The 57,497-nt window shown below is 63.1% G+C and carries 49 protein-coding genes (1 of these 49 running past the window's edge); 25 read left to right on the plus strand and 24 right to left on the minus strand.

Annotated features, from left to right (window positions below; all coding sequences use genetic code 11):
• Positions 1 to 421 precede the first annotated feature (421 nt).
• From JQ597_RS14625 to JQ597_RS14645, 5 genes are all read left to right on the plus strand, one after another.
• Positions 422 to 1,222, plus strand: coding sequence for a crotonase/enoyl-CoA hydratase family protein (locus JQ597_RS14625; RefSeq protein WP_192737098.1), 801 nt, complete (start codon positions 422 to 424; stop codon positions 1,220 to 1,222).
• Position 1,223: 1 nt separating this feature from the next.
• Complete coding sequence (locus JQ597_RS14630; protein WP_212264975.1) at positions 1,224 to 3,119, plus strand: feruloyl-CoA synthase; 1,896 nt, start codon at positions 1,224 to 1,226, stop codon at positions 3,117 to 3,119.
• A gap of 46 nt (positions 3,120 to 3,165) precedes the next feature.
• The gene (locus JQ597_RS14635; protein WP_212264976.1) at positions 3,166 to 3,927 is read left to right on the plus strand and encodes an SDR family NAD(P)-dependent oxidoreductase; all 762 of its coding nucleotides are present in this window, start codon (positions 3,166 to 3,168) and stop codon (positions 3,925 to 3,927) included.
• 132 nt (positions 3,928 to 4,059) lie between these two features.
• A complete protein-coding gene (locus JQ597_RS14640; protein ID WP_212264977.1) occupies positions 4,060 to 4,479 on the plus strand; it encodes an acyl-CoA thioesterase in 420 nt (139 codons plus the stop codon).
• A gap of 114 nt (positions 4,480 to 4,593) precedes the next feature.
• Positions 4,594 to 5,745 (plus strand): ABC transporter substrate-binding protein, encoded by a 1,152-nt coding sequence (locus JQ597_RS14645; RefSeq protein ID WP_212264978.1) that lies wholly within the window; start codon positions 4,594 to 4,596, stop codon positions 5,743 to 5,745.
• Between the two features lie 119 nt (positions 5,746 to 5,864).
• Here the strand turns inward: JQ597_RS14645 and JQ597_RS14650 are convergent, their stop codons facing one another.
• From JQ597_RS14650 to JQ597_RS14660, 3 genes are read right to left on the minus strand one after another with little or no spacing between them, the layout of a single operon-like run.
• Positions 5,865 to 6,596 (minus strand): ABC transporter ATP-binding protein, encoded by a 732-nt coding sequence (locus JQ597_RS14650; RefSeq protein WP_212264979.1) that lies wholly within the window; start codon positions 6,594 to 6,596, stop codon positions 5,865 to 5,867.
• Positions 6,593 to 8,362: a branched-chain amino acid ABC transporter ATP-binding protein/permease gene (locus tag JQ597_RS14655; protein ID WP_212264980.1), complete on the minus strand. Its 1,770-nt coding sequence runs from the start codon at positions 8,360 to 8,362 to the stop codon at positions 6,593 to 6,595. The genes JQ597_RS14650 and JQ597_RS14655 overlap by 4 nt, the downstream gene beginning before the upstream one ends.
• Before the next feature lie 5 nt (positions 8,363 to 8,367).
• A complete protein-coding gene (locus JQ597_RS14660) occupies positions 8,368 to 9,408 on the minus strand; it encodes a branched-chain amino acid ABC transporter permease (protein WP_212264981.1) in 1,041 nt (346 codons plus the stop codon).
• 176 nt (positions 9,409 to 9,584) lie between these two features.
• On the opposite strand from JQ597_RS14660, the gene JQ597_RS14665 reads away from it, so the two are divergent.
• The gene (locus JQ597_RS14665) at positions 9,585 to 10,103 is read left to right on the plus strand and encodes a MarR family winged helix-turn-helix transcriptional regulator (RefSeq protein WP_212264982.1); all 519 of its coding nucleotides are present in this window, start codon (positions 9,585 to 9,587) and stop codon (positions 10,101 to 10,103) included.
• A 121-nt stretch (positions 10,104 to 10,224) separates the two neighbouring features.
• Here JQ597_RS14665 and JQ597_RS14670 read toward each other — a convergent pair whose 3' ends face one another.
• The 10 genes from JQ597_RS14670 to JQ597_RS14715 form a co-directional block, all read right to left on the minus strand.
• Positions 10,225 to 12,321 carry a sensor domain-containing protein gene (locus tag JQ597_RS14670; protein ID WP_249147869.1) on the minus strand — a complete coding sequence of 699 codons (2,097 nt, stop codon included), beginning with the start codon at positions 12,319 to 12,321 and terminating at the stop codon, positions 10,225 to 10,227.
• A gap of 229 nt (positions 12,322 to 12,550) precedes the next feature.
• The gene (locus tag JQ597_RS14675; RefSeq protein ID WP_212264984.1) at positions 12,551 to 13,834 is read right to left on the minus strand and encodes a glycerate kinase type-2 family protein; all 1,284 of its coding nucleotides are present in this window, start codon (positions 13,832 to 13,834) and stop codon (positions 12,551 to 12,553) included.
• 223 nt (positions 13,835 to 14,057) lie between these two features.
• A complete protein-coding gene (locus tag JQ597_RS14680; protein WP_212264985.1) occupies positions 14,058 to 15,287 on the minus strand; it encodes an ABC transporter substrate-binding protein in 1,230 nt (409 codons plus the stop codon).
• Positions 15,288 to 15,470: 183 nt separating this feature from the next.
• Positions 15,471 to 16,700, minus strand: coding sequence for an ABC transporter substrate-binding protein (locus JQ597_RS14685; RefSeq protein WP_212264986.1), 1,230 nt, complete (start codon positions 16,698 to 16,700; stop codon positions 15,471 to 15,473).
• 185 nt (positions 16,701 to 16,885) lie between these two features.
• Positions 16,886 to 18,109 (minus strand): ABC transporter substrate-binding protein, encoded by a 1,224-nt coding sequence (locus JQ597_RS14690; protein ID WP_249133382.1) that lies wholly within the window; start codon positions 18,107 to 18,109, stop codon positions 16,886 to 16,888.
• A 33-nt stretch (positions 18,110 to 18,142) separates the two neighbouring features.
• On the minus strand, positions 18,143 to 19,165 hold the full coding sequence (locus JQ597_RS14695) for a branched-chain amino acid ABC transporter permease (protein WP_212264988.1): 1,023 nt from the start codon (positions 19,163 to 19,165) through the stop codon (positions 18,143 to 18,145).
• A gap of 2 nt (positions 19,166 to 19,167) precedes the next feature.
• Positions 19,168 to 20,046: a branched-chain amino acid ABC transporter permease gene (locus JQ597_RS14700; RefSeq protein ID WP_212264989.1), complete on the minus strand. Its 879-nt coding sequence runs from the start codon at positions 20,044 to 20,046 to the stop codon at positions 19,168 to 19,170.
• Between the two features lie 11 nt (positions 20,047 to 20,057).
• Positions 20,058 to 20,771, minus strand: a complete 714-nt coding sequence (locus JQ597_RS14705; RefSeq protein WP_212264990.1) for an ABC transporter ATP-binding protein — start codon at positions 20,769 to 20,771, stop codon at positions 20,058 to 20,060.
• On the minus strand, positions 20,768 to 21,568 hold the full coding sequence (locus JQ597_RS14710) for an ABC transporter ATP-binding protein (protein WP_212264991.1): 801 nt from the start codon (positions 21,566 to 21,568) through the stop codon (positions 20,768 to 20,770). Before JQ597_RS14710 ends, JQ597_RS14705 begins: the two co-directional genes overlap by 4 nt.
• A 93-nt stretch (positions 21,569 to 21,661) precedes the next feature.
• A complete protein-coding gene (locus JQ597_RS14715; protein ID WP_212265151.1) occupies positions 21,662 to 22,528 on the minus strand; it encodes an IclR family transcriptional regulator in 867 nt (288 codons plus the stop codon).
• A 162-nt stretch (positions 22,529 to 22,690) separates the two neighbouring features.
• Between JQ597_RS14715 and JQ597_RS14720 the strand changes: the two genes are divergently transcribed.
• The 7 genes from JQ597_RS14720 to JQ597_RS14750 all read left to right on the plus strand — a co-directional run bounded on the left by JQ597_RS14720 (position 22,691) and on the right by JQ597_RS14750 (position 32,718).
• On the plus strand, positions 22,691 to 24,784 hold the full coding sequence (locus JQ597_RS14720; RefSeq protein WP_212264992.1) for a 3-hydroxyacyl-CoA dehydrogenase NAD-binding domain-containing protein: 2,094 nt from the start codon (positions 22,691 to 22,693) through the stop codon (positions 24,782 to 24,784).
• Positions 24,785 to 24,923: 139 nt separating this feature from the next.
• Entirely contained in the window at positions 24,924 to 26,606 is a 1,683-nt protein-coding gene (pimA, locus tag JQ597_RS14725) for a dicarboxylate--CoA ligase PimA (RefSeq protein ID WP_212264993.1), read from the plus strand.
• A 167-nt stretch (positions 26,607 to 26,773) separates the two neighbouring features.
• Positions 26,774 to 27,964 carry a pimeloyl-CoA dehydrogenase large subunit gene (pimC, locus tag JQ597_RS14730; protein WP_212264994.1) on the plus strand — a complete coding sequence of 397 codons (1,191 nt, stop codon included), beginning with the start codon at positions 26,774 to 26,776 and terminating at the stop codon, positions 27,962 to 27,964.
• Positions 27,965 to 28,143: 179 nt separating this feature from the next.
• The gene (pimD, locus tag JQ597_RS14735; RefSeq protein ID WP_212264995.1) at positions 28,144 to 29,286 is read left to right on the plus strand and encodes a pimeloyl-CoA dehydrogenase small subunit; all 1,143 of its coding nucleotides are present in this window, start codon (positions 28,144 to 28,146) and stop codon (positions 29,284 to 29,286) included.
• Between the two features lie 231 nt (positions 29,287 to 29,517).
• Positions 29,518 to 30,291, plus strand: coding sequence for an SDR family NAD(P)-dependent oxidoreductase (locus JQ597_RS14740; RefSeq protein WP_212264996.1), 774 nt, complete (start codon positions 29,518 to 29,520; stop codon positions 30,289 to 30,291).
• Positions 30,292 to 30,508: 217 nt separating this feature from the next.
• Positions 30,509 to 32,011, plus strand: a complete 1,503-nt coding sequence (gene glpK, locus JQ597_RS14745) for a glycerol kinase GlpK (RefSeq protein WP_212264997.1) — start codon at positions 30,509 to 30,511, stop codon at positions 32,009 to 32,011.
• Between the two features lie 113 nt (positions 32,012 to 32,124).
• A complete protein-coding gene (locus tag JQ597_RS14750) occupies positions 32,125 to 32,718 on the plus strand; it encodes a GNAT family N-acetyltransferase (protein WP_212264998.1) in 594 nt (197 codons plus the stop codon).
• Between the two features lie 131 nt (positions 32,719 to 32,849).
• Here the strand turns inward: JQ597_RS14750 and JQ597_RS14755 are convergent, their stop codons facing one another.
• Entirely contained in the window at positions 32,850 to 33,263 is a 414-nt protein-coding gene (locus JQ597_RS14755; RefSeq protein WP_212264999.1) for a DUF6636 domain-containing protein, read from the minus strand.
• A 174-nt stretch (positions 33,264 to 33,437) separates the two neighbouring features.
• On the opposite strand from JQ597_RS14755, the gene JQ597_RS14760 reads away from it, so the two are divergent.
• On the plus strand, positions 33,438 to 34,064 hold the full coding sequence (locus tag JQ597_RS14760; RefSeq protein ID WP_212265000.1) for a glutathione S-transferase family protein: 627 nt from the start codon (positions 33,438 to 33,440) through the stop codon (positions 34,062 to 34,064).
• A 1,657-nt stretch (positions 34,065 to 35,721) separates the two neighbouring features.
• Here the strand turns inward: JQ597_RS14760 and JQ597_RS14765 are convergent.
• On the minus strand, positions 35,722 to 36,429 hold the full coding sequence (locus JQ597_RS14765; RefSeq protein ID WP_212265001.1) for a TetR/AcrR family transcriptional regulator: 708 nt from the start codon (positions 36,427 to 36,429) through the stop codon (positions 35,722 to 35,724).
• 158 nt (positions 36,430 to 36,587) lie between these two features.
• Positions 36,588 to 37,454 carry a VOC family protein gene (locus tag JQ597_RS14770; RefSeq protein ID WP_212265002.1) on the minus strand — a complete coding sequence of 289 codons (867 nt, stop codon included), beginning with the start codon at positions 37,452 to 37,454 and terminating at the stop codon, positions 36,588 to 36,590.
• Positions 37,455 to 37,699: 245 nt separating this feature from the next.
• Between JQ597_RS14770 and JQ597_RS14775 the strand changes: the two genes are divergently transcribed.
• Both JQ597_RS14775 and rbsK read left to right on the plus strand, forming a co-directional pair.
• Positions 37,700 to 38,593, plus strand: a complete 894-nt coding sequence (locus tag JQ597_RS14775) for a sugar kinase (protein ID WP_192734774.1) — start codon at positions 37,700 to 37,702, stop codon at positions 38,591 to 38,593.
• A 20-nt stretch (positions 38,594 to 38,613) separates the two neighbouring features.
• Positions 38,614 to 39,522, plus strand: a complete 909-nt coding sequence (rbsK, locus tag JQ597_RS14780; protein WP_212265003.1) for a ribokinase — start codon at positions 38,614 to 38,616, stop codon at positions 39,520 to 39,522.
• Between the two features lie 44 nt (positions 39,523 to 39,566).
• Here the strand turns inward: rbsK and JQ597_RS14785 are convergent, their stop codons facing one another.
• Positions 39,567 to 40,553 (minus strand): sialic acid TRAP transporter substrate-binding protein SiaP, encoded by a 987-nt coding sequence (locus JQ597_RS14785; RefSeq protein WP_212265004.1) that lies wholly within the window; start codon positions 40,551 to 40,553, stop codon positions 39,567 to 39,569.
• A gap of 103 nt (positions 40,554 to 40,656) precedes the next feature.
• Positions 40,657 to 41,892 carry an NAD(P)/FAD-dependent oxidoreductase gene (locus JQ597_RS14790; protein ID WP_212265005.1) on the minus strand — a complete coding sequence of 412 codons (1,236 nt, stop codon included), beginning with the start codon at positions 41,890 to 41,892 and terminating at the stop codon, positions 40,657 to 40,659.
• 269 nt (positions 41,893 to 42,161) lie between these two features.
• Between JQ597_RS14790 and JQ597_RS14795 the strand changes: the two genes are divergently transcribed.
• A complete protein-coding gene (locus JQ597_RS14795; RefSeq protein ID WP_212265006.1) occupies positions 42,162 to 42,965 on the plus strand; it encodes an enoyl-CoA hydratase/isomerase family protein in 804 nt (267 codons plus the stop codon).
• Between the two features lie 16 nt (positions 42,966 to 42,981).
• Here the strand turns inward: JQ597_RS14795 and JQ597_RS14800 are convergent, their stop codons facing one another.
• Entirely contained in the window at positions 42,982 to 44,691 is a 1,710-nt protein-coding gene (locus JQ597_RS14800; RefSeq protein ID WP_212265007.1) for an IlvD/Edd family dehydratase, read from the minus strand.
• Between the two features lie 168 nt (positions 44,692 to 44,859).
• Between JQ597_RS14800 and JQ597_RS14805 the strand changes: the two genes are divergently transcribed.
• Entirely contained in the window at positions 44,860 to 45,867 is a 1,008-nt protein-coding gene (locus JQ597_RS14805) for a Gfo/Idh/MocA family protein (protein WP_212265008.1), read from the plus strand.
• The gene (locus JQ597_RS14810) at positions 45,864 to 46,556 is read left to right on the plus strand and encodes a GntR family transcriptional regulator (RefSeq protein WP_212265009.1); all 693 of its coding nucleotides are present in this window, start codon (positions 45,864 to 45,866) and stop codon (positions 46,554 to 46,556) included. The genes JQ597_RS14805 and JQ597_RS14810 overlap by 4 nt, the downstream gene beginning before the upstream one ends.
• Before the next feature lie 134 nt (positions 46,557 to 46,690).
• Here the strand turns inward: JQ597_RS14810 and JQ597_RS14815 are convergent, their stop codons facing one another.
• A complete protein-coding gene (locus JQ597_RS14815; protein ID WP_212265010.1) occupies positions 46,691 to 47,509 on the minus strand; it encodes an NAD-dependent epimerase/dehydratase family protein in 819 nt (272 codons plus the stop codon).
• A 94-nt stretch (positions 47,510 to 47,603) separates the two neighbouring features.
• Between JQ597_RS14815 and JQ597_RS14820 the strand changes: the two genes are divergently transcribed.
• The gene (locus tag JQ597_RS14820) at positions 47,604 to 48,569 is read left to right on the plus strand and encodes an SMP-30/gluconolactonase/LRE family protein (protein WP_212265011.1); all 966 of its coding nucleotides are present in this window, start codon (positions 47,604 to 47,606) and stop codon (positions 48,567 to 48,569) included.
• Positions 48,570 to 48,596: 27 nt separating this feature from the next.
• Here the strand turns inward: JQ597_RS14820 and bla are convergent, their stop codons facing one another.
• The 3 genes from bla to JQ597_RS14835 form a co-directional block, all read right to left on the minus strand.
• On the minus strand, positions 48,597 to 49,487 hold the full coding sequence (gene bla, locus JQ597_RS14825; protein WP_212265012.1) for a subclass B3 metallo-beta-lactamase: 891 nt from the start codon (positions 49,485 to 49,487) through the stop codon (positions 48,597 to 48,599).
• A 155-nt stretch (positions 49,488 to 49,642) separates the two neighbouring features.
• Positions 49,643 to 51,073: an aldehyde dehydrogenase family protein gene (locus tag JQ597_RS14830; protein ID WP_212265013.1), complete on the minus strand. Its 1,431-nt coding sequence runs from the start codon at positions 51,071 to 51,073 to the stop codon at positions 49,643 to 49,645.
• A 287-nt stretch (positions 51,074 to 51,360) separates the two neighbouring features.
• Positions 51,361 to 53,727 (minus strand): thiamine pyrophosphate-binding protein, encoded by a 2,367-nt coding sequence (locus tag JQ597_RS14835; protein ID WP_212265014.1) that lies wholly within the window; start codon positions 53,725 to 53,727, stop codon positions 51,361 to 51,363.
• Between the two features lie 136 nt (positions 53,728 to 53,863).
• Here JQ597_RS14835 and JQ597_RS14840 point away from each other — a divergent pair, with 136 nt between their 5' ends.
• Complete coding sequence (locus JQ597_RS14840) at positions 53,864 to 54,325, plus strand: Lrp/AsnC family transcriptional regulator (RefSeq protein WP_192734786.1); 462 nt, start codon at positions 53,864 to 53,866, stop codon at positions 54,323 to 54,325.
• Positions 54,326 to 54,844: 519 nt separating this feature from the next.
• Here JQ597_RS14840 and JQ597_RS38480 read toward each other — a convergent pair.
• Complete coding sequence (locus JQ597_RS38480) at positions 54,845 to 55,273, minus strand: thiamine pyrophosphate-dependent enzyme (RefSeq protein ID WP_212265152.1); 429 nt, start codon at positions 55,271 to 55,273, stop codon at positions 54,845 to 54,847.
• A gap of 142 nt (positions 55,274 to 55,415) precedes the next feature.
• On the opposite strand from JQ597_RS38480, the gene JQ597_RS14850 reads away from it, so the two are divergent.
• The 4 genes in view from JQ597_RS14850 to JQ597_RS14865 are tightly spaced (at most 60 nt apart) and all read left to right on the plus strand, a layout consistent with a single transcriptional unit that may run on beyond the window.
• The gene (locus JQ597_RS14850) at positions 55,416 to 55,973 is read left to right on the plus strand and encodes a TetR/AcrR family transcriptional regulator (protein WP_249133211.1); all 558 of its coding nucleotides are present in this window, start codon (positions 55,416 to 55,418) and stop codon (positions 55,971 to 55,973) included.
• A gap of 1 nt (position 55,974) precedes the next feature.
• The gene (locus JQ597_RS14855; protein ID WP_212265015.1) at positions 55,975 to 56,814 is read left to right on the plus strand and encodes an amidohydrolase family protein; all 840 of its coding nucleotides are present in this window, start codon (positions 55,975 to 55,977) and stop codon (positions 56,812 to 56,814) included.
• Complete coding sequence (locus JQ597_RS14860; protein ID WP_212265016.1) at positions 56,811 to 57,218, plus strand: PaaI family thioesterase; 408 nt, start codon at positions 56,811 to 56,813, stop codon at positions 57,216 to 57,218. Before JQ597_RS14855 ends, JQ597_RS14860 begins: the two co-directional genes overlap by 4 nt.
• A gap of 60 nt (positions 57,219 to 57,278) precedes the next feature.
• Positions 57,279 to 57,497, plus strand: the 5' end (the start) of a protein-coding gene (locus JQ597_RS14865; RefSeq protein WP_212265017.1) for a 2-keto-4-pentenoate hydratase. It continues 558 nt past the right edge of the window; only the first 219 of its 777 coding nucleotides appear in the window; it begins with the start codon at positions 57,279 to 57,281; its stop codon lies off the right edge, out of view.

Consider the following 57,497-nt stretch of genomic DNA (forward strand, 5'->3'; position numbering starts at 1 on the left):
AAGCCGTAAAGCCATTGCGCAGGGAAGGCCGGGTGTTCTCCGCTGCCCTGTATGCTCGTGTGCATTTTGTTTTGTGCTAACCGCACACGAGACCGCGGGTGCAGCGCGCACCCGGTCTTCCCTGCGCCCTCTCTATGAGAGGGCGGGAAGTTTCTGGCAAAGCTCGGGTGCAATGCGCCGCGAGAAGGTAAAAGTGCGTTCAGTGCACGGTGCAGCTACAAACACCGCTGTCGTCCCGGCCTTGCGCCGGGACCCATACGCCGCGGCCCATCCGTTAGAGCGCTGGCGTTAGAGACCTTCTACTACCATGAGCGCCGCGGCGTATGGGTCCCGGCCTTCGCCGGGACGACAATAGTTAGAGGATTGACTCCCTCGCCAATAGTTATAAAATATAACTATTCTGGACGGGAAACAATAATCCATGGGAAACGCCGCTTCCGCAACCGCTGACCAGGCTGGATTGCTGACCATCGAGAAATCAGGCGCGGTGCTGACCGTGGGTCTCAACCGCCCCGCCAAGCGCAATGCGCTGAACGATGGCATCATCCTCGCGATCCAGGATTGCTTCGCCAATCTTCCCGAAGGGACCGGCGCCGTGGTCATCCATGGCATCGGCGACCACTTCTCCTCCGGCCTCGATCTGTCTGAACTGACCGAGCACGATGCGACCGAGGGCCTGCGGCACTCGCAGATGTGGCATCGGGTGTTCGACCGCATTCAATACAGCCCCGTGCCTGTCATTGCGGCGCTCAAGGGCGCGGTGATCGGCGGCGGGCTGGAGTTGGCCTGCGCCGCGCATATACGCGTCGCCGAGCCATCAGCCTATTTCGCGCTGCCCGAGGGCCAGCGCGGCATCTTCGTCGGCGGCGGCGGCTCGGTGCGGCTGCCGCGGCTGATCGGGGTGGCGCGGATGACCGACATGATGCTGACGGGCCGGGTCTATTCCGCGACCGAAGGCGCCGCCTATGGCTTCTCGCAATATCTCACCGAGGCCGGCGGCGCGCTGCCCAAGGCGCTGGAACTGGCCGAACGCGTTGCGGCCAATGCGCCGCTGACCAATTTTGCGGTGCTGCAGGCATTGCCGATGATCGCGGAAGCCAATCCGCAGGCCGGCCTGCTGATGGAGTCGCTGATGGCCACGGTGGCGCAGAGCGACAAGGAGGCAAAGCGCCGGATCCGTGAATTTCTCGATCGCAAGACCGCCAAAGTGAAACCGACCTGACATGAGCGCCAAGCCCAACATGTCCCCGATTGAAAGTGCCGGTCGCAGCGGCAGCACCCATCCGCTGCGCGCGATCTCGTTCGGCAATCCCGACGTCACGGTCGATCGCCGCGATGACGGCACCATCTATCTGCGGCCGAAGCTCAAACTGCGCGACTACCCGGTGCGCATCACCGATCGCCTGCATCATTGGGCCCGGGAAGCGCCCGAACGCGTCTTCATGGCGGAGCGCGACGCGACGACCGGCGGCTGGCGAAAAATCACCTACGCGCAACTGCTGACCTCGACGCGGCGCATCGCCTCGGCGCTGCTGGCGCGCGGGCTTTCGGCGGAAAAGCCGATCGTGATCCTGTCAGGCAATTCGGTCGACCATGCGCTGCTGGCGTTCGGCGCGCTCTATGCCGGCATTCCCTTTTGCCCGGTGTCGCCGGCCTATTCACTGGTGTCGCGCGATTACGGCAAGCTGGCCTTCCTGATGAAGCTGTTGACGCCCGGCCTCGTCTTCGCCGACGACGCCACGAAGTTCGCCGATGCGTTGACCTCCAACGTTGCGCCGGGGACAGAGATCGCAGCAACACGCGGCGAGGTGCCCGGCCGCGACGTGACGCTGCTGTCGGACCTGCTGGCGACGCCGGAGCATTGGCGCCTCGACGCGGCCCACGATGCCATTGGCCCGGACACAATTGCAAAGTTCCTGCTGACGTCAGGCTCCACCGGTAATCCCAAGGCCGTCATCAACACCCAGCGGATGATCTGCGCCAACCAGGTGATGCTGCGGGAAACGCTGGCGTTCCTGATGGACGAGCCGCCGGTGATCATCGACTGGCTGCCGTGGAATCACACATTCGGCGGCAACCACAATATCGGGCTGACGCTGTTCAACGGCGGCTCGATGTATCTCGACGAGGGCAAGCCGATGCCCGGCGGCATCGAGGAGACTGTGCGTAATCTCCGGGAGATTTCGCCGACGGTCTATTTCAACGTCCCCAAAGGCTATGAATCGCTGCTGCCTTATCTGCGCGAGGATGCCGCGCTGCGCGCAAAATTCTTCGGACGGCTGCACGCGATGTTCTTCTCCGGTGCGGCGCTGTCGCCGTTCATCTGGAACAGCCTCGACGAGCTCGCGGTGCAGGAGACCGGTTTTCGCATACCGATGCTGACCGGCCTCGGCGCCACGGAAACTTCGCCGTTCTTCATGTCGGTACGTCCCGACACCAGCCGCTCCGGTCATGTCGGCCTTCCCGTGCTCGGCAATGACGCAAAATTGCTGCCCAACAATGGCAAGCTGGAAGTCCGCGCCAAGGGTCCGAACGTCACGCCGGGGTACTGGCGTCAGCCCGAACTGACCGCCGCGGCATTCGACGAGGAAGGTTTTTACAAGTTCGGCGACGCGCTCAAGCCGGTCGATCCCGACAATTTCGACGCCGGCTTCGACTTCGATGGCCGCATCGCCGAGGATTTCAAGCTCGCCAGCGGCACCTGGGTCAGCGTCGGTCCCTTGAGGGCGCGGTTCGTTGCGGCATGCGCGCCTTTGGTGCGCGACGTCGTGATTGCCGGCATCAACCGCGACGAACTGTCGGCGCTGGTGATGCTCGATCTCGACGGCTGCCGTCTGATCAATCCAAAACTTCCGGCGAACGACCTCGCGGCAGCGGCATCCGATCCGCTGATCCGCGCGGCGTTCCGCGAGCGGTTCCAGAAGCTGCTGGCGGATGCCACGGGCTCGTCGACCCGGATCACGCGCGCGGTGCTGTTCGATGCGCCGCTGTCGATCGATCGCGGCGAAGTCACCGACAAGGGCTCCATCAACCAGCGCGCGGTGATCGAGCATCGCAGCGCGCTGATCGAGCAGATCTATTCACCGGCGCCGCCGGCGCAGGTCATCACGCTGAAATGAACTCCAGAAACCTAACTTCGAGAAGATTCTACCAGGGAGAAACACAATGCAGTTGAAGGACCAGGCGGCCATCGTCACCGGTGGCGCATCCGGATTGGGCGCCGCCACCGCGCGCCGGCTTGCCGCGCAGGGCGCCAAGGTCGCGGTGTGCGACCTCAACGCCAAGCTCGCTGAAACCGTCGCCGCCGAAATCGGCGGCGTCGCCGTTGTCTGCGACGTCTCGGACGCCGCCTCGGCAGAAGCGGCGGTCGCCGCCGCCGCGAAGGCACATGGCCCGGCTCGCGTGCTGGTCAATTGCGCCGGGATCGGCGTCGCCAAGCGCGTGATCGGCAAGGAAGGCCCGATGGCGCTCACCGATTTCGACCGCGTGATTAGGGTCAATCTGATCGGCTCGTTCAACATGCTGCGGCTCGCGACAGCAGGCATGTCGAAGCTGGAGCCGCTTGAGTCAGGCGAACGCGGCGTCGTGATCTCGACCGCCTCGGTCGCGGCCTATGACGGCCAGATCGGGCAATCAGCCTACTCGGCTTCCAAGGGCGGCATTGTCGCGATGACGCTGCCGATCGCGCGCGAGCTGGCGCAGTTCGGCATTCGCGTGCTGACCATCGCGCCCGGCCTGTTCCTCACGCCGCTGCTGGCCAATTTGCCGCAGGAGGCGCAGGACTCGCTCGCCGCCTCGATCCCGTTCCCGCGCCGGCTCGGGCAGGCCGACGAGTTTGCCTCGCTGGCGCTGCATATGATCGACAACCCTTACCTGAACGGCGAAGTGGTGCGGCTCGATGCCGCGCTCCGCATGGCCCCGCGCTAAGTATGGTCCGTTTACTTCTCCCTCGCCCCGCACTTGCGGGGAGAGGGTCGGGGTGAGGGGCTCTATCCGCTAACCCCGGTGTCAATTGCTGGACCTGTACAATTCAACGTCATGAGGCTCTAGGGATATCCAATGTTCGTTAACCGGCGCGACGTGCAGATCCAGTGGGGCGATTGCGACCCCGCCAACATCGTCTACTACCCGCGCTATTTCGCGATGTTCGACGATTCGACCTCGATCATGTTCGAGGCGGCCGGCTTTTCGAAACAGGACATCATCCACAAATACGGCCTCGTCGGCATTCCCATGGTCGATACGCGGGCGAAATTCCACATTCCGTCGACCCATGGCGACTGGATCAGGATCGAAAGCCGGATCGAGAGTTTCAAGCGCTCCAGCTTCGAGGTGGTCCACAACGTGTTCAAGGGTGAAGCGCTGGCGATCGAGGCGTTCGAGACCCGCGTGCTGGTCGGCAAGCATCCGGACGATCCCGCGCGGCTGAAATCGGCTCCGATGCCGCCGGAGATCATCGAGCGGTTCATGCGGGGCTGAGGCATAGATGGCTGACTTGTTAGCTGACTTGGCGCGTTGCATCACCTAAAGAAGGGGCTGAATTGGCGACCAATTTTTGATCTAAAATTAAAACAATATCCAAGGGAGGAATGAATGAAGAAGTTTTATCTGTCCGCTGCCGTGATTGCGGCGTCGCTGGCGCTGCCGGCCGTGCCCGCGTTGGCGCAAGCCAATGAAATCGTCATCGGCATCACCATCGTCACCACCGGCCCGGCCGCGGCCCTTGGCATTCCCGAGCGCAATGCGCTGGAATTCGTGCCGAAGGAAATCGGCGGCGTGCCGCTGAAACTGATCGTGCTTGACGATGGCGGCGATCCGACCGCCGCCACCACCAACGCGCGGCGCTTCGTCACCGAATCCAAGGCCGACATCATCATGGGTTCGTCGACCACGCCGCCGACGATTGCCGTCTCCACCGTCGCCAACGAAGCCGGCATTCCGCATTTCGCGCTGGCGCCGCTGCCGATCAACGAGGCGCGCATGAAATGGTCGGTCGCGATGCCGCAGCCGATCCCGATCATGGGCAAGGTGCTGTACGAGCACATGAAGGCCCACGGCATCAAGACCGTCGGTTACATCGGTTACTCGGATTCCTACGGCGACCTCTGGTTCAATGATTTCAAGGCCCAGGCCGTTCCGATGGGCATAGCCCTGGCGACTGAAGAGCGTTATGCCCGTACCGATACGTCGGTCACCGGCCAGGTGCTGAAGCTGCTCGCCGCCAATCCCGATGCGGTCCTCGTCGGCGGCTCCGGCACCGCCGCGGCCTTGCCGCAGGCCGCGCTGCGTGAGCGTGGCTACAAGGGCCTGATCTATCAGACCCACGGCGCCGCCAGCATGGACTTCATCCGTATTGCGGGTGCGGCGGCGGAAGGCGTGATCATGTCTTCCGGTCCGGTGATGTCGCCGGAAACCCAGCCCGACAGCGCACTGACCAAGAAGCCGGGTCTCGCGCTCAACGCCGCCTATGAAGCCAAGTACGGCGCCAACAGCCGCAGCCAGTTCGCCGGCCATTCCTACGACGCCTTTGAAGTCCTCAAGCGCGTCATTCCGCCGGCCCTGAAGGCCGGCAAGCCGGGCACGCCGGAATTCCGTGAAGGCATCCGTCAGGCCCTGCTGACCGAACGCGACATCGCCGCCAGCCAGGGCGTCTACAACTTCACCGAAAAAGACCGCTACGGCCTGGATGACCGCTCCCGCATCATCCTGACCGTGAACAACGGAAAGTACGTTCCGGCGAAGTGAGTCTCAACTCGATCCGTCATGGCCGGGCTTGTCCCGGCCATCCACGTCTTGGTCGCAAAAGATAGACGTGGATGCCCGGGTCAAGCCCGGGCATGACGTCGTTGGGTTCAGTGCTAGAGCTAAATCGCGCTCTCGCCCTCGTGCGTGAAGCCGAGATAGCTCGCTGCGACGCGCGCGTTGGTGGCGATGTCGCTGGCGGGGCCGCTCAGGACGAATTCGCCGAGCTCCATCACGTAGGCGCGGTCGGCGATCTTGAGCGCGGCTTGCGCGTTCTGTTCGACCAGCAGCACCGAGACACCGGCCGCTCGTAACTCGCCGATGGTGCGGAAGATGTCGGCGACGATGATCGGTGCGAGGCCGAGGCTCGGCTCGTCCAGCATCAACAGTTTCGGGGCGCCCATCAGCGCGCGGCCCATCGCCAGCATCTGCTGCTCGCCGCCGGAGAGCGTGCCGGCGAGCTGCTTGCGCCGCTCCTTCAGCCGCGGAAACAGCGCATAGACCCGCTCGAACGATCTCGCCGCAATCGCCTTCGGAATCCGGAACGCGCCGAGCTGCAGATTGTCCTCAACGTTCATGGTGCCGAACAATTCGCGGTGCTCGGGCACGAGGCTCAGTCCAACAGCGACGCGGTCCTCGATGTCGAGGGAAGCCATGTCCGCGCCGGCGAAAGCCGCCGATCCCGTGAGCGGCAGGATGCCCATGATGGCGTTAAGCAGCGTCGTCTTGCCGGCGCCGTTGGCGCCGATGATGGTGACGATCTCGTTGTCGGCGACTTCGAGCGATACCGAGCGCACCGCCTCGACCTTGCCATAGGCGACATGCGCATCGCTCACCCTCAACAGCGCGCTCATGTGGTGGCTCCGAGATAGGCCTTGATCACGTCGGGGTTGGTCTTGATATCAGCCGGCGTGCCCTCGGCGATCTTGGTGCCGAAGTCGAGCACCACGATCCGGTCGGCCAGATCCATCACAAAACCCATGTCGTGCTCGACCAGAAGCACCGACATGCCGCCGTCACGCAACTGGCGCAGCAATGCGGCGAGCCGCTGCTTCTCCATGTGGCGGAGGCCCGCGGCGGGCTCGTCGAGCAGCAGCAGCAGCGGATCGACGCACAGCGCGCGCGCGATTTCGACGATGCGCTGCTGGCCGAGCGACAGGCTTCCCGCCAGCTGGTCGATCTGGTCGCCGAGGCCGACGCGCTCGATCTGGCGCGCGGCTTCCGCCAGCAATCGGGCTTCATCTGATCGGTCGAGCCGGAACATGCTGGAGATCGCGCCGGCATGGCCGCGCAGATGCGCGCCGATCGCGACGTTCTCGAGCACGGTCATGTCGGGCACCAGCTTGACGTGCTGGAAGGTTCTGCTGACGCCGAGCTTGACGACTTCCTGCGGCGGCGCGTTGTCGACCTTGGTGCCGAGCACCGAGATCGCGCCGCCGGTCGACGTCAAAACCCCCGTGATCAGGTTGAAGGTCGTGCTCTTGCCGGCGCCGTTGGGGCCGATCAGGGCAACGATCTCACGCGCCCCGACGTCGAAGCTGACATCGTTGACGGCGATGACGCCGCCGAATTGCTTGCGCGCCTTGTCGATATGCAGCAGCACCGAAGGTGTCGACGGCGCCCGCACCCGCGCAGGCAGCTCGAGCGAGGTGTCAGGGATCTTGCGGGCCGGCTTGAATGGCAACCTCGACATCAGCCAGGGCCACACCCCGGTGGGCGCCAGCTGCAGCAGCACGACCAGCAGGATGCCGAACACGATGGTCTCAAGCTGGCTCTGGCCGCCGAAAATATACGGCAGGTAGCTCTGCAGGATCTCCTTGAGGATCACCACGATGCCGGCGCCGAGCACCGCGCCCCAGACATAGCCGGCGCCACCGACGACGGCGATGAACAGATATTCGATGCCGGCCTGTGCGCCGAACGGCGTCGGGTTGGCGGCGCGCTGGAAGTGCGCATAGAGCCAGCCGGAAAGCCCGGCCAGCATCGCCGCATAGATGAACACCAGAAGCTTGGCGCGCGGCGTCTGCACGCCGAACGCTTCGCCGGCGATATGCCCGCGGCGCAGCGCGCGGATGGCGCGGCCGGTGCGGGAATCCAGCAGGTTCATGGTCAGCAACGCCGAGAGCAGCACGGCGATCCAGATGGCGAAATAGATCGTGCCGGGATCGAGCATCCGGAAGCCGCCGATGCTCAGCGGTGGAATGCCGGAAATGCCGTCATTGCGGCCGAGGAATTCGAGCTTGCTGAACAGATAAAACAGCCCGATGCCCCAGGCGATGGTGCCCAGCGGTAGATAATGGCCGGACAGCCGCACCGTGACGATGCCGAGCAGGACCGCCGCGATGCCGCTGACGAGCAGCGAGAGCGGCAGCGTCAGCCATGGCGACACGCCGTAGGCGGTGGTCAGCACCGCGGTGGTGTAGGCGCCGAAGCCGCAAAACGCCGCTTGGCCGAACGAGGTGAGGCCGCCGACGCCGGTCAGCAGCACGAGCCCCATCGCAACCAGTGCGGCAAGGCCGATATTGTCCAGCAGCACGATCCAGAACGGCGGTATGCCCGGGATGAACGGGATCACCGCCATGACGATCGCGAAGATGATGAGGGGAAGCCGTTGCGTCATCGCCGTCAGTCCTTCTCTTCCTCGACCGCGGGGGCTGCGAGCGAACGCAGCACCAGCACGGGAAGGATCAGCGTGAAGACGATGACCTCCTTGAAGTTACTGGCGTAGAACGAGGAGAAGGCCTCGACGCTGCCGACCACCAGGGCGGCGACCGCCGTCAGCGGATAGCTCACCAGCCCGCCGATGATGGCGGCGATGAAGCCCTTCAGGCCAATCAGGAAGCCGGTGTCGTAATAGAGCGTCGTGATCGGCACGATCAGGATTCCCGAAATCGCGCCGATCACGGAGGCGAGCAGGAAGGCGATCTGTCCCGACAACGTGGTCCGGATGCCGACGAGGCGGGCGCCGAGGCGATTGACGGCGGTGGCGCGCAGCGCCTTGCCCATCAGCGTGAAGCCGAAGAACAGCCACAGCGCGATGATGAAGGCGATGGTCAGGCCGTAGACGGCGATGCTCTGGCCGGTGAAGCGCAGCGGTCCCACCGTGAACGCCGCATTCGACAGCGCAGGTCCGCGCAGGCCTTCGGCGCCGAAGAACACGAGGCCAAGGCCCTGCAGCGCGAGGTGGCAGCCGACCGAAGCGATCAGCAGCACCAGCACCGAGGTGTGCGCGAGCGGCTGAAAGGCGATGCGATAAAGAAACAGCCCGATCGCCGCGACGATCAGCAGCGACAACGCGATATTGATAGCAATCGGTGTTTTGGGACCGGCCAGGGCGTAGGTCAGCGCCAGGATCGCCACCGGCAGCACGATGTTGAGCAGTACCGAGCGCGCCACCAGCTTGAGACGGAGCGAGCGCCGTGCCGCATACAGATCGAGGCCGAAGGCGACGACGCCCATCGCGACCGCCAGCCGCGCCGTGCCCGGCACCTGACCGGTCGCCAGCATGGCGTAGCTCAGCGCGCCGAAGGTAACGAATTCGCCCTGCGGGATCAGGATCACGCGCGTGACGGCAAACACCAGCACCAGCGCAAGCCCGAGCAACGCATAGATCGCGCCATTGGTGATGCCGTCCTGCAGCAGGAACAGCATGATCGTCGTGTTCAAGACTGGCGCTCCCCCTCACGCGTCGCGCCGGTCTCGACCCTTAAGGGCTAGCCGGCGGTCCGATATCGGCAGTTGAAAGAAGCCGACATTTGATATAGTCTATAACAATTATCAAACATAACCTCAAGGCCCGGACCACTGGCGGACCTTTTTATCGGGATTGCGAGCCCCCTGCGATGACAGTTTCCAAGGCGGCCACTGACGCCGTCAAGCCTTCCCGCGCCCACGGCAAGGAAGCGGTCGACGGCGCTGCGGAGAATGCCGCCCTGCAAATGGGCGAATTGTCCGACCTGCTCGGCTATTCGCTGAAGCGCGCGCAGCTGAGGGTGTTCGAGGACTTCCTGCGCTGCGTCGCGCCGCTGCAGCTGACGCCGGCGCAATTCTCGGTGCTGCTGCTGCTCGACAAGAATCCCGGCCGCAACCAGACCGAGATCGCCAATACGCTCGGCATCCTCCGGCCGAATTTCGTGGCGATGCTCGACGCGCTGGAAAGCCGCGATCTCTGCACGCGGATGCGTTCGACCAACGACCGCCGTTCCCACATCCTGATGCTGACCGACAAGGGCCGCGCGGTGCTGGCGCGCGCCAAGAAGCTCGTCGCCACCAAGCATGAAGCCCGCCTCAACGAAGTGCTGGGGCCGGCCAATCGCGTCGCGCTGCTCGATATGCTGTCGAAGATCGCCGCCGAGTTTTAGCTACACTGTCATTCCGGGGCATCGCGCAGCGATGAACCCGGAATCTCGAGATTCCCCGATGTGCAATTGCACATCTGAGGTTCGCGCTTGCGCGCGCCCCGGAATGACGGCGGTGGATCGATCAAGCCGCGACGATACGTCCAGCGATTGCCTTCGCCCCATTCCCGTTCAGGAACAGCCGCTCGATCTCACGGGCGGGAAGCGGCTTGCTGAACAGGAAGCCCTGCATCTCCGTGCATCCTTCGGACGCGATGCTGTCGAGCTGTTCCTTGGTCTCCACGCCTTCGGCGGTGGCCGTCATGCCCATGCCATTGGCGAGTGCTGCGACCGCCCGCACGATGTTGAGCGAGCCCGAATTCTCGGTGATGTCCTTGACGAAGGAGCGGTCGATCTTGATCTTGTCGAACGGAAAACTCTGCAAATAGGTCAGCGAGGAATAGCCGGTGCCGAAATCGTCCATCGCGATCCGGATGCCGAGTTCCCGCAACTGATGCAGCACCGCGAGTGTCGCTTCCTTGTTGTGCAGCAGCACGGTCTCGGTGATTTCGATCTCCAGCCGGGCCGGGTCCAGTCCCGAGGCGGTAAGCGCGCCTGTTATCACCTGCATCAGGCCGGGGTTGCGAAACTGCACCGCCGAAATGTTGACGGCGATGTGGAGGTTGCCGGGCCATTGCGCCGCGGTGGTGCAGGCCTGGCGGATCACCCATTCGCCCATCGGGACGATGAAGCCGATCTCTTCGGCCAGCGGAATGAACGCGGCCGGAGAAATCAAGCCCTTGGTCGGATGATTCCAGCGGATCAGGGCCTCAAATCCGCTGATCTCGTTGCTCGCCAGATTGACGACGGGCTGATAGTGCAGTTCGAACTCGCCCGCCGGCAGCGCCTTGCGCAAATCCTGCTCCATGACGCGGCGCGTCTGCATCTGCAGATCCATCACCGGCTCAAAGAAGCGAAACGTGCCGCGCCCGTCGCCCTTGGCGCGGTACAGCGCGAGGTCTGCACTCCGCAACAGCTTGTCGGGGCTGTTGCCGTCGCCGGGTCCGACCGAGATGCCGATGCTGGCGCCGATCACGGCCTGGTGACCATCAAGGTCGTAGGGTTCGCTCAAAAGGCCGATGACGCGCTGCGCCAGCGACGTTGCGTCGGCCGGGTCCGCGATCGGGGCCTGCACGATGACGAACTCATCGCCACCCATTCGCGCAATGGTGTCGGTGTCGCGAACCAGCCCGCACAGGCGCTCGGCGACGATCTTCAGAAGCTTGTCGCCGGCGTGATGGCCAAACGTGTCGTTCACGGCCTTGAACTGATCAAGATCGAGGTGATGAACCGCGACCGTTTCCTCGCGGCCCATGGCGTGTTCGAGCCGTTCGTTGAGCAGCACCCGGTTGGCGAGTTCGGTGAGCGAATCATGGTGGGCCATGTATTCGATCTTGACCTCGGATTGCCGCTGCTCGGTGATGTCCTCGTGCGTGGCGACCCAGCCGCCGCCGGGCATCGGCCGATGGCGGATCTTGAAGGTGCGTCCGTTCTGCAGTTCGACGATGCTGTCTTTGGCGACGTTGGAAACCGCCACATTGGTACGCCAATGGAGATATTCATCCCGGGTCATCGCGGGGAAGCTGCCGGCTTCAAAGCGAAGGTCGACGATGTCCGTCAGCGGCGTGCCGGGTCCGACGCGGCCGAACGGGATGTCGTACATCTCGACGAAGCGGTCGTTGCACACGATCAGGCGGTGGTCGGCATCGAAGAAGCACAGCCCCTGCGACATGTTGTTGATCGCGGTGTCGAACTGGAAGTTTCGTATCCGCAGCGCCTCTTCCTGCTCCTTTCCCAGCTCGTACTGGGTCTTCAGGCGGGCATGGAGTTCTTCGCGCTCGGTGATGTCCTCGTGGGTCGACATCCCGCCGCCGCCGGGCATCGGGTAGACCGTGTAGGCGATGATCCGCCCGTCGGTGAACTCCTGAAACGTGGTGTCGAGCGCGATGTTCTGTCCGACGCGGGCGCGAACGTAATCATCCGGCGCCACCGCCACCTTCAGGCCGAGCTTCAGCCGGTGCCGGATCAGTTCGCTGGTCGGCGTGCCCGGCTTCACCTGTTCCGGCGAAAGCCCGTACATCTCCGCGTAACGTCTATTGCAGAAGACGACTTTCCGCTTCTCATCGAAGACGACAATTCCAAGCGACAGATGATTGATCGCCTCCTCGAGCCGCGCACTCAAGTGAGCGGGCTCGGGACGGATAGGTCCCGCAAAAGAATGCACCATTTCCCGTGTTCCCCTGCCGCGATTTGCGGCACCCCGGCAATAAGGAGGGTCCTATTAAGGACGAGGCTGGTGAATTGCAGCTTTGAGAGGCGGCAATTGTTCGTGCATTCCCGCGAACGTCCTCAACAAAACGTTAATGCCATCGGCCTGGGCGGATATCAAATCGAAGGACCACGGCCCAAATTCAATCGACCAGGATCACCCTGACGTCGTTGACATTGGTGAGCGTCGGACCGGTCAGCAGCAGATCGCCCGTTGCCACAAAGAAGGCGGTGGCGTCGTTGTTGTCCAGATAGGCCCTGGGATCGAGACCAAGCGATTTCATCTTCGCAAATGTGGTCTGGTCGATCACGGCCCCGGCGGGATCGCTCGCGCTGCCGGCGCCGCCATCGGCGCCGTCGGTATCGCCGGCCAGCGCGCAAATGTCCGGTATCTCTTTCAAGAGGTCCGCCAGCGCCAGCGCATATTCCTGGTTGGGGCCGCCGCGGCCATTGCCGCGCACGGTCACCGTGAGTTCGCCGCCCGACAGGATCGCGGTGCGCTTGCCTTCGCTGCGCGCTTTCAGCGCCAGTTGGACGTGAGCGGCAGCGACCTCGCGTGCCTCGCCTTCGAGGTCGGCGCCGAGACCGATGATGGCGTAGCCCGCATCCTGTGCGATCCTGATCGCCGCATCGAGCGAGGCCTTCGGCCGCGCGATCAGTTCGAACCGCGCGCGCGTGAACGCGGGATCGCCGGGCTTGCAGCTCTCGTTTTTCGGGTCGTCCAGCGCACGCCGAACCGCATCGTCGACGGCGAGATTGTACTTCGCGACCAGCGCGCGGGCGTCCGCCAGCGTGGTCGGATCCGGCACCGTCGGCCCGGACGCGATCGCGGACGGATCGTCGTGCGGCACGTCGGAGATCGCCAGCGTGACGATTTCGGCGGCGCGGTGGCCTGCGCGGGCCAGCCGGCCGCCCTTGATGCGCGACAAATGCTTGCGGACGATATTCATCTCGCCGATCGGCGCGCCGGAACGCAGCAGCGCGCGGTTCACCTGCTGCTTCTGCGCGAATGAAACGCCCTCGACCGGGGCGATCCAGTTCGCCGAGCCGCCGCCCGACAGCAGCACCAGCAACAGGTCGTCGGCGGTTGCCTCGGCCGCGAGACGCAGCGTGTCGTCGGCCGCTTTCAGCCCGGCTTCGTCGGGCACGGGATGGCCGGCTTCGACGACCCTGATCCGCCGCGTCGGCACGCCGTGGCCGTGCCGCGTGGTGGCAATGCCGGTGAGGCGCTCCGGGTCGAGCGCGAGCGTATCGAGATAGTATCGCTCGGCGGACGCGGCCATGGCAGCGGCGCCCTTGCCGGCGGCGAGGCAAATCACGCGGCCCCTGGGTGCGGGAGGCAAATGCGCCGACAGCACCACATCGGGATGGGCGGCTGCGACGGCCGCATCGAAGATCGCACGCAGGAGGGGACGTCGGTCGGTCATCGGTTCACGGCAAGCCAGAGATCGCGAATGGAAGACCGGTTATCCATCCAATCGCCGCAAAAGAAAACCCCCGCGGGCGGGCCGCGGGGGCGCTTGAGGCCGCAATGGGCCGATCGGCATTTGGAATAACTAGAGCGTTTTCCAGCGAAGTGGCCACCGGTTCGCGTCAAGAAAACGCGTCAAACCAAGAATCTAGAGCCGTTCCGACTTAATCGGAACGGCTCTAGCCGCCGACGTCGCCGGAGAGGATTTCGCCGAAGCGTTCCCAGGTCTCGCCCTTGAACTTGATCAGTTGCACCTGCGAGATCGGCGCAAAGTCGGTGGGCGAGGTGTTGACCTTGATGCCCGGCAGCAAGCCTTCGAGTTCGAGGTTCTTGATGTTGGCCGCCTGCTTCATGACGTTCTCGCGCGTGAGATCGTCGCCGCAAGCCTTCAACACATGCACCAGACCCTGGGCGACGGTATAGCCGAAGATCACCGACGCATCGGCGCGGTTGGCCTCCGGATAATACTTGTCCAGGAACGCGTTCCAGGCCTTCATGCCGGGATCGTCCTTCCACTGCGCATCCGTCGGATCCTTCAGGTATTGCGACGAGATAATGTCCTGCGCGTTTTCCATGCCGGCCGGCTTGATGACGCTGCCGATCGAGGCCGAGACGTTGTTGAGGAAGTGCAGCGGCTTCCAGCCGATTTCGGCGTTCTTCTTGATCGCCTGCGCCGCGAATTTCGGCGTGGTGATGTTGATGAACACGTCGGCGCCGGTCGACTTCATCTTGACGATGTGGGAATCGATCGTCGGTTCGGAGACTTCATAGCTCTCCTCGATGACGATCATCGATGCGGCCTTGGCGCCGAGCCCGTCCTTGAATCCCTTCAGATAGTCCTTGCCGTAGTCGTCGTTCTGATACAGCACGGCGATCTTGGCGTTCGGCTTCTCCTTCAGGATGTATTTCGCGTAGATCTGCGTTTCGCTCTGATAGTTGGGCTGCCATCCCATGGTCCAGGGGAAGTTCTTTGGATCGTTCCACTTGGTGGCGCCGGTGGCGACGAACAGCTGCGGCACCTTCTTGCTGTTCAGATATTTCTGGATCGCCGAATTCGGCGGAGTACCGAGCGGATTGAATACCAGCAGCACTTCGTCGCTCTCGACCAGCTTGCGGGCCTGCTCGACGGTCTTCGGCGGTGAGTAGGTATCGTCATAGCTGATGAAGGTGATCTTGCGGCCGTTGATGCCGCCTTCGGCGTTGATCTTCTTGAAGTAGGCCTCTTCGGTCTTGCCGATCACGCCATAGGCGGATGCAGGGCCGCTATAGGGCATGATGTTGCCGATCTTGATTTCAGTATCGGTGGCACCGCTGTCGTATTTTTTTTGAGCGAGCGCGCCGTTGCTGGTGGCTGCGAACGCAATGAACGCGGCCGAGGCAATGGCGAGTCTGCTGGTAGCAATAGGCATTCCGGGTCTCCCTTTTTGAGATTGTCTTTTTGTGCAAGCGTCACGCTCTGTTGTTGATTGCAGTTCGCGCATGACGTGGAGGGATTGAATACGATTTAGCGGAAAGCATCAAGAAAAAGCCCCTGCGGCGATGCCGCAGGGGCTGCTCCTTTAGTAGTCAGGCGCTAGAGAACCGATCGCGGATTAGCCGCCGACGTCGCCGGTGAGAATTTCGCCGAACAGTTCCCAGCCCTCGCCCTTGAACTTCATGAGCTGCAACTGCGAGATCGGGGCGAAGTCGGTCGCCGAGGTATTGACCTTGACGCCGGGCAGCAAGCCGCCAAGCTCGAGGTCCTTGATGCTCGCGGCCTGCTTCATGATGTTTTCGCGCGTCAGGTTGTCACCGCAGGCTTTCAGCACGTGCACGAGGCCCTGGGCCACGGTGTAGGCGTACATGACCGACGCGTCGGCGCGGTTGGCTTCGGGGTAGTATTTGTCCAGGAACTCGTTCCAGGCCTTCATCCCCGCATCGTCCTTCCATTGCTTGTCGGTCGGATCCTTCAGGTAATTCGACGAAATGATGTCCTGTGCGTTTTCGAAGCCGGCAGGCTTGATGACGCTGCCGATCGAGGCCGACACGTTGTTGAGGAAGTGCAGCGGCTTCCAGCCGATCTCCATGTTCTTCTTGATCGCCTGCGCCGCGAATTTCGGCGTCGTGATGTTGATGAACACATCAGCGCCGCTCGCCTTGAGCTTGACGATGTGGGAGTCGATGGTCGGCTGCGAAACTTCGAAGCTCTCCTCCATGACAATCATCGACGCCGCCTTGGCGCCAAGTCCGTCCTTCAGGCCCTTCAGGTAATCCTTGCCGTAATCGTCGTTCTGGTACAGCACGCCGATCTTGGCGTCCGGCTTGTGCTTCAGAATGTACTTTGCGTAGATGATGGTTTCGCTCTGGTAGTTCGGTTGCCAGCCAATGGTCCAGGGAAATTCCTTGGGGTCGTTCCATTTGGTCGCGCCGGTGGCGACGAACAGTTGCGGCACCTTCTTCTGGTTCATGTATTTCTGAATCGCCGAGTTCGGCGGCGTGCCGAGCGGATTGAAGACGAGCAAGACTTCGTCGCTCTCTACCAGCTTGCGCACCTGCTCGACTGTCTTCGGCGGGCTGTAGGCGTCGTCGTAGGAGACGAAGTTGATCTTGCGGCCATTGATGCCGCCTTCCGCATTGATCTTCTTGAAGTAGGCCTCTTCGGTCTTGCCGATCACGCCGTAGGCGGATGCGGGTCCGCTGTAGGGCATGATGTTGCCGATCTTGATTTCGGTATCGGATGCGCCGGTGTCGTATTTCTTTTGGGCAAGCGCGCCGCTGCTGGTGGCGGCGAGCAATGCGAGAGCGGCCGAAAAGGCCCCCAATCGCAAGTTGATAGCAGGCATGTTTTTCTCTCCCTGGAGACCACGATGAATGTGTCGTTTCTTCTTGAAGTTGGAGCACTTTCCGGCTCCTGCCATCATTCAATACCTTTCGGTCGCGCCGGGCAACAAAAAGCCCCCCGCGACGGTGTCGCGGGGGGCGATATTTTAGTCTCAAGTCCCGGGCGGACTGCCCGTGACGCGGAATATTAATTACTGAGTTCGCCGCTGATGATGTCGCCGAACAGCTCCCATTTCTCGCCCTTGAACCGCTGCATCTGAAGCTGTTCGATCGGGGCGAAGTCCTTGGCTGACGTGTTGATTTTGACGCCGGGCAGCAGGGTGTCGGGCGCAAAGTCCTTCAGGCTGGCAGCCTGCTTCATCACGTTGGCGCGGGTGAGGTCGTCACCGCACATCTCCAGCACCTTCACCATGGTTTGCGCCGCGCCGTAGCCATAGACCACGGAGCCGTCGAGCTTGTTGGCTTCGGGATAATACTTGGCGAGGAATTCGTAGAACTTCTTCATGCCGGGATCATTGTCCCATTGCGCGTCCGCGCCGTCCTTGGCGTAGTTGGCCGAGAGAATGCCTTGCGCATTCTCGAAGCCCGCCGGCTTGATCACGCTGCCGACCGAGGCCGAGACATTGGAGACGATGTGCAGCGGCCTCCATTCGACTTCGGCGATCTTCTTGATGGCCTGGGCGGCGAACTTCGGCGTCGTGATGCTGATGAAGACGTCGGCGCCGGTGGCTTTCAGCTTGACGATGTGGGAGTCGATTGACGGCTCCGAGGTCTCATAGCTTTCCTCGGCGACGATCATCGACGCCTTGGCGCCGAGGCCGTCCTTCAGGCCCTTGAGGTAATCCTTGCCGAAGTCGTCGTTCTGATAAAACACTGCGATCTTGCCATCCGGCTTTTCCTTCATCAGGAACTTGGCATAGATCCGCGCTTCGCTCTGGTAGCTGGGCTGCCAGCCGATCGTCCAGGGGAAGTCCTTCGGCTCGTTCCATTTGGTGGCGCCGGTCGCGACGAACAGCTGCGGTACCTTCTTCGAATTGAGATACTTCTGGATCGCGGAATTGGACGGCGTGCCGAGCGGATTGAACACCACAAGCACTTCGTCGCTCTCGACCAGCTTGCGGGCCTGCTCGACGGCCTTCGGCGGGCTGTAGCTGTCGTCGTAGGTGACGAAAGTGATCTTGCGGCCATTGATGCCGCCTTCCGCGTTGATCTTCTTGAAGTATGCCTCTTCGGTCTTGCCGATCACGCCGTAGGCGGACGCCGGTCCGCTATAGGGCATGATGTTGCCGATCTTGATTTCGGTATCGGACGCGCCGGTGTCGTACTTCTTCTGGGCGAGGGCACTGCCGCTGACGGCAATAGAGCCGATGAGCGCCGTCGCGAACGCGGCGCTTCTTGTTGTCGAAAGCATCATTATTTCAGGTTTCCGGATTCGAGTTTGAGGTTAGTTCTTCTTCGTCAGTTTGCCGAGCAAATGCTGGGCGACCATTGCGACCTGCCTTGCGCCGTGCGGCACCAGGAAGATGACAAGGAACAGCAGCACGCCGAACACGGCGCCGGAGAGGCCCTTGGAGATGCTCTCGGCGATGTTGGGCACGAAGATGATGAAGGCGGCGCCGACGAACGAGCCGGGCAGCCAGCCCACGCCGCCGACCACCATGCCGAGGAACAGCGCGATGGCCAGGTTGATCGTGTAGCTGTCGGGCGCCACGAACGCCACGACGATGGCGCTGAGCCCGCCGGCAATGCCGGTGATGCCCGCGGACACGCCGAAGGCGAGCGTCTTGTACTGCGCGACGTCGACGCCCATGGCGGAGGCCGCGATCTCATTGTCGCGGATCGACATGAAGGCGCGGCCCGAGCGCGAGCGCAGCAGGTTGATCGACCCGATATAGATCGCCAGCGAGATCGCCAGTGTGAAGTAATAGAGCCACTTGTCCTGTCCGATCGGCAGGCCGAACGGCGCATCGGGTTTCATGACGGTGAGGCCCTGCACGCCGCCGGTCCAGTGCTCGAGGAAATGCAGCTTCAGGAGCTGCGGCATGGCGACCGCCAGCGCGAAGGTGGCAAGGGCAAGGTAGATGCCGGAAAGCCGCAAGGCGGGTTTGCCGAACAAATAGCCGGCGCCGAACGCCACAAGCCCCGCAATCGGCAGCGTCAGCGCGTAGTTCATGTTGGCGACTTCCATCAGGACCGCCGACGTATAGGCGCCGAGCGCGTAGAACGCGCTTTGGCCGAGCGAAAACTGCCCGCTTCCGCCGGTCAGGATGTTGAGCGCCAGCACCGCGATCCCGTAGATCATGACCATCGTCATCTGGAAGACGACGAAGTTCTTCACGAACATCGGTGTGACGAGCAGCGCCGCCAGGATCACCAGCGAGGTGCCGGTGCTCAGCGTCATGGCGCGCTTCGGAACGGCCTCGACGGCCGGGGCTTCTGTAACGGCGTCTTCTGCAGCTGCGCTCATGATCAGACTCGCTTGACGATGGCTCGGCCGAAGAGACCGGCAGGTTTGAAGACCAGGACGGTGATGATCAGCGCAAGCGCGATCGGCAGTTTCAGTTCATTACCCACGCCGGGGATGTAGGTGCCGGCGAGGTTCTCGAAGACGCCGACCAGGAAGCCGCCGATGACGGCGCCAAGCGGCGAGGAAAGCCCGCCGAGCACGGCGGCGGCGAAACCGTAGACCAGGACGCCGCCCATCATGTTCGGTTCGAGGAACACGACCGGGGCGATCAGGATGCCGGCGACGGCGCCGATTGCGGAGGCCATGCCCCAGCCCAGCGCGATCATCCAGGAGGTGTTGACGCCGACCAGCCGCGCCGATTCCGGCAACGCCGCAGCAGCGCGCATCGCAAGGCCAATCCGGGTGAACTGGAAAAAGAGGTAGAGCCCGACCAGCATCAGGAGAGTGACACCGATCATCCCGGCCTGGTGGGTCGAGATCAGCTGGCTGCCGAGGAAGGGCGAGGATCCGAAAGGCGTCGGATACTGCTTGATGGTAAAATCCCAGATCAGGCCGGCGATCGAGTTGACGATGGCGAACAGGGCGATGAAGCCGGCGACGTTGGTCAGGACCGGGGCCTTGGAGAGCGGCTTGAAGAGCAGCCGCTCGATCATGATGCCGCCGGCAAAGGAGATGATCAGCGTGGCCAGGAAGGCCCACCAGTACGGTATGCCCCACTGCATCAGCTGCCAGGAGATGAAGGTCGAGAACATCGCCATTTCGCCCTGGGCGAAATTCAGATGGTCGATCGCCTGGTAGATCATGACCACCGCGAGCGCCATACAGGCATAGATCGCGCCTGTGGCGATGCCGGCCAGGACTTGGTTGGTAAGTAGTTCCACGGCCGTGCTCCTCAGTAGCCCAGATAGGATTTGCGGACGTCTTCGTTGCTCGCGATTTCCTTCGCGTTCCCCGACATCACGATTTTTCCGGTTTCGATCACATAGGCCTGGTCGGCGAGCTCCAGCGCCAGTTGCGCGTTCTGCTCCACCACCAGAATGGTAACCTTGTCCTCACGGTTGATCTTGCCGAGGATCTTGAACAGGTCGCGCACGATCAGGGGGGCGAGACCGAATGACGGCTCGTCCAGCAGCATCAGCCGCGGCCGCAACATCAGCGCACGCGCGACCGCGAGCATTTGCTGTTCGCCGCCCGACAGCGTTCCGGCCTGCTGGGTATGGCGTTCCTTCAGCACCGGGAAATGCGCGTACATGCGCTCGATGTCGGAAACGATGTTCTTGGAGTCGCTGCGCGTGATGGCGCCGAGCTGCAGGTTCTCTTCCACCGTCATGGTGGTGAAGGTGCCGCGGCCCTGTGGCACATGCGCAATGCCGAGACGGACGACGTTTTCGGTCGAGCGGCCGGAGAGCGACTTGCCCTCGAATTCGATCGCGCCGGTGGAGCGCACCATGTTGCAGATCGCCCGCAACGTGGTGGTCTTGCCGGCGCCGTTGGCGCCGAGCAGGGTGGTCAGGCTGCCCTCGCTGAGGGCAAAGGACAGGCCATGGAGCGCCTGGACCTGGCCGTAATAGGCCCGCAAATCCTTGACGTTGAGCATCGCGGTCATTGGTCGTCCTTGCTCCCCAGATAGGCTTTGATGACATCCGGGTCGGCCTGGACCTGGGCCGGGGTTCCCTCGGCAAGCTTGCGGCCGAAGTTGAGTGCGACGACATGGTCGGCGATCGACATGACAAGACCCATGTGATGTTCGACCAGCAGCACGGTCATATGGCGATCGTCGCGAATGCGGCGGATCAGATCGCCGAGCACGTGAACTTCCTCGTGGTTGAGACCGCCGGCGGGCTCGTCGAGCAGCAGGATTTTCGGATCGGCGGCCAGCGCCCGCGCCAGCTCGACGCGCTTCTGGGTGCCGAAGGGCAGGCCGGATACCACGGTGTGCGCGACGTCACCGAGATCCAGATAATCGAGGATCTCATGAACCTTCCTGTTGATCTCGGCTTCGCCGCGGCGAACCCAGGCGAGCTTGAGCGAATCCGAGATGATGTCGCTGGAGGAGCGCGCGTGGCAGCCGACGCGAACGTTGTCCATCACCGAGAGGTTGGGAAACAGCGCGACGTTCTGGAACGTGCGGCCGATGCCGATCTCGGCGATCTTGTGCGCTGGCCGCGTCAGGATGCTGGCGCCTTCCATCAGGATGTCGCCGGTGCTCGGCTGATAAAGCCTGGAAAGGCAATTGAAGAGCGTTGTCTTGCCGGCGCCGTTCGGTCCGATCAGGCCGAGGATGGCGCCCTTGTGCATGTCAAAGGACACACCATTCAACGCGATGATGCCGCCGAACACGACGCTGACGTCGCGAACCGCAAGCAGGGGAGCATTTCCCTGCGCGAGCTGTGCCTGCGTCATCGCGTCCCGCCCAAATGACTCACTGAGTGACTCATGGAGTAACTCATGGAGCGGGAATGACCGCGCGAAAACTTGCGCCGGTCATGATGATGGCTACCTGATCCCCTCGACCACACGTGCAACTTTCCCTCCTGCTTTCAACTTCTTGTTCTCTTCTTTTTTGGATTGCGGGGCTGCGCCGCCCAGCGCCGCCTCGATGTTCCTTACCATCGTCACAAGGCGAGGTCCAATGTCGTTGATCAAGCGATCTTCCGTGAAACGGAAAGCGGGCGCGCCACAATTGAAGGCATACGGTCCGGTTCCATCGCTGAGCTTCAACGCGACGCCTACCGCGTGCACATCGTCTTGCCATTCGCCGGCGGAGATCGTGAATCCCTGACGCGCCACCATTTCGCCCGCGCGTTCGATGCCGTCGCGCATTCGCGGCCAGCGGCTGCTGCCGTAATGGTCGCGCAGTTCGCGCAACAAAGCGGCACGCTCGTCATCGGGCAGCGCCCAGATATAGGCACGTCCCATCGCGGTGGTCACTATCGGTACCCGCGAACCGACGTCGAGCTGCACGCCAAGCAAGCCGGTCCGGCTCTGGCCGAAATAGATCATGCTGTGACGGTCGCGGCCGCCGACCGCAACCGCGCCGCCGGTCTCGCGCATCAGCGCTTCACGGTAGGGTTCGGACAAATGCCGAACGCCGAGATTGGCCAGCGCGGCATACCCCAGGGCCATGGCTGATGGCGCGAGCTGATACTTTTCGAACCGCGGAACGGGTGTAAGATAGCCCAGCTTGGTCAAGGTGTAGGTCAGCCGGGAAATGGTTGGCTTCGGCAATTTAGTACGGGCAGCAATCTCTTGATTGCCAAGAAGCCCGTCGTTGGGTTGGAATGCGCGCAACACATCAAGTCCGCGGGAGAGCGCGACGACGAAGCTGCGATCAGTCGCCGCTTTCTTCCCTGGACGTTTCATTGCCTGCTGCTGTGCCGAGCTCGTTGACAAGGGACGTGCTTCAAAATAACCCTCCCTGTCAAGATGTGGAATTGAATTTCGCAGTGCGAAATCAACAAAACGCCGTAGCCACTCAACGCAAGTTCGAGCGGCAATCAAGAACAGGCATTCAGGGAGAGTCCCGTGAACGAAGTCGTAACACTCGAACGTCATGACGCCATCGCCATCGTCACGGTCAACAGCCCTCCGGTGAACGCGCTCAGCGCCGCCGTGCGTGGCGGCATTTTCGACTGCATGAAGGCTGCGATCGCTGATCCCGAGGTAAAGGCGATCGTGCTGACCTGCGGCGGCCGCACCTTCATCGCCGGCGCCGACATCACCGAATTCGGCAAGCCGCCGAAGCCTCCGGGTCTGCATGAAGTGCTGGTCGCGATGGAGAACTCGCCGAAGCCGATCATTGCCGCCATCCACGGCACCGCGCTTGGTGGCGGTCTCGAAGTCGCGCTGGCATGCCACTACCGCGTGGCGACCAAAGAGGCAAAACTCGGCCTGCCTGAAGTGAAGCTCGGCCTGTTGCCGGGCGCCGGCGGCACGCAGCGCCTGCCGCGCGCGATCGGCCCGGAAATGGCGGTCAAGATGATCGTCAGCGGCGATCCGATCGGCGCCGCTGAAGCCCTCAAGAACGGCCTGATCGAGGAAATCGTCGAAGGTCCGGCCTCGGGCGGCGAAGCCTTTGCCCGCAAGGTGCTGGCGGAGAAGCGCCCGCTGCGCAAGCTGCGCGACGACGATTCGAAGCTCGCCGCGGCGAAAGCCGATATTTCGATCTTCACCAACGCGGTCGCGGCCCTCACCAAGAAGGCGCGCGGACTGGAAGCGCCGTTCGCCGCCGCGGATGCCGTGCGCGCCGCGATCGAATTGCCGTTCGACGAAGGGTTGAAGAAGGAGCGCGAAGGTTTCCTCAAGCTGGTGTCATCAGACCAGTCGAAGGCGCAGCGCTACGCCTTCTTCAGCGAACGCGAGGCGGCAAAAGTCGCCGGCGTTCCCGAAGGCACAAAACCGCGCAACGTCGAGCGCGTCGCGATCATCGGCGCCGGCACCATGGGCGGCGGCATTGCGATGTCGTTCGCCAATGCCGGTATCCCGGTGACGCTGATCGAGACCGGCGAAGAGCAGCTCAAGCGCGGCATGGGCGTGATGCAGAAGAATTACGAGGCGACCGCCGCGCGCGGTGGCATCCCGGCAGACGCGCCGGCCAAGCGGATGGGCCTGATCACCGGGGTGGTCGGCCTTGAGAACGTCAAGGACGCTGACCTTGTGATCGAAGCCGTGTTCGAAACCATGGCGATCAAGAAGGAAGTGTTCACCGCGCTCGACAAATACGCCAAGAAGGGCGCCGTGCTCGCCTCCAACACCTCCTATCTCAACATCGACGAGATCGCGAAGGTCACCAGCCGTCCGCAGGACGTGCTCGGCATGCACTTCTTCTCCCCGGCCAACGTGATGAAGCTGTGCGAAATCGTGCGTGCCGACAAGACCGCGCCGGATGCTTTGACCACGGCCGTCTCGATCGCGCGCAAAATTGCGAAAGTTCCGGCGGTGGTCGGTGTCTGCGACGGTTTTGTCGGCAACCGCATGCTCGCGCAGCGCGGCAAGCAGTCCGAAAAGCTGTTGTTCGAAGGCGCATTGCCGCAGCAGGTCGATGCCGTCGTGACGAAATTCGGCATGCCGATGGGCCCGTTCGCGATGGGCGATCTCGCCGGCCTCGATATCGGCTGGCGTTCGCGCAAGGACCGCGGCCTCAAGTCGGAAATCGCGGATGCGCTGTGCGAAGCCGGCCGCTTCGGCCAGAAGACCGGCAAGGGCTATTACAAATACGAAGGCGGCTCGCGTTCGCCGATGCCGGATCCGGAGGTCGAGAAGCTGATCACCGAAACCCTGCAGCGCCTCGGCCGCAAGACCCGCGTGGTAAGCGACGACGAAATCCTCGAGCGCATGATGTACCCGATGATCAACGAGGGCGCGCGGATCCTGGAGGAGGGCATCGCGGCGCGTCCGAGCGATATCGACGTGATCTGGCTCTATGGCTATGGCTGGCCGATCTATCGCGGCGGCCCGATGTTCTATGCCGACCAGGTCGGCCTCAAGCACATCGCGGATCGCCTGTCGTACTACGCCAAGGAGACCAACGATCCCTCGCTCGAACCGGCGCCGCTGCTCAAGCGTCTCGCCGCGGAGGGCAAGACCTTTGCGTCGCTGGCACAGTCGAAAGCGGCTTGATGGGGCTGGACGTCCTCTCAGTGTCGTTCCGGGGCGCGCGCAGCGCGAACCTCAGATGTGCAATGCACATCGGGGAACCTCGAGATTCCGGGTTCGCTCGCTGGGTGCGAGCGCCCCGGAATGACGATGTGGGGCGAGCATGACCCATCCCGGCGAACAGTTCTATCCGCAAGGCGTTCACTGGGACGATCCGCTTCCGCGCGGCACGCTGCCTGATTTGTTGTCGGCAGCCGCCGCCGAGTTCGGATCGCGTCCCGCGGTTGAATTCCGCGACCGGCCGATCAGCTACGCCGCGCTCGAATCCCTGGTGGAGACGGCAGCCGCGGCCTTCCTGCGCGCCGGCTACGGCAAGGGCAGTTCGGTCGCGCTGTTCCTCGGCAATTCGCCGGATCATCCGGTCAATTTCTTCGGTGCGCTGAAAGCCGGCGCTCGCATCGTGCACCTGAGCCCGCTCGACGGCGAGATCGCGCTGTCGCACAAGCTCTCGGATTCCGGCTCGCGCGTGCTGGTCACCAGCAATTTGTCGGCGTTGTTGCCGACCGCGCTGAAATTCCTCGACAAGGGCTTGCTCGATCGCCTGATCGTTTGCGAGGACGATGATTGGGGCAAGGTCGGCACGCCGCAGACGGCGTTGCCGAACAATCCGGCCGTCATCACCTACAAGCAATTCACCGATGGTGCGTCGAGGCCTTCGCAATGGCCTGTCATGAGCGCCGATGATGTCGCGCTGCTGCAGTATACCGGCGGCACCACGGGCCTGCCCAAGGGCGCGATGCTCAGCCACGGCAACCTGACCTCGGCGGTGTCGGTCTATGACGTCTGGGGCAAGCCGTCGCGCGCCGAGCGCAACAATCCAATCGAGCGCGTGATCTGCGTGCTGCCGCTGTTCCATATCTATGCGTTGACAGTGGTGCTGCTGTCCTCGATCCGGCGCGGCCATCTGATCTCGCTGCATCAACGCTTTGATGTCGAGTCCGTCATGCGCGATATCGAGACGAAGCGCGCCACCGCGTTCCCCGGCGTGCCGACGATGTGGATCGCGATCGCCGCATTGCCCGATCTCGACAAGCGCGATCTGTCCTCGCTGGTCAGCGTCGGCTCGGGCGGCGCACCGCTGCCGGTCGAGGTCGCGCGGATCCTCGAGCAGCGGGTCGGCATGAAGCTGAAGAGCGGCTGGGGCATGACCGAGACCTGCTCGCCCGGCACCGCCCATCCCAAGGAAGGCCCGGACAAGCCGGGCTCGATCGGTTTGATGCTGCCGGGCATCGAGATGGACGTGGTGTCTCTCGACGATCCCAAGCAACTGATGCCGGTTGGCGAAGTCGGCGAGATCCGCATCCGCGGACCCAACGTGACCAAAGGCTACTGGAACCGGCCGAAGGAAACCGCGGAAGCCTTCGTCGGCGACCGCTTCCTGACCGGCGACATCGGCTACATGGATGGCGACGGCTATTTCTATCTGGTCGACCGCAAGAAGGACATGATCATCTCCGGCGGCTTCAACGTCTACCCGCAGATGATCGAGCAGGCGATCTACACCCATCCCGCCGTGCAGGAAGTGATCGTGATCGGTATTCCCGACGATTACCGCGGCGAAGCCGCAAAAGCTTTCATCAAGCTGCGCAGCGATGCAAAACCGTTCGCGCTGGAAGAGCTGCGCGCCTTCCTCACCGGCAAGCTCGGCAAGCATGAAATCCCGGCCGCGGTCGATTTCGTCGATGAATTGCCGCGCACGCCGGTCGGCAAGTTGTCGCGTCATGAACTGCGTCTGCGGCAGCCATCGCCGCAGAAGCAACAGCTCGTATCAGGAGGACGGTCGTAACGACACCCGTCGTCCCGGCGAAGGCCGGGACCCATACGCCGCGGCTTCGCCTGGGGGCACAATGGGAGACGGCTTTCGCAATATCAGAGTTCGGTGGTTATGGGTCCCGGCCTTCGCCGGGACGACGATGAGAGATAAGTAAGTCAATTCGCTCACAGGAGGATCCGATGGATCTCGCTTTCAGCAAGGAAGAAATAGCGTTTCGTGAGGAAGTGCGGGCCTTCTTCAGGGATAACGTGCCGCCGGATACACGGCGCAAGCTGCAGGAAGGCCGCCACCTGTCCAAGGACGAGATGGTCACCTGGTGGCGCATCCTGAACAAGAAGGGCTGGGGCGTCTCGCACTGGCCGAAGGAATATGGCGGCACCGGCTGGAGCTCCGTGCAGCACTACATCTTCAACGAAGAGCTGCAGATGCACCCGGCGCCGGCGCCGCTCGCCTTCGGCGTCAGCATGGTCGGCCCGGTCATCTACACCTTCGGAAATGAAGCGCAGAAGAAGCAGTATCTGCCGCGCATCGCCAATGTCGACGACTGGTGGTGCCAGGGCTTTTCGGAGCCGGGCTCCGGATCGGACCTCGCTTCGCTGAAGACCAAGGCCGAGCGCCGTGGCGACAAATACATCATCAACGGCCAGAAGACCTGGACCACGCTGGCGCAGCACGCCGACATGATCTTCTGTCTCTGCCGCACCGACAACAACGCCAAGAAGCAGATGGGCATCTCCTTCATCGTGTTCGACATGAAGTCGAAGGGCATCACGGTGCGCCCGATCGAGACCATCGACGGCGGCCACGAGGTCAACGAAGTGTTCTTTGACGACGTCGAGGTGCCCGTCGAAAATCTGATCGGCGAGGAGAACAAGGGCTGGGATTACGCCAAATTCCTGCTCGGCAATGAGCGCACCGGCATCGCCCGGGTCGGCGTTTCCAAGGAGCGGCTGCGCCGCATCAAGGAGCTCGCCTCCAAGGTCGAGTCCAACGGCAAGCCCGTGCTCGAAGACCAGGGGTTCCGCGAGAAGCTCGCGGCCTGCGAGATCGAGCTGAAGGCGCTCGAACTGACGCAGCTCCGCGTCGTCGCCGATGAAGGCAAGCACGGCAAGGGCAAGCCCAATCCGGCGTCCTCGGTCTTGAAGATCAAGGGCTCGGAAATCCAACAGACCACCACCGAACTCCTGATGGAAGTGATCGGCCCGTTCGCCGCGCCCTATGACGAGCATGGCGACGACGGCTCCAACGAGGCGATGGACTGGACCGCGCAGATCGCGCCGAGCTACTTCAACAACCGCAAGGTCTCGATCTACGGCGGCTCCAACGAGATCCAGCGCAACATCATCACCAAGGCGGTGCTGGGGCTGTGATTTCTTCTCCCTCGCCCCGCGCTTGCGGGGAGAGGGTCGGGGTGAGGGGCTCTCACCGCGAGCGCTGAACTAACGGTGAGTGCGGTACCCCCTCACCCGGATCGCAAGGGCGATCCGACCTCTCCCCGCAAGCGGGGAGAGGTTAAGAAACGAGCGATCGGTTAAAGGAACGAAACAACATGGATTTTGATTTGTCCGAGGAGCAGCGGCTTCTCAAGGAAAGCGTCGACGGTCTCCTCAACGATTCCTACGACTTCGAGGCGCGCAAGAAGTACCGCACCGAGAAGGGCGGCTGGAGCAAGACCGTCTGGGGCAAGCTTGCCGAACAGGGCCTGCTCGGCCTTCCGTTTTCGGAAGAAGACGGCGGCTTCGGCGCCGGCGCGGTGGAAACCGCGATCGTGATGGAGGCGATGGGCAAGGCGCTGGTGCTGGAGCCTTATCTGGCCACCGTCGTCATCGCCGGCGGCTTCCTGCGCCATGGCGGCTCGGCCGAGCAGAAGGCCGCGCATATCCCTGCTATCATCGACGGCAGCAAGACCTTTGCGTTCGCGCAGCTCGAGAAGAACTCGCGCTACGATCTCTCCGACGTCGCGACGACGGCCAAAAAGAAGGGCGCGGGCTGGGTGATCGACGGCGAAAAATTCGTCGTGATCAACGGCGAGAACGCCGACACCCTGATCGTCACCGCGCGCACCAAGGGCGAGCGGCGCGACAAGAGCGGCATCGGCGTGTTCCTGGTGCCCGCCAACGCCAAGGGCATCAGCCGCAAGGGCTATCCGACCCAGGACGGACTGCACGCCGCCGACATCACGCTGACCGGCGTCGAGGTTGGCGCCGAGGCTGCGATCGGCGACCCCGAGAACGCGCTTGAACTGATCGAGCGCGTGGTCGACGACGCCCGCACCGCGATGTGCGCCGAAGCGGTCGGGGCGATGGATGAATCGCTGAAATCCACGGTCGAGTACCTGAAAACGCGAAAACAGTTCGGCGTCGCGATCGGCACCTTCCAGACCCTGCAGCACCGCGCCGCCGACATGTTCGTCGCCGTCGAACAGGCCCGCAGCATGTCGATGTTCGCGACCATGGCGGCCGATTTCGACAACGCCAAGGAGCGTGCGACAGCTGTGGCTGCCGCGAAAGTGCAAGTTGGAAAATCGCTGAAGTTCGTCGGCCAGCAGTCGATCCAGCTCCATGGCGGCATCGGCATGACCCAGGAAGCCAAGATCGGCCACTACTTCAAGCGCCTGACCATGATCGAGAACAGCTTTGGCGACACGGATTATCACCTCCGCCGCGTCACGGATGCGGGCGGGTTGATCTGACTTCGTCATTCCGGGGCACGACGAAGTCGTGAACCCGGAATGACGAGATTCTGGGTCTGGTCCGTCGGACCATCCCGGAATGACGAATATAATTTGTCGTCATGGCCGGGCTTGTCCCGGCCATCCACGTCTTGGCCTCAAAGAAAAGGAAGTCGTGGATGCCCGGGTCAAGCCCGGGCATGACGGATAGAGAACGGCAACGACAACGAACAAACAAAAAGGGAGCGCATCGTGAAGGGAACCCCGTTCGATCTCACCGGCAAGGTCGCCGTGATCACCGGCTCGAGCCGCGGCATCGGTCGCTCCTCGGCGGAACTGTTGGCAAAGCTCGGCGCCAAGGTCGTGATCTCCAGCCGCAAGGCGGATGCCTGCGTTGAGGTCGCCGAAGGCATCAAGAAGGCCGGCGGCGACGCCCATGTCATTCCCTGCAACATCTCGCGCCGCGAGGAAGTCGACGCGCTGATTTCGGGCACCACAAAGCATTTCGGCAAGGTCGACATCCTCGTCTGCAACGCCGCGGTCAATCCGTATTACGGCCCATTGCTCGACATCAAGGACGAGGCCTTCGACAAGATCATGGGCTCCAACGTCAAGAGCAACATCTGGCTGTGTGCGCAGGCGATCCCGCAGATGGCGGAACGCGGCAGCGGCTCGGTCGTGATCGTGTCCTCGATCGGCGGCCTGCGCGGCTCCACCGTGATCGGCGCCTACGGCATCTCCAAGGCGGCGGATTTCTCGCTGTGCCGCAGCCTCGCCGGCGAATGGGGCCCGAAAGGCGTCCGCGTCAATTGCGTGGCGCCGGGCCTCGTGAAAACCGACTTCGCCCGCGCGCTGTGGGAAGACCCTGATAATCTGAAGCGCCGCACCGCCACCACGCCGCTGCGCCGCATCGGCGAACCCGACGAAATCGCGGGTGCAGTGGCGTATCTCGCCTCCGACGCGTCGACGTTCATGACAGGGCAGACGATTGTGGTGGATGGCGGCGTGACCACGGCGGCGACGTAGCTTCAGCCCTAGCTCTCTCAACGCGTCGTCCCGGCCTTGAGCCGGGACCCATACCGCGTTGTGCTCTCGGTTGAGACGAGGTGGCCGATACCCTTCGCAAAACCGACGCCGGTGGCTATGGGTCCCGGCCTTCGCCGGGACGACGTTGAGATATTGACCTTCTCCCGCCAATCCCCTTTCCTTGCCCCAACCACCAACTTTTCCGGGAAGCACCATCATGTCCTTTGTGCTGGCGATCGATCAGGGCACCACATCCTCGCGCGCCATCGTGTTTCGCAGCGACATTTCGATCGCAGCCACCGCGCAGCAGGAATTCCCGCAGCATTTCCCGGCCTCGGGCTGGGTCGAGCACGAGCCGGAGGATATCTGGACCTCGACGGTGATGGTCTGCCGCGAGGCGCTGGAGAAAGCCGGCCTGAAGGCGAAAGACATCGCCGCGATCGGCATCACCAACCAGCGCGAGACCACGGTGGTGTGGGACCGCGCCACCGGTCAGGCCGTGCACCGCGCCATCGTCTGGCAGGACCGCCGCACCGCCGACATCTGCGCCAAATTGAAGAGTGAAGGCCATGAGCCTGCGATCTCGGCCAAGACCGGCCTGATCATCGATCCCTATTTCTCGGGCACCAAAGTCGCCTGGATCCTCGACCACGTGCCCGGCGCGCGCGAACGCGCCGCGCGCGGCGAGCTGATGTTCGGCACCGTCGATTGCTATCTCTTGTGGCGTCTGTCAGGCGGCAAGGTGCACGCCACCGATGCCACCAACGCCTCGCGCACGTTGCTGTTCAACATCCACACCGGCGAATGGGACGACGAGCTGCTGAAACTGCTGCGCGTGCCGCGCTCGATGCTGCCCGAGGTGAAGGATTCCTCCGCCAGGTTCGGCGAGAGCGAACCAGATTTGTTCGGCGGTGCGATCGCGATATCAGGCATCGCCGGCGACCAGCAGGCCGCCACTATCGGCCAGGCCTGCTTCACGCCCGGGATGATCAAATCGACCTACGGCACCGGCTGTTTTGCCCTGCTCAACACCGGCACCACGCCGGTGGCCTCGAAGAACAAGCTGCTCACCACCATCGCCTATCAATTGAACGGCAAGCGCACCTACGCGCTCGAAGGCTCGATCTTCGTCGCCGGAAGCGCGGTGCAATGGCTGCGCGACGGCCTCGGCATCATCAAGCAGGCGTCGGAAACCGGCCCGCTCGCCGACAAATCCGATTCCATGCAGAGCGTCTATCTGGTGCCGGCCTTCGTCGGCTTGGGGGCGCCCTACTGGAATCCGCGCGTCCGCGGCGCGCTGTTCGGCCTCACCCGCAACACCGGCCCTGCCGAACTGGCGCATGCCGCGCTGGAGAGCGTCTGCTACCAGACCTACGATCTGCGCGAGGCGATGCGCGCCGACTGGCCGGGCGAAAAAGCCGCCAACGTGCTCCGCGTCGACGGCGGCATGACCGCCTCCGACTGGACCATGCAGCGCCTCGCCGACCTGCTCGACGCGCCGGTCGACCGCCCGATGATCCAGGAAACCACCGCGCTCGGCGCCGCCTACCTCGCCGGGCTGCAGGCGGGTGTCTATCCCGAGCCCGCAAAGTTCGCCGACAATTGGCGGCTGGAGCACCGGTTCAAGCCGGCGATGAGTGCGGCGACGCGGGAGCGGAAACTCGCCGGGTGGTCGCGGGCGGTGAAGGGATTGCTGGCGAGCGATGAGGGGGAAGGGTAGCTCTGCCGGTCGTCATGGCCGGGCTTGACCCGGCCATCCACGACTTCTCTTTGCTGCTTCAAGACGTGGATGCCCGGGACAAGCCCGGGCATGACGATAAGAAAGAGCGCGCCATGATCCTTCCCGACGGCGACTTCGACGTTCCTCCCGGCAAGATCGCCACCGTCGTTACGCATCTGGAGATGACCGAACTCCCCGCGATCCCGTCCGATCCCAAGGGCGCATGGACGCTGCGCCGCGCGGAGGCCCCCGGCCTCGACTGGTATCGCGAACTGTTCCGCCGTGTCGGCGAGGAGTGGCTGTGGATTTCGCGGACGCGGATGCCGGATGCCAGGCTCGCGGCAATCATCCATTCACCGCTGGTGGAGGTCTATGCGCTGGAGCATGAGGGGCGCGACGAAGGCCTGCTTGAACTGGACTTTCGCGAGGCCGGGCAATGCGAGCTTGGTTTCTTCGGCGTCACCGCAAAACTGATCGGCAGCGGCGCCGGCCGCTGGATGATGAACCGCGCGCTGGAGCTGTCATGGTCGCGGCCGATCGAGCGGTTCTGGGTGCACACCTGCACGCATGATCATCCATCAGCGGTGGCGTTCTATCAGCGCTCCGGCTTTCGCGCCTTCCGGCGGCAGATCGAGATCGAGGACGATCCGCGGCTTGATGGCACTGCGCCGCGTGATGCGGCGAGGCATGTGCCGGTGATTGAGTGATGGTGCGAACGCTCTCGCAACTCGTCATCACCGGGCTTGTCCCGGTGATCCACGTCTTGCTTACCTCTGCGCAACCAAAGACGTGGATGGCCGGGTCAAGCCCGGCCATGACGATGGAGTGATGCTTGGAGTCAAAACAAATCCTGCTTCGTCCGCGAAAGCGAAAACCCGCGGCGCTCCGCGTTGAAGCACGTCACGCCCGATTGCTCCGACGTGCAGGTAAAGCCACCGCGCTGCCAGACCTCGCCATAGGCCAGCATCGGCATCTTGGGGTCCATCACTGTATCGCCGTAGCAGAGGCGCACGGCGCTGCCCCTGGATCGCATCTCGAACGCCTTGCCCCATTCGAGATCGCAATCGGCCGGCCGGTGCGCCGTCACGGTGGCTTCCATGATGTCGCAGCGGAGCGTGTTCTGCTTGTCATAGTCGAAATAGGCGCAGGCGATGTTTTTCGATGGCGACTGGAAGCCGACGGGGCCGCTTTGGGCGTTGGCTGCGCCAGTGAATAGTACTGACAGTGTGAGGACGGCGAGGGATGGTCGCATGTCGTTCCTTCGGTCTCGAATGTCATGCCCGGACTTGATCCGGGCATCCACATCTTTAAGGTCTGGCAGTAAGAAAGACGTGGATGGCCGGGAGCGCAGACAAGTGTACGCAGTCTGCGCAAGGCAGACTACTATGCCCGGCCATGACGAATAGGGAAAGGATGCAACGGCAACATGTTCCTGATCGGCCAATACGACTCCCCCTTTGTCCGCCGCGTCGCGATTGCGCTGCGGATATATGGCTTGCCGTTCGAGCACAGGCCGTGGTCGACCTTCGGCGATGCGGACAAGATCGCGCCGTATAATCCGTTGCGCCGGGTGCCGACGCTGGTGCTTGCCAGCGGCGAGGCGGTCATCGAGAGCACCGCGATCCTGGATGCGCTCGATGAACTGGTCGGCCCGGAAGTGGCGATGATGGCCGGGCGCGGCGAGACGCGCCGTCGGCAATTGCGGATCTGCGCGCTCGGCAGTGGCCTCGCCGACAAGGCGGTCAGCCTGATCTATGAGCGGGTGCTGCGCAAGGAACAGCTCGCGCTTTGGGTCGAGCGCTGCCAGACGCAAATCGGCGGCGTGCTCGAGATGCTGGAGAAAGAGCGCGAGGCGATCCCGACGCCATACTGGTTCGGTGAGCGAATCGGCCACGCTGATATCATGATCGCCTGCGCGTTGCGCTTCACGAGCGAAGCGCATCCCGCGCTGTTCGATGCGCGCTATCCGGCGCTGCAGGCCCACGCCGCGCGCTGCGAAGCGCTGCCGCCATTCCAGGAAATCCTGCAGCGACTCGACCCGCCGAAGGGATGAAGTTCGCTGTCCTTCCGGGCGCCATCATTTGCAGTCGCGGCAGATCGTCAGCTTGCGCCTGAGCTGCACATCTTCCGCGGAATCGGCCCACGGTTGCCCCGCGATGCTATCGGGCTCTTTCATGGGCTTCGACCGTTTGGCTGTGCGTGGGCTGACGGGTAACGTTGGAGCCGGTTCGTCTTCGATGCTGGTGGTGAAGCCATCGTGATCGGCGGCCGGTTTCGACGGCGGTGTCTCCCTCGCGACCGGCGGCGCCGTGCGCTTGGCGGTTGGCTTCGGTGGAGGAGCGTCGTCGGTTGCCGCTGGCGGTGACGCGTCCCTGGCCACCGGCGGCGCCGTGCGCTTGGCAGTCGCCCTCGGCGGAGGAGCGTCCTCGGTTGCCGCTGGCGGTGACGCGTCCCTGGCGACCGGCGGCGCCGCACGCTTGGCGGTTGCCCTTGGTGGAGGCGCGTCCTCGGTTGCCGCTGGCGGCGAAGCCAGGATGACGGCCGGAGGTGACGCATCCACGTCTGGCGATGGTGCTGGCCGGGCAAGCGAAAGCGGAGGGGCAAGCGAGGTTTGGCATCTCGCGCCGTCAGGCAGCCCAAAACTGACGGACAAAAATCCGATGGCAAACAGTGCAGCGGCGCTTTTTATTCGCATACCGAAAACCGCCGATCTGAAATCAATGATCGCGGCCCTCCGAGGGCACGCTTCGTGTAAACTACCGATCCTATCATGGCGGTCAAAAATGACGGAAGTTCGATCCGTACTGCGAGGTCTTACCACCGTTCCCGGAGATCTTGCAGAAGGGATGAGCTTCTTTCTTACCCTCCCCTGGAGGGGTCCGAGACGAGCGTAGCTCGCTCGTGGGTCGACGCTCATGAAATGAGCGGCGGGGTGGGGTGACAGTCTCTCCTCGCGAACAGCGTCTAAGCTGAGAGACCGTCACCCCGCCCCGGCTCGCATGTCGCTTCGCTCGATGCGAGCCGACCCTCCCCCTCCAGGGGAGGGTAAGTGATCGCGCTGCGACAAATTAACCCGACGGGCAAAATTCCGCTTCCCTCGTCGGGCAAATCAGCGGTTTGAATCGTCGCGTCCCGCCCGACAAGAGGGGCGTGCGCACGTCACGAACGCGCGGCGGGATGCGGTGGACGCTTGTTCACGTCTGACGACGGCGTGCATTAAGCGTACGGCAAAACCGTGTGGTCCTGGCGCCCGTTGCCGGCGTCAAGCTGTCGGAGAAGCGTGAGCTGAACCGGCAGCGACGGAGTCAACCAAGAACTCGTCTCCGGGGAGAGCACGGCATAAGCCGTAAAGCCATTGCGCAGGGAAGGCCGGGTGTTCTCCGCTGCCCTGTATGCTCGTGTGCAGCCTACTTAGTGCAAACCGCACACGGGACCGCGGGTGCAGCGCGCACCCGGTCTTCCCTGCGCCCTCATTTTCGGGGGCAAGGAATTTCTGGCAAAGCTCGGGCGCAATGCGTCGCGAGAATGCGAATCCGCGTCCCTGGTAATTGATGAACATCCCCACCCACGTCGTCCCGGACAAGCGAAGCGCGATCCGGGACCCATACGCCGCAGCGGTTGTTGTTGAGCACGCTGAGCGACGACTTACTTTAACAACAGATGACCGGGATTATGGGTCCCGGCGTTCGCCGGGACGACGCAAGAGTTGTTCAAACCGGCTGATGCGCCGGAGCCCGCAATCCCGCCGCCTTGACCTTACCGAAATCCGCAGTGGATTTCCCCGTCAGGGCCGCCAGCACCAGCGCGACCATGTGGGCGAGGCGCTCGTCCCGCGCCTCCTTCTTCATGAGGTCGCGGCCGAAAATCACGCTGAGCGTCGCGCTGTTCGACAGATAGAAGAAGCACAGACCGGCGATCGAGATATAGAGCTGGACCGGATCGACCGCGACGCGGAAGTCGCCGCTTTCGACGCCGCGATTGACCACCGTGCGGATCATCTCGACGAACGGCGAGTGCATCGATTTGACCTTGGTCGAGCGCTTGAGGTGGCGCGCTTTGGCAAGGTTTTCCGTATTGAGCAGCGCCAGGAATTCCGGATTGCGGATGAAGTAGTTCCAGGTGAAATCGATCAGCCGTTCGATGGCTTCCGGCGGATCGAGATGTTCGAGATCGAGCCCGCGCTCCTCGGCGCGGATCTGCTCATAGGCGCCTTCGAGCACCTCGAGGTAGAGGTCCTCCTTGTTGCCGATGTGATAGTACAGCATGCGCTTGTTGGCGCCGGCATTGGCCGCGATCCGGTCGACGCGCGCCCCGGCAAGGCCGTGGGCGGCGAATTCCTGCTTGGCGGCCTCGAGAATGCGAATCCGCATGCCCTCGGGGTCGCGCTGCCATTTCAGAACACGTTTTGCCTTTGCCAAATCAATCGCTCGATGAACACATGATGTCTGCTGTAGCACGCACGGCGCGATTTGAGAACGTAGGGTGGGCAAAGCGAAGCGTGCCCACCATCTTGCTTGCCGAAGCGGATGGTGGGCACGGCGCAAGCGCGCCTTTGCCCACCCTACGGCCGCTCACCCTACGGCTTCACCGAAGGCTGCACCAGCAGCGTCGGCACGCCGCAGGTGCCGTTGCGCACGGTCATCACCCGCGTCCCCGGCTTGCGGCCGGTGCGGATTTCGGAGACGTCGACGCCGGCAGCCGTCAGCCGCGCATGGGTGGCGTCGATGTCGGCGACGCGCCAGCACAGGCCCCGCAGCCTGTCCCGGAGTTTATCTTGGAGTTTATCTTGCGCCCCGTCCGCCGGCTTGCCCGGCCGGTGCGTCACCTCGACGATGAGATCGCCGCAGCGGAAGAACATCAGCCGGCCCCAGTCCGGATGCGACCGGTCGAGCGCCATGTCGAGCCCGAGCCGCGCGCCATAGAGCGCGGCGGCCCGCTCGGGATCCGGCGTCGAGACCACGACATGATCCATCGCGGTGATCGATGCCGGCCCGGTTCGCACCGACAGCGGGCGCTCCTTTGCCAGTTCGAGGAAGAACATGCGGATGCCACGCGTCGCATCTGTGGCGGCGCGGGTGCGCTTCCACGACAAGGTCGCCTCCGTGACCGCATCGCGGCTTTCGACCTCGGCGACCGGCTCCGGCTTCAGGGTCAGCCGGTCGAGCCTGCGATGCAATTTCGTGATGTCGTTGGTGCGAAAACAAAGGCTCGCCAGCCCCTCACCCTGCGCCGCGAGCACGGCGCGAATGCGCTCCGCCGCCTCGCCGTCGCCACTCGGCGCCATCAATTCCAGCGTCACGTTATCGAGCGTGAACAACACGCGCTCGGCGCCGTCGCCACTGTTGCGCCAGGCCGGCGTCCGCCCAAACAGCGTCTGATAGGCCGCCTCGCCCGCCGAAATATCGCCGGTGAGAACGACCACATGATCGAGACCTGTAATCACGGCAAAAGCCCTCCCCCTTTTGTCGCACCGTCCGGAACCCCGGGCAGCGGTCAGCCGTTATGGCCCGGCATCCTGACGATCCCTCAAGGACGGTCCTAATCCCCTGACATGCCCTTCTCAAGCCGCAAACACGGCACGGCTGCGAATAATTTCAGCGAATGCATCCGACAAGCGGTGCTAGTGTAGCGCGCCGGGCCGGACCCACCCTTCAGCCCAAGACTCTGAAGTACAATGACGGAAAACGAATGCAGGCCCTCTTCATCGGACAGACCTATATCGACGTCACCTTCATCACCGACCACATGCCGACCGGCGATGAAAAGCATGTGGCCTCGGCCTACGCGGTGTCGTTTGGCGGCAACGCCGTCACGGCGGCGTTCTGCTGCGCCAAGCTCGGCATCGTGCCGGACCTGATTGCGACGGTCGCCAACGACTGGCTCGGCCGCATGTTCTGGGACATGAGCGCGAAATACGGAATCTCGATCCATCCGCGCAAGGTCAACGCCTCCTCGCTGTCCTTCATCATGCCAAAGGACGGCAAGCGCGCCATCGTGCGTTGCCGCGACGACGAACACATCCATCCCTTCCCCATCCTCAATATCAAGGGATGCCGCGCGCTGCATATCGACGGCCACCAGCCGGACGCGGCCATCCATTACGCCAAACTATGTCGCGAAGCCGGCATCCTGACCTCGCTCGACGGCGGCGGCCTGCGCAGCAATACCCATGAGCTCCTGGAATTCATCGACGTTGCCATCGTCGCCGAGCGGCTGTGCGAACAGATGGACAAGACGCCGGAGACAATGCTGGATTATCTCAAGAGCCGAGGCTGCCGGGTCGGCGGCGTCACGCTCGGCGAAAAGGGTTTGCTGTGGTACGACGAGACCGGCTCGGTTCGCAGCTTGCCCGCACTGCCGATCCCGCGCGAGCGCGTGATCGACACCAACGGCGCCGGCGACGTCTTCCATGGCGCCTATGTCTATTCATATTTGAGCAACCCCGGCAAAAGCTGGCGCGACCATTTCGAGTTTGCGCGCGCCGCGTCGACCTTCAAGATCCAGCGGCTCGGCAACGAGGCGGGATTGCCGACGCTGACGGACATCGAAGTGGTCAAGATGGCGTTTGCGGCCAGCCCGTGACCGGATGAATTGGAGCTAGTATGGGGCGCGTCTTCGTCGCCGGCAGCATCAACATGGATGTGGTGGCGACCGCCGACCGGCATCCGCTTGTCGGCGAGACCGTCGCCGGCAAAGCGGTGCTGTATTTTCCCGGCGGCAAGGGCGCCAACCAGGCTGTGGCGGCCGCCAAGCTCGGGGTATCAACCACGCTGATCGGCCGGCTGGGAACGGATACCTTCGGGCAGCAATTGCGGACATTCCTCGCCGCGCAAGGCGTTGACCTCGCGCATCTCAAGGACACCGCCGAGGCCCACACCGGAACGGCGCTCATCACCATCGCCAATGCCGATAATACCATCGTCGTCGTGCCCGGTGCCAATGCGCTTGTGAGTGCCGAGGATGTCGGCACGCCCGTTCTCGCCAGGGGCAACATCGCAGTCAGCCAGTTCGAAATCCCGCTGCCCACGATCGCTGCATTCTTCGAGCGCGCCCGCGCTGCCGGTGCGACCACGATCCTCAACCCCGCGCCCGCGACCAGGTTCGGACAGGAATTGCTCGATCTCGTCGACATCCTCGTTCTCAACGAGACTGAGCTTGGGTTTCTCACCGGCACTGAGCTTCGCGACACGGATGAGCCTGCGCGCTTCGTCGAGGCGGCCCGGTCGCTCCGCACGAGCTCGGATCGGATGATCTGCGTAACCCTCGGCAAGCGCGGCGTGCTCGCACTGAGCGGCGGCGATGCGTCTGTCATCGCCGGCCGCGCGGTCAAGGCCGTCGACACGACAGGCGCCGGGGACTGCTTTGTCGGCGCGCTGGCGGCACAATTGTCCGACGGGCGCGCGATCCGGGACGCGCTCACTTACGCCAATGCCGCCGCGTCGATCTGCGTGCAACGGATGGGCGCAGCACCCTCAATGCCGACGGCGGCGGAAGTGGCAGCCATCATCTGACCCCTCTCCGCTACGTTCGCGTCAGGGCCGGCGAAACGCAGCCGTCACTTCAACGACTGCAATTCGTCGTATTGCGCCCGCGTCCATCCGGCTCCGGCGGAGGCATCGTTGTGCAGCGGAACCGCTGCTTGCCGGAAAGCCTCGCGATCCGGCTCGACCACGGTCATGCCGAGCTTCTTGAGCTGTGTCGCCAAAACCCGTTCGGAAGCCTCGATCGCCTCCGTCGCCTTCGCAGCGGCCTCCTTCATCGTATCCGCAAACAGCTTCTGCTCGTCCGACTTCAGCTTGTTCCAGACGTGGCTGCCGATCACCGTCACCATCGATTCCGTGATGTGGCCGCTCAGCACGATGTGACTCTGCACCTCGTAGAATTTCTTGGCCATGATCGTGGGCAGCGGATTCTCCTGACCATCGACCAGACCTTGCCGGAGCGCATTATAGACGTCGGAGAACGCGATCGGCGTTGCGTTGGCGCCGACGGATCTGGTGAACATCAGGACCAGCGGCGCCGGCGGCACACGCAGCTTCATGCCCTTCATGTCCTCGGGCTTGCTGATCGGCTTGTTGGCGGTGACATGACGCTGCCCGTAATAGGTCAGCGCGACGATCTTGTGCCGGGTCTTGTCTTCATAGTCCTTCGCAAGGTCGGCAAACAGCTTGCTGGCGCGATAGGCCTTCCAATGGTCGAAATCGCGCAGCATGAACGGCGCGCCGGTGATGCCGAGCGGCTTGTAGGTTGCCGCGACGAAGTTGATGCCGACATAGACGATATCGACGGTGCCGAGCCCAAGCCCCTCATTGAGCTGATTCTCGTTGCCGAGCCGGGAAGCCGGAAACACCTCGATATCGAATTTGCCGTTGCTACGTTTCCTGATCTCGCCCGCCGCCCACAGCGCTTCGGTGTGGTAGGGCTCGGTGATCTCGTAGACATGCGCCCATCGCAGCTTGGTCTGGGCCGAGGTCGGGCTGGCCATGACCATGGCAAGGATGACGGCATTGCTTAGCATCAGACAGCGTGTCCAGATGGACATGCTACCCTCCCCGATTGACTCACCGAAGCCTCTGGCGGGCCTGCTGCAGCGTTGCCGAAATGATCCGCCGATGCAAGTGGACCGGCGCGAAAGCCAGTCCGACTTAAGTCAGCGCGCTCTTCAGATCGAAGCTGCTATCAGCCGCCTGCTCCGGCCCGATCGAGCCGTTGGCGGCCAGCAGGCGCCGTCCGAACATATGATCCCCGGCGCGGTTGACGGATTCGATGCCGACGAGTTGCCCGGACTTGTAGCAGAAGGCGGAGAACGCCCCCTGCCCGCGATCGCCGCGCACCACCACCTGGTCATAGCCCGTCGTCAAACCCGCGATCTGAAGCTTGTGGGGACCCTGGTCGCTCCAGAACCACGGCAGCCCGTCATAGACTTTGGCATCGCCGGTGAGCCGCGCCGCGACACAGCGCGCGTGGTCGGTGGCGTTCTGCACCGATTCGAGCCGCAGCGATCCGCCGAAGCGCGGGCTGGCATAGAGTGCACAATCGCCGACCGCCGAGATATCCGGATCGGCCGTCAACAGATGTTCGTCGACGATGATACCGGCCGCTACCGGCAGGCCGGCCTGGGCCGCCAGTTCGACATTCGGCAGGACACCAACCCCGACCACGATGAGGTCGGCAGGCATATGCCGGCCATCGCTGAGGCTGACGCCGGTGACATTGCTGCCGTCGCTTTCGATGCTCGTGACCTGCACGCCGAGATGAATGCGAATGCCGGCCGCAGTGTGGCTCGACTGGAAGAATTCGGAGATTTCAGCGGTCACCGCGCGCGCCATCACGCGGGTGCCGAGTTCGACCACGTCGACTTCCAGGCCCTTGCCCCGGGCGGTCGCGGCGAATTCCAGTCCGATGAAGCCGGCCCCGATCACGACCACGCGCTGGCCGGATCCGATCCGGTGCCGCAACGCCTCGCTTTCGTCGAGGGTGCGCAAATAGCGCACGCCCTCCAGATTCGCGTTGGGGATGTCGAGCAGGCGATTGCGCGCGCCGGTCGCCAGCACGAGGTGGCCGTAGTCGAGGAAGGAACCGGAGGCGAGCAACAATTTATGCGCCCCGCGGTCGATCGACACCGCCCGGTCGGAAATCAGCTCGATCTTCTGGTCGGAAAAGAATTTTTCCGGCCGGAACATCAGGCTATCAGGCCCCCCGGTTCCCTTCAGATAGGCCTTGGACAGCGGCGGCCGCTGGTATGGCAGATGGCCTTCGTCATTCAGGAGCACAATGCGCTCGGCAAAGCCGTGCTGGCGAAGCGAGGCCGCAACCTGAAAGCCGGCATGTCCGGCGCCGACGATTACGACAGGCCCTTGCAAATCCGGTCCTTGCGTCATCGGGACAACCCAATTGCAGGCGCACAGGAATTACCCATGTCGTCTCCTCTCACTGCTGATGTTGGCTTGCTCGCCTCGTGAGAGCGGCGCTCGTGTCCGCGTCCCGAACGATGGGCACCCCCATTAGGCCTCAAGGTTCGGCAACGCGCAAGGGCACCCCTGCCCCGGAAGCACGGATAAGGCCGCATCCTGCGGCCGGGTCCGGGATTGTCTCCCCCGGGCTTCTGCGATTTAAATGCGGGCGTCCGTTCCGCCCGGAGGATTTTCCGATGACGACACAAGATCATACCGCTGCCCCATCCGATGAGCCGGCACGGCTCACGATCGAAGGTCCGATTGCGACCATCACGCTGAACCGGCCCGCGGCGTTCAACTCGATCGACCTGTCAATCGCGAAAAAGCTGGAACAGCTTGGCGCCGAGGTCGAGGGCAATGACGCGATAAGAGTGCTGGTGATCCAGGGCGAAGGCCGCGCCTTCAGCGCCGGCGGCGATCTGCAGACCATCGGTGCTGCCGCAGCCGCAGACACCATTGCGCCCGTGGTCGGCGAACTCTTGAAGCACTATCACGCCTTCATCGAAACCATCCGGCGGATGCCGAAGATCGTGCTGTCGAGCGTTCACGGCTCGGCGGCGGGCGCCGGCATGGGCCTCGCCTTCGTGACTGATCTTTGCATCGCCGCTGAAGACGCCCGCTTCACGCCGGCCTACGCCAAGATCGGCGTGTCGCCGGATGGCGGCAGCACCGTCGGCATGGTCGGCACCGTCGGCACCCGCCGCGCGCTGCAGCTATTTCTCGCCGAAGACAGTTTTACGGCGCAGCAGGCCTACGATTGGGGTTTGGTCGCCCGGGTTGTTCCGGCCGCAGAACTGAAGGCGGCGACGCAGAAATTCGCCGAGCGATTGGCGCAGAACCCGCCAGCGGCGATCAGCGGCACCAAGTCGCTGGTTTACCAGGCCGCGGTCACCCCCACCAAACAGCAGCTTGATGCCGAGGAACAGAAGATCATCGACGCGATGCACACCGAAGATTTCCGTGTTGCGGTGAAGAAGTTCACCAGCAAGGGGAAGTAGGAGGGGCAATCGAAGCCTAGCCCTTCCCCTCGCCGCGCATGAAATCGAAATCGCAGCCTTCGTCGGCCTGCAGGATGGTTTCGTTGAACAGATGCGCGTAGCCGCGCCTGGCCCATTCGGGTGTCGTTGCCGGCGCCAGCGCGGCGCGGCGTTTTTCGAGCTCGGCATCGTCGACCAGGAGATCGATGCTCCGTTTGGCGACGTCGAGCCGGATCATGTCGCCGTTCCTCACCAGCGCCAGCGGACCGCCGACGGCGGATTCCGGCGTGATGTGCAGCACGATGGTACCGAACGCCGTCCCGCTCATGCGCGCGTCCGATATCCGCACCATGTCCTTGACGCCTGCGCGTCCGAGCTTTTTCGGGATCGGCAGATAGCCCGCCTCCGGCATGCCCGGCGCGCCCTTCGGCCCGGCATTGCGCAGCACCAGCACGTCGTCGGCGTTGACGTCGAGTGCGGGATCGTCGACCCGCAGCGTCATGTCCTCGACCGACTCGAACACCACGGCGCGGCCGGTATGCTGCAAGAGCTTGGGGCTTGCCGCTGAATGCTTGATCACGGCGCCGCGCGGCGCTAGGTTGCCGTGCAACACCGCCATCGCGCCTTCCGGCTTGATCGGATTGCTGCGGGGACGGATCGCATCCTGCCCCGGCACTTCTTCGGCGTCAGCCACGACATCGCGCAGCGTCGCACCGGTGATGGTCTTTGCATCGAGATCGATGAGATCGCCGAGCTGCGCCATCAGCTTCGGCAGGCCGCCGGCATGATGGAAGTGCTCCATGTAATGCTCACCCGACGGCTTCAGGTCGATCAGAACAGGCACTTCGCGGCCGAGCTTGTCAAAACCTTCGAGATCGATGCGATGTTTGGTGCGGTTGGCAATCGCGGTCAGATGAATGAGGCCGTTGGTCGAGCCGCCGATCGCCTGCAGCACGACTTGCGCATTCCGGAACGACGACGCGGTCAAAAACTCGCTCGGCCGCGGCCCCTTCGCCTTGGCCATCGCGGCGGCGACCTTGCCGCTCGCTTCCGCGGAACGGAAGCGTTCGGCGTGTGGCGCGGGAATGGTGGCGCTCATCGGCAGCGACAGGCCCAGCGCTTCGGTGATGCACGCCATTGTGGACGCCGTGCCCATCACCATGCAGGTGCCGACCGATGGCGCGAGGCGGCCGTTGACGGCTTCGATCTCGACATCGTCGATTTCACCGGCGCGGTATTTTCCCCATAGCCGCCGGCAATCGGTGCAGGCGCCGAGCACTTCGCCCTTGTGATGCCCGACCACCATGGGCCCTACGGGAATGACGACGGTCGGAAGGTCCGCACTGACCGCAGCCATAATTTGCGCCGGCAGGGTCTTGTCGCAACCGCCGATCACGACAATGGCGTCCATCGGCTGGGCGCGGATCATCTCCTCGGTATCCATCGCCATCAGGTTGCGCAGATACATCGAAGTCGGATGCGAAAAACTTTCGGCGATCGAGATGGTCGGGAACACCATCGGCATCGCGCCGGTCAGCATCACGCCGCGCTTCACCGCTTCGATAATCTGCGGCACATTGCCGTGGCAGGGATTGTAATCGCTGTAGGTATTGGTGATGCCGACGATCGGGCGATTGAGCGCGTCGTCGGAATAACCCATCGCCTTGATGAAGGCCTTGCGCAGGAACAGCGAGAAGCCAGCATCGCCATAACTGGCCAGTCCCTTGCGAAGTCCGTCATCAGCCATCTTGTTCTTCCCTGTTGCTGCAGACTCGCACTAAAGGAGCCTGAGAAATTATTGTCAATATTTGATATTCGGCGCCAAAACTACGCTGTTTCGTCACCAATCATGTGGCATTATTGACAATAATACCCGTGCGTGCTGACTTCCAACGATGATCGGAAGCAAGCATCCATGAACAAGCCGTTGCACATTGGCCTTATCGGCGCCGGCATGGTGAGCCGCCATCATCTGATCGCCTGGGCCGGTATAGCAGATCAGGCGCGCGTTGTTGCGGTCGCCGATCCCTCGGCCGAAAACGCCGCACGCCGCGCGACCGAATTCGAGATATCCAGAATCTACGCCAGCGCCGAAGCGATGCTGGCGGAGACCGATCTTGACGCCATCGACATCGCGGCGCCACGCGAGATGCACGCGCCGCTGGTCCGGCTCGCGGCAGCTAAGCGCCTGCCGGTGCTGTGCCAGAAGCCGCTGGCGCCGAACCTGCAGCTAGCGGCCGACCTCGCTGCCGAGGTCCGCGACCTGACGCGGTTGATGGTGCACGAGAACTGGCGTTTTCGCGGATATTATCGTGACGCCGCGGCCTGGCTGCGCGAGGGCCGTATCGGCAACATCAAGCAGGCGCAACTCACCTTGCTCACGTCGGGTGTGCTGCCGGGACCCGACGGGCTTTGTCCGGCCCTGGAGCGACAGCCCTTCATGCGGCGCGAGAAGCGCATGCTGGTCGCGGAGGTCTTGATCCACCACCTCGATACGCTGCGGATGCTGCTCGGGCCGCTGCGCGTGACGGCGGCTGCGCTTTCGCGTTCGAGCGAGCAACTGGTCGGCGAAGACGGCGCGGTGATCCAGCTCCAGGCTGGCAACGGCGCCGGCATCACGGTGTTTGCGAGCTTTGCCGCGCACGGGCATCCGGCCACCCAGATCGACCGGCTCGAAATTCTGGGCGACAAGGGCGCCATCAAGCTAGACGGGCCACAACTCATCTGTTCGGGCGTAACGCCGCAGCAGAGGGTCTACGATCTCGCTACCGAGTATCAGGGGTCCTATAACCGGACGATTGCGCACTTCGTGCAATCACTACGGGACAACACGCCGTTCGAGACCGCGCCGCAGGATAATCTGGAGACGTTGCGGCTGGTCGAGGATTGCTATCGGATGTCAGGCTGGGAGGCTTTGCAATGAAGCCGCAAGAAGCATTGACCGAGATTTCCGCGCTGACGCGCGAGGAAGAGCAGGCGGAAGTGATCCGCCGGCTGGAAGAGGACATCATCTTCGGCCGCTTCGCGCCGGGTTCGCGGCTGGTCGAAGACACGCTGATGACGCGCTACCGCGCCAGCCGGCATTTCGTGCGCCAGGGGCTGTTTCAACTTGAACGCCAAGGCATCGTGCTGCGCGAGAAGAACATCGGCGCCACCGTGCGGTTCTATTCGGCCGAGGAAGTGCGGCAGATCTACGAGGTGCGGGAAATGCTGACGCGGCAGGCGGCGCTGATGATCGCGTTGCCCGCACCCTCAAGCCTGATCGAGCAATTGAGCGAATTGCAGCGGCAGTACTGCGCCAGGGCTGACGCCCAGGATCTGCGCGGCATTCATGAAGCCAACGACGCCTTTCACGTCGCGCTGTTCTCCGCTTGCGGCAATCCCTATCTGGTGCGTTCGCTGCAGGACTACATGAACCTGACGCTGCCGATGCGCGCCAAGAATCTGGCCGACAAAGAGGGGCTGGCGCTGTCACGACGCCAGCACGAATTCATGATTGAACTGCTAAAAGGCCGCGACAACTGGGCGCTGGCGCAGCTCTGCGTCGATCACATGCAGTTCAGCAAGTCGGATTATCTCGGCCGCATCGCGGGGGATGAGACCGCGAGATAGCAGCTGTCATTCCGGGGCGATGCGAAGCATCGAACCTCAGATGCGCAATTGCGCATCGGGGAATCTCGAGATTCCCCGATGTGCTAGTGCACATCTGAGGTCTGCGCTTCGCGCATCCCGGAATGACGTAAACGTCACTTCCAGTCCACGATCCTGCTCTTGTCGCCGTCGAACTCCATGCCGCAGAACGTGCCGCCCTGGTAGAAATCGCTGACGGGATCAGGCTTGAGCTTGGCCTGCTCGGCCATCGCATGCTCGCGATGATCTTCGCCGCGGCCGTTCGGGCGGTAGCCGAGTTCGTAGGCGCGATGATTATCCCACCAGGCGCGCTCGTTGTAGGACGCGCCGTAGAAGATCTCGAAATGAATGTCGGGATGGTCGAGCCCGATCCGGCAGAGTTGCACCAGATCTTCCGGCTTCAGCCAGATCGCGAGCCGGCGCTGGTCCAGCGGCTTTTCGCCGAAATTGCCGATGCGCAGACACGTTACCCCAAGCCCGTGCTTGTCGGCATAGAGCGAACCGACCGCCTCACCAAATACCTTGCTGACGCCATAACGGCTGTCCGGGCGCGCGGTGACGTCGGTGCCGATCCGGTGGTGGCGGGGGTAGAAGCCGACCGCGTGGTTGGATGAAGCGAACACCACGCGCTTGACACCCTTCTTGCGCGCCGCCTCGAACAGATTGTAGCAGCCGATGATGTTGGATTGCAGGATAGAGTCCCACGGGCCCTCGACCGAATAGCCGCCGAAATGCAGGATGCCGTCGACACCTTCGCAGATCGCCTCGATCTGCGCGGGATCGGCCAGATCAGCCGCTTTGAATTTTTCATTCGCGCCGAGATCGGCAGGCGTCGCAAGGTCGCTCAGCAGCAAATCCGGATAGATCGGCGGCAACAGTTTGCGCAGGCTGGTGCCGATTCCACCGGCAGCGCCGGTCATCAATATGCGTGGCATTTCTTTCCTCTTCGTTGCGACCGATTTGCGGTCGCTGGCCGACAATGATAGCAAAACATTCTGCGAGGAAACGCAACAGCAACGAGAACAGCAAATGTCCGAGGCAACACCCCGCGCCGGCTGGCAGCCGGCGACCTATTATCCAGATCCGGCGATCCACGCGCTCGATCCGCGGTTTGAGAAATACTGGCTCAAGCTTTCGGCGGTGGAACGGCTGACCACCGGCCTGCGCTGGGCCGAAGGCCCGGTGTGGTTCGGCGACGGGCGCTATCTGTTGTGCAGCGACATTCCCAACAACCGCATCATCAAGTGGGAAGAGGAGACCGGCGCGGTCAGCCACTACCGCAAGCCGTCGAATTTCGCCAACGGCCATACCCGCGACCGCCAGGGCCGCCTGATCACCTGCGAGCACGGCGGCCGCCGTGTTACCCGCACCGAATATGACGGCTCGATCACGGTGCTGATCGATTCCTTTGGCGGCAAGCGGCTGAATTCGCCGAACGACGTCGTGGTGAAATCGGACGGTTCGATCTGGTTCACCGATCCGATCTTCGGCCTGCTCGGCAATTACGAGGGCTACAAGGCCGAGCCCGAACTCGACATGAATGTCTACCGCCTGGATGGCGCCACCGGAAAGGCGACCATCGTCGCCGAGGGCATTTTGGGGCCGAACGGGCTTTGCTTCTCGCCGGATGAGAAGATTCTCTACGTCATCGAATCCCGGGGCGTGCCGACCCGCAAGATCCTCGCCTACGACGTCTCGCCCGGCGGCGACACGCTTTCCGACAAACGCGTGTTCGTCGATGCCGGTCCCGGCACGCCCGACGGCATGCGTTCCGACATCGATGGCAATCTGTGGTGCGGCTGGGGCATGGGCGATCCCGAACTCGACGGCGTTGTCGTGTTCGCGCCCGATGGCGTGATGATCGGCCGCATCGCCCTGCCCGAACGCTGCGCCAATCTCTGTTTCGGCGGCTTGAAGCGCAACCGGCTGTTCATGGCAGCGAGCCAATCGATCTACGCGCTGTATGTGAACACGCAGGGCGCGCTCGGGGGATAAGTCAGCGCCATCCCTGCCCGCGCCGGTTCAGCCCTTCTTTTCCTGCGCGGCGGCGGTCTGCTTGGCGAGCCCCTCCTCGAACGCCTTTTCCAGCGTCGCGGCATAGTCGTTGAACTCGCCGGGATTAACGAACGGATTGGGTCCGCCCTCGGCGAGTTTGGCGCGCTTCTCGGCCATCTTGTACATTTCCGGATGCGGCGCGAGCAGGACATCCACCTTCATGCCCCGGGCCCGCGCGAACGTCTTGCGGTAGTCCGCGACGATGCCCGGATAGGTCGGGTTGGTGACAAGTCGGTTCAGCGCCACGGTGCCACTGCAGAAGATCAGGACCGAGCGCGTGACGTTGTTGTCCTTTACCGAAAATTCCCAGCTGGTGCAGCCCGGCGAATGGCCAGGCGTTTCGCGCGCGGTGATCTTCACATCGCCGAGCGTAATCGTGTCACCCTCGCGCATGGTGCGGTCCACTTTGACCGGCGGGAAATTCAGCAACGTTTCCTCCCGCGCGCCCGGATAGTAGCCGCCTTCGAGCAGCGGCTTGTCTGCCTCACCGGCGACAAGCTGGGCACCGCTCGCCGCTTTCATTTCGGCCAGACCACCGGTGTGGTCGATATGGGCGTGGGTGTTGAGGAGGTATTTGATGTCGGTGACCTTGAAGCCGAGCTTTTCGATGTTGCCTTTGATCTGCGAGGTCGCCTCCGGCATCACGGTGTCGACCAGGATGTGCCCCTGCGGCGTGGTGATCAGGTAGGACGCGAGCCCATGGGTGCCGACATAATAGACGTTACCGATGATCTTGAACGGCTCAGTCGGCTTGTTCCAGGCAATCGTAAGTGTCGCGAGCAGACCCTTGAGGTTCTGAGCCTGCGCTGCGCCAGCGAGCGACAGCAAGGCGACCAACATCACGATCAGCTTTTTCATTTCCACCCTCCGTTCTTGCTCTTGTATCGTCTCGCCATGGCGGCTTTACGGCGAGGCACGGCCAACACGCTATGCGAGGTCCCTCAACGGAAAATGCCGGCTGCTTTAGGGCAGCCGGCACTCTTTCGAATAGACGACGCTAGCGCCGCATCAGCTTACGCGGCGTTGTAGCCGGCGACCGCCTTCACTTCGAGATATTCTTCCAGGCCGTACTTGCCCCACTCGCGGCCGTTGCCGGACTGCTTGTAGCCGCCGAACGGCGCGGTGCGATCGTTCGGAACGCCCTGCAGGTTGACGTTGCCGGCGCGGATCTGCTTGCCGACGCGGCGCGCGCTTTCGACGGTGTCACCGGTGACGTAACCGGCCAGACCATACGGCGTGTCGTTGGCGATCTTGACCGCCTCGGCTTCGTCCTTGGCACCGAGGATCGTGAGCACCGGTCCGAAGATTTCCTCACGGGCAATGGTCATGTCGTTGGTGACGTCGGCGAAGATGGTCGGGCGCACGTAGAAGCCCTTGTTGACGCCCTCGGGCAGACCGGGACCACCGGCCACGAGGGTTGCACCTTCCTCGATGCCCTTGTGGATCAGCGCCTGGATCTTGTCCCACTGGATGCGGGACACGACCGGGCCGATGGTGGTGCCGTCGGCACGGGGATCGCCGGCCTTGGTCTTGTCGGCGACCGCCTTCGCGATAGCGGCGACTTCCTTCATCTTCGACAGCGGCACGATCATCCGCGACGGCGCGTTGCACGATTGTCCGGAGTTGTTGAACATGTGCATGACGCCGCCGGTGACCGCCTTGGTGAGGTCGGCGCCTTCGAGGATCACGTTCGGCGACTTGCCACCGAGTTCCTGGCTGACACGCTTCACGGTCGGCGCGGCGCGCTTGGCGACATCGACGCCGGCGCGGGTCGAGCCGGTGAACGAGATCATGTCGATATCCGGATGCTCGCTCATCGCGGCACCCACCTCGGGGCCGAGGCCGTTGACGAGGTTGAACACGCCCTTCGGCACGCCGGCTTCATGGAGGATTTCCGCGAAAATCAATGCCGAGGTCGGCGTGAATTCCGACGGCTTCAGGATCATGGTGCAGCCGGCGGCAAGCGCGGGCGCGACCTTGCAGGCGATCTGGTTCAGCGGCCAGTTCCACGGCGTGATCATGCCGATGACGCCGACGGGCTCGCGCAGCACCGTGGCGGTGCCGAGGTTTTCCTCGAAGTGATAGTTCTTCAGCACTTCCAGCGTGGAAGCGATGTGGCCGAGGCCGGCGCCGGCCTGCAGGCGCTCTGCCATCGGCAGCGGCGCGCCCATTTCGTCGGAAACGGCAGCGCCGATGTCCTTCATGCGGCCCTTATAGATCTCGATGATCTTTTCCAGGAGCGCGACGCGCTCCTCGCGGCTGGTCTGCGAGAAGGTCACGAAGGCGCGCTTGGCGGCAGCGACGGCCTTGTCGAGATCGGCCTTCGAGCCGAGCGCAACCTCATACATCGCCTCTTCGGTCGCCGGATTGACGACGGGCGTGGACTTCTTGACGGCGGGATCGACCCAGGCGCCGTCGATGTAGAATTGCATACGGTTGACCATCGGAAACCTCGTTATTTCACAGGACGGAAGGATTAAGGGAACGGGGGCGTTCGGCAGGCATCCTTGCACGAAAATCCCGGCAATTGAACCCGCCATATGCGGGATGCCGCGTCGCGGCAGGCACCGGATATAAGGTCAGGCGCGTGACGGATGCAAGACGGTAACCGTCGCCCCGGCGAAGGCCGGGGCCCATACGCCGTGAACTCTCATTTTGGCACTCCGGCCGACACCGATTAACACAACCACTGCTGCGGAGTATGGACCCCGGCCTTCGCCGGGGCGACGCGTCACACCGCCATCTTCCGGTGCCGCACCGGCGCCCCCACCGTGAGGCTTTCCGCCGCATCGATGATGGCGTTGGCGTCCATGCCGTGGTGGCGGTAGAGGTCGGCGATGGTGCCGGTCTGGCCGAACTGCTCGACGCCCAGCGCCTCCACCCGGTGGCCGCGCACGCTGCCGAGCCAGCCCAGTGCGGCCGGGTGGCCGTCGATCACGCTGACGATGCCGCAGTCGCGCGGCAGCGGCGCCAGCAATTGTTCGATATGGCTGAGATGCGCCACGCCGCGGCGGTCGCGGCGCAGTTTTCGCGCCGCGGTCCAGCCTGAATGCAGGCGGTCCGCCGAGGTCACCGCCAGCAATCCCACGTCCCGGTGGCTCTCCCCGATGAAGCCGACCGCCTCGATCGCCTCGGGCGCGACCGCGCCGGTATAGGCGATCACGACGTCGCAGTTCGCACCCGGCTTGCGCAGCCAATAGGCGCCGTCGGTGATCTCGCGCTGCAGGTCCGGCGTCATGATCCGCTGCGGCTGGTCGATCGTCCGCGTCGACAACCGCAGATACACCGACCCGCCCTCACCGGCTTCGCGCTGCATGTGCGCAAAACCCCAACCCATGATCACGGAGAGTTCATCGACAAAGGCCGGCTCGAATGAGGCCAGGCCGTCCTGTGCGATGCCGATCAGGGGCGTGGCAATCGACTGGTGCGCGCCGCCTTCCGGTGCCAGCGTAATGCCCGACGGGGTCGCCGCCACCATGAAGCGCGCGTCCTGGTAGCAGGCGTAATTCATCGCATCGAGGCCGCGCTGGATGAAGGGATCGTACAGCGTGCCGATCGGCAGCAGCCGCTCGCCGTTGATCTGGTGCGACAGACCCAGCGCCGAAAGCATGATGAACAGGTTCATCTCGGCGATGCCGAGCTCGAGGTGCTGGCCCTTGGGCGAAAAATCCCAGTTGAAGGTCGAGGGGATTTTCTCCTGGCGGAACAGATCGTGATTTTCCGCCTTCGCAAACAGCCCGCGCCGGTTGACCCAGGCGCCGAGATTGGTCGACACCGTCACGTCAGGCGACGTGGTGACGATGCGCGAGGCCAGTTCGGTATCGCCGCGCGCGAGTTCGTTGAGCACGAGGCCAAAGCCCTGCTGGGTCGACATCTGCGCCGCCGGCTTGAAGGCGAGCCGCTCGGGCACCTCGATTACGGGCGCGGTGAGGCGCCGGCGTCCCTCGGCGTTGAACGGCGCTTCGGTGAGGAACGCTTCGAGATCAGCCGGGTCCTGCGACAACCCTTCGAACTTCTCCCATTCATGACCGGGGCGGATGTTCTGCGCCGCACGCCATTTTTCCATCTGCGCGACCGTCATCAGACCCGCATGGTTGTCCTTGTGACCCTGCATCGGCAGGCCGACGCCCTTGATGGTGTAGGCGATGAAGCAGACCGGGCGATCATGATCGATCGACTCGAAGGCATCGATCATGCTGGTCATGTCGTGGCCGCCGAGATTGGACATCAGCGCCAGCAGTTCCTCGTCACTGCGGCGATCGATCAGTTGGGTGACCTGCCCCTGATCGCCGATGTCGTCCTGCAGATGCTTGCGGAACGCGGCACCGCCCTGGAAGCACAGCGCGGCATACATCTGGTTCGGGCAATTATCGATCCAGCGCCGCAGCGCCTCGCCACCGGGCTCGGCAAACGCCGCCTGCATCAGCGTGCCGTATTTCACGATTCTGACGTCCCAGCCGAAATTGCGGAACATGGATTCGAACTTTTCCCAGAGCCCTTCGCGCACCACGGCGTCCAGGCTCTGGCGGTTATAGTCGACCACCCACCAGGTGTTGCGCAGCCCGTGCTTCCAGCCCTCGAGCAACGCCTCAAAGATATTGCCCTCATCCATTTCGGCGTCGCCGACCAGCGCGATCATTCGCCCCTCGGGACGATCTTTCATCCAGCCATGCGACTTGACGTAATCCTGCACCAGCGAGGAGAACAGGGTTTGCGCCACGCCGAGGCCGACCGAGCCAGTGGAGAAATCGACGTCGTCGGCATCCTTGGTGCGCGACGGGTAGGATTGCGCGCCCTTGAAGCCGCGGAAATTCTCCAGCTTCTCGCGGGTCTGATGCCCGAACAGATACTGGATGGCGTGGAACACCGGGCTCGCATGCGGCTTCACCGCGACGCGGTCCTGCGGCCGCAGCACCGAGAAATACAGCGCCGACATGATGTTGGCGAGCGAGGCCGAAGAGGCCTGATGGCCGCCGACCTTCAGGCCGTCGGCGTTGGCGCGGATGTGATTGGCGTGGTGGATGGTCCACGACGACAGCCACAGTACCTTGCGTGCCAGCGCGGACAATAATTCCAGGCGTGCGGGCTCGATGGGCATGGCGTTGCTCCGGACTCGGGGTCAGGGTCAAATTTTACCGGGCATCAGGCCCCCAGAAATCTCAAATTTACGCGACATACCGGCCATAATTGGGATAAAATCCCAATCCGAACCCCATTATCCAGAGTTCATTCCAATGCACGCCCTCGACGCCATCGACCGCAAGATCCTCAGCCTGCTGCAATCCGACAGCCGCATGACCATGCAGGAGCTCTCCGAGAAGGTCGGGCTCTCGGTGTCGCCCTGCCACCGCCGGGTGAAATTGCTCGAAGAGCGCGGCGTCATCACGCGCTATATCGCCACCGTCGACCAGAAATCGCTGGGCCTGCATGTCAGCGTCTTCATCTCGATCAAGCTGGCGCGGCAGAAGGAAGAAGACCTCAACCGGTTTGCCAAGGCGATCTCGAAATGGGACGAGGTGCTGGAATGCTATCTGATGACGGGCAATCGCGATTACCTGCTGCGTGTCGTCGCGGCCGACCTGTCGTCTTATGAAGCGTTCTTGAAGAACAAGCTGACGCGGCTGGATGGGATTGCATCGATCGAGTCGAGCTTCGCGCTGAGCCAGGTGAAGTATTCGATCGCGCTGCCGGTGTGAGGAAGCACTCATCTCTCGTCGTCCCATCTTTCGTCGTCCCGGCGAACGCCGGGACCCATACTCCGCGGCGGTTATTTTGCGAAAGGTATCTAACGTCAGCGCTCTCACCGATGGGCCGCGGCGTATGGGTCCCGGCTCAAGGCCGGGACGACAGGGGTGTATGTTGTTGCACCATCATCCAAAACGCAGTTTCGCATTCTCGCGACGCATTGCGCCCGAGGTTTGCTGGAAACCTCCCGCCCTCTCATCAAGAGGGCGCAGGGAAGACCGGGTGCGCGCTGCACCCGCGGTCCCGTGTGCGGTTTGCACAAAACAAAGTGCACACGAGCATACAGGGCAGCGGAGAACACCCGGCCTTCCCTGCGCAATGGCTTTACGGCTTATGCCGTGCTCTCCCCGGAGACGAGTTCTGGGTTGACTCCGTCGCTGCCATTTCCGCTTGCGCTTCTCCGACAGCTTGACGCCTGCAACGGGCGCCAGGACCACACGGTTTTGCCGTACGCTAGGTCCACGCCATCGTCAGACGTAGACCAGCGTCCACCGCAACCCGCCCAACGTCCGTGACGACGGCCGACGCCCTCTGAGTGGGACGGGATGGCGAGAATAAGCCGGTGATTTGGGTCGAAGGAAAGAAAAATATTTTTGATTTACAGAAATTTTGCACTTGACACGATTTCTGTAAGTCAGAAGTGATTTGCCCGTCGGGCTAGATGTTGTGGTCCGTAGCCCGGATGGGCAACGCGATATCCGGGTCTTGTGTCGCACTGCCCCGCCGCTCCGCCGTTTCCAGTCCTGCGTCATCATGAAGCTGCCGTAGCCGCAGACTGCGAGCACCCGCCGGTTCGGATGAATCAATCCCGCCATGATCGCCGAAGGCAGCCCGGCAAATCCAGCAGCGCCGAGCGTTGCGGAGTTTGCCCAACGTCGGCTTCGCGCCAAATCCGGCATTCCCGAAAAGCCGGCTTTCACCCAACGGACATTCGAGGTTGAAAATGCTTGTGCTCAGGCGAGCACAATGCTAACTAGAGTCACACTCTAGAATGTAAATCTAATGGTTATGAACCCATACGGCGCTGCGAAAGACGCGATTTTGGCGGCAGGCCTGCGAACCTTTGACAAAGTCGGGTTCGACCAGGCCACTGTGATGTCGGTCTGTGAATTGGCCGGCGCCTCAAACGGCAGCTTCTTCCATTTCTTCGGATCGAAGCGTGGTCTCGCAGCGGAACTGTTCCTGCGGGCGCTTCGCTCCTACCACGCAGCAATGCTCGCGCCTTTGAGCCAGGATCCGGACGCCGCCACCGGGGTTGCTGAACTGGTCGCAGCCCATCTTCGATGGGTCGTGGAAAGTCGCCGCGAAGCCAATTTCCTGTTCGAGCAATCGCGAGCAGAATGGCTGACCGAAATTCGGAAGGATCAGCAGGAAGTCAATTCTGCTTTCCGGGCCGGCATGGCGCGCTGGTTCGATCCGCATGTCGCATCCGGCGCGATACGCGGTATGCCGATCTCGATTTTCACCAGCCAGATCATCGGCCCCGCCCAGATACATTGTCGCGCCTGGTTATCCGGACGCGAGCGCAGCGATCCGCGCGAGCACACAGCTTTTCTTGCGGAATGCGCGATCCGATCCGTCGTAAACCTGGAGAGTTAGTATGATTGTCGATGCGTGGATGCAGCATCCAACCGAACGCCATTCCGCCAACGAAATGTTCGCCTCGCTTCGCCGCTGGACACGCGCGACACCCCGGCCTGCGGTGATCACGCCGGAAATGACTATCTCGGCCATGGACGAAGGCCATGTTACCGCGGGGCTCGCTGCAGCATGGTGTGCCCCCGACGGATGGATGATTTCCAACGACGAGGTTGCCGCCGTTGCAGCCGCGTATCCCGACCGCATCATCGGCGTTGCAAGCGCATCCCTGCACAAACCGATGGACGCGGTCCGGGAACTGCGCAGGGCCGTGAAGCAGCTTGGCTTTCGGGCTTTGCGGGTCGTGCCGTGGCTTTGGAATCTTTCTCCGACCGACCGGCGCTACTATCCGCTCTACGCCGAATGCATCGAACTCGATATTCCGTTTTGCACGCAGGTCGGCCATACCGGCCCGCTGCGGCCGTCGGAAACGGGGCGCCCGATTCCCTACATCGACGAGGTCGCGCTCGAATTTCCGGAGCTTCGGATCGTCGCCGGTCACATCGGCTATCCCTGGACTCAGGAGATGATCGCGGTCGCGACCAAGCACGAAAACGTCTTCATCGACACATCGGCCTATACCACGAAGCGATATCCGGCGGAGCTGGTGCAGTACATGCGTGGCCACGGCCGGGAGAAGGTCCTGTTCGGCACCAACTATCCGATGATCAGGGCCGCCAAGGCGCTGGAGGGACTGGGCGAACTCGCACTTGACGACGAAGCAAAAGCTCTCTTCCTCGGCGGCAATGCCGTGCGGGTGTTCAAGCTGGAACAATTCATTGCCCAACGGAGGGCCGCGTGAGCGACTGGGAACCGTTCGTCAAACCCAGTCCATTTCTCGACAGCATTGGCCCATTTTGGCAACGCGAACGCGACGGGGTGATTGAGATCGGGCTTGCCATCGAGGAACGACATTGCAATGCGCGCGGCCGCGCCCATGGCGGCCTGATCGCAACGCTTTGTGACATGGCGCTTGGCCACAATGTGGCTAGCCGCCCTGAGGCGACCTCGCGCTACCTGACCACGTCGCTCAACATCGATTACCTGGCCGCGGCAGTCGCCGGTCAACACGTCACGGTCGTCGTGGATCGCGTACGGGCCGGCAATACGCTCGGCTTCGCACAGGCGGCGGTGATGGCCGACGACCGGTGGATCGCACGCGCCAGCGGAATCTTCACGGCTCAAAACAAAGCGCCAAAAGGCTGATGCGGGGGGCGGCGGCGCAGGTTGCGTCGACCATGTCGTGAATCAACCGGGAAACTCAAAATGCAGCATGGCCTGACGACGTTGCTGTCCACACTCCGTCGCGAGAATCGCCAGCAAAGCGGGCTTGATCCCTCCCTCGTCCCTCCGGATGTGGGCACGGCCTACACGATCGCGGCAGACATCGGCCGGGAACTCGGTTGGAGCGTCGGCGGCTGGAAAATCGCCGCGATGAAAGCGGAGATGCAACGGGCGCTGCGCACCGACCGCCCCATCTACGGT

Origin of the sequence: Bradyrhizobium sp. AUGA SZCCT0177 (genome assembly GCF_018130125.1) — a bacterium.
GTDB lineage: Bacteria > Pseudomonadota > Alphaproteobacteria > Rhizobiales > Xanthobacteraceae > Bradyrhizobium.

Bases quoted from the DNA above. Each gene is read 5' to 3' on its own strand.
- JQ597_RS14760 (WP_212265000.1), top strand. From the start codon at position 33,438: ATGTTCCTGATCGGCCAATACGACTCCCCCTTTGTCCGCCGCGTCGCG.
- JQ597_RS14835 (WP_212265014.1), bottom strand. From the start codon at position 53,727: ATGCCCATCGAGCCCGCACGCCTGGAATTATTGTCCGCGCTGGCACGC.
- pimD (WP_212264995.1), top strand. From the start codon at position 28,144: ATGGATTTTGATTTGTCCGAGGAGCAGCGGCTTCTCAAGGAAAGCGTC.
- JQ597_RS14785 (WP_212265004.1), bottom strand. From the start codon at position 40,553: ATGTCCATCTGGACACGCTGTCTGATGCTAAGCAATGCCGTCATCCTT.
- glpK (WP_212264997.1), top strand. From the start codon at position 30,509: ATGTCCTTTGTGCTGGCGATCGATCAGGGCACCACATCCTCGCGCGCC.
- JQ597_RS14755 (WP_212264999.1), bottom strand. From the start codon at position 33,263: ATGCGACCATCCCTCGCCGTCCTCACACTGTCAGTACTATTCACTGGC.
- JQ597_RS14815 (WP_212265010.1), bottom strand. From the start codon at position 47,509: ATGCCACGCATATTGATGACCGGCGCTGCCGGTGGAATCGGCACCAGC.
- JQ597_RS14675 (WP_212264984.1), bottom strand. From the start codon at position 13,834: ATGACCGACCGACGTCCCCTCCTGCGTGCGATCTTCGATGCGGCCGTC.
- JQ597_RS14795 (WP_212265006.1), top strand. From the start codon at position 42,162: ATGACGACACAAGATCATACCGCTGCCCCATCCGATGAGCCGGCACGG.
- JQ597_RS14625 (WP_192737098.1), top strand. From the start codon at position 422: ATGGGAAACGCCGCTTCCGCAACCGCTGACCAGGCTGGATTGCTGACC.
- JQ597_RS14790 (WP_212265005.1), bottom strand. From the start codon at position 41,892: ATGACGCAAGGACCGGATTTGCAAGGGCCTGTCGTAATCGTCGGCGCC.
- JQ597_RS38480 (WP_212265152.1), bottom strand. From the start codon at position 55,273: ATGCCGGATTTGGCGCGAAGCCGACGTTGGGCAAACTCCGCAACGCTC.
- bla (WP_212265012.1), bottom strand. From the start codon at position 49,487: ATGAAAAAGCTGATCGTGATGTTGGTCGCCTTGCTGTCGCTCGCTGGC.
- JQ597_RS14645 (WP_212264978.1), top strand. From the start codon at position 4,594: ATGAAGAAGTTTTATCTGTCCGCTGCCGTGATTGCGGCGTCGCTGGCG.
- JQ597_RS14640 (WP_212264977.1), top strand. From the start codon at position 4,060: ATGTTCGTTAACCGGCGCGACGTGCAGATCCAGTGGGGCGATTGCGAC.
- JQ597_RS14800 (WP_212265007.1), bottom strand. From the start codon at position 44,691: ATGGCTGATGACGGACTTCGCAAGGGACTGGCCAGTTATGGCGATGCT.
- JQ597_RS14810 (WP_212265009.1), top strand. From the start codon at position 45,864: ATGAAGCCGCAAGAAGCATTGACCGAGATTTCCGCGCTGACGCGCGAG.
- JQ597_RS14830 (WP_212265013.1), bottom strand. From the start codon at position 51,073: ATGGTCAACCGTATGCAATTCTACATCGACGGCGCCTGGGTCGATCCC.
- JQ597_RS14685 (WP_212264986.1), bottom strand. From the start codon at position 16,700: ATGCCTGCTATCAACTTGCGATTGGGGGCCTTTTCGGCCGCTCTCGCA.
- JQ597_RS14840 (WP_192734786.1), top strand. From the start codon at position 53,864: ATGCACGCCCTCGACGCCATCGACCGCAAGATCCTCAGCCTGCTGCAA.
- JQ597_RS14775 (WP_192734774.1), top strand. From the start codon at position 37,700: ATGCAGGCCCTCTTCATCGGACAGACCTATATCGACGTCACCTTCATC.
- JQ597_RS14695 (WP_212264988.1), bottom strand. From the start codon at position 19,165: ATGAGCGCAGCTGCAGAAGACGCCGTTACAGAAGCCCCGGCCGTCGAG.
- JQ597_RS14630 (WP_212264975.1), top strand. From the start codon at position 1,224: ATGAGCGCCAAGCCCAACATGTCCCCGATTGAAAGTGCCGGTCGCAGC.
- JQ597_RS14690 (WP_249133382.1), bottom strand. From the start codon at position 18,109: ATGCTTTCGACAACAAGAAGCGCCGCGTTCGCGACGGCGCTCATCGGC.
- pimA (WP_212264993.1), top strand. From the start codon at position 24,924: ATGACCCATCCCGGCGAACAGTTCTATCCGCAAGGCGTTCACTGGGAC.
- JQ597_RS14715 (WP_212265151.1), bottom strand. From the start codon at position 22,528: ATGAAACGTCCAGGGAAGAAAGCGGCGACTGATCGCAGCTTCGTCGTC.
- JQ597_RS14665 (WP_212264982.1), top strand. From the start codon at position 9,585: ATGACAGTTTCCAAGGCGGCCACTGACGCCGTCAAGCCTTCCCGCGCC.
- JQ597_RS14650 (WP_212264979.1), bottom strand. From the start codon at position 6,596: ATGAGCGCGCTGTTGAGGGTGAGCGATGCGCATGTCGCCTATGGCAAG.
- JQ597_RS14710 (WP_212264991.1), bottom strand. From the start codon at position 21,568: ATGACGCAGGCACAGCTCGCGCAGGGAAATGCTCCCCTGCTTGCGGTT.
- JQ597_RS14680 (WP_212264985.1), bottom strand. From the start codon at position 15,287: ATGCCTATTGCTACCAGCAGACTCGCCATTGCCTCGGCCGCGTTCATT.
- JQ597_RS14805 (WP_212265008.1), top strand. From the start codon at position 44,860: ATGAACAAGCCGTTGCACATTGGCCTTATCGGCGCCGGCATGGTGAGC.
- JQ597_RS14705 (WP_212264990.1), bottom strand. From the start codon at position 20,771: ATGACCGCGATGCTCAACGTCAAGGATTTGCGGGCCTATTACGGCCAG.
- pimC (WP_212264994.1), top strand. From the start codon at position 26,774: ATGGATCTCGCTTTCAGCAAGGAAGAAATAGCGTTTCGTGAGGAAGTG.
- JQ597_RS14855 (WP_212265015.1), top strand. From the start codon at position 55,975: ATGATTGTCGATGCGTGGATGCAGCATCCAACCGAACGCCATTCCGCC.
- rbsK (WP_212265003.1), top strand. From the start codon at position 38,614: ATGGGGCGCGTCTTCGTCGCCGGCAGCATCAACATGGATGTGGTGGCG.
- JQ597_RS14820 (WP_212265011.1), top strand. From the start codon at position 47,604: ATGTCCGAGGCAACACCCCGCGCCGGCTGGCAGCCGGCGACCTATTAT.
- JQ597_RS14750 (WP_212264998.1), top strand. From the start codon at position 32,125: ATGATCCTTCCCGACGGCGACTTCGACGTTCCTCCCGGCAAGATCGCC.
- JQ597_RS14635 (WP_212264976.1), top strand. From the start codon at position 3,166: ATGCAGTTGAAGGACCAGGCGGCCATCGTCACCGGTGGCGCATCCGGA.
- JQ597_RS14655 (WP_212264980.1), bottom strand. From the start codon at position 8,362: ATGACGCAACGGCTTCCCCTCATCATCTTCGCGATCGTCATGGCGGTG.